Origin of the sequence: Enterobacter cloacae complex sp. ECL352 (genome assembly GCF_020149545.1) — a bacterium.
Lineage (GTDB): Bacteria > Pseudomonadota > Gammaproteobacteria > Enterobacterales > Enterobacteriaceae > Enterobacter > Enterobacter asburiae_B.
This window is the reverse complement of the sequence record NZ_CP083711.1, coordinates 1-56,544: the sequence shown is the minus strand read 5'-3', so window position 1 is coordinate 56,544 and position 56,544 is coordinate 1. Positions and strand designations below refer to the sequence as shown.

The following is a 56,544-nucleotide window of genomic DNA, read 5'->3' as shown; positions in this document are numbered from 1 at the left end:
GCGGCCACCGTGAAATGCAGGCCGCTCTTGCCCTTCGTGGCCGCGCGGATGCCGGCCGCGAGTGGGTACATCGACATGCCCTTGTCGAAGGCGTAGATCGACATGCCGGCGTAGCGACGGAGCTGCGCGGCGATGATGCCCAGGTGCGTCGATTTGCCTGCGCCGGTCGGGCCGAACATGAAGGTGTGGCCCAGGTCGCGCACGTGCAGGTTCAGGCGGAACGGCGTAGCGCCCACCGTCACGCAGTGCATGAGCGCCGGCGACAGCGGCGGGTACATCGGGCACGGAGCCGTGGCGCTGCCCGTCCAGATCGAGCTTGTCGGCAGCAGGTCGGCCAGGTTCATCGTGTTGATGAGCGGCCGGCGCACGTTCTCGACGCCGTGGCCGGGCAAGCTGCCCAGGTACGCATCGAGCGTGTTGATGGGGTTTGAAGGCCAATGGAACGAAAACGTACGTTAAGAATGTAATTTATTGATATTCATAAAAATAAAAAAAGGATCGCTGATTGATCCTTTTTTTTTGCTATTTGAATTTCGATAAACATTAACCACGAGAATGCAGTAGCTCGGCTATCTCATGAGCAATTTCATCGATTGTATGAGTTGCAGTACTACGAGCAACTTTGTCTGCTAATGATGGACTAAAATCGACAACTTCTTGTTTTGTAATATTATGCCATATGGGAAGCAATATTTGCTCACCAGAAATAGCACGAGTGACGATTCCATCAAGTTCATAATTTGTCCAACCTTTGCTTATAAACGCCGGAGACAAAACTAGGGGTCTGACGCTCAGTGGAACGAAAACTCACGTTAAGCAATTGTGGCTGAGAAAAACCAAAGGATCCGGCGAGGATCCTTTGGTGTGCTGACATGACCAGTTTCTTTTGGGATATTTTTTCCCTGCATGAAGTCCTTTATGTCCTGATCATAATGCCATTAAAAATTCTATGCTATGGCTTCGCTATTTTAGACATTCCCTAACAGCTTTGTCTAAATCCGCCACATAAATTGGGGTAGGATGCCCAGATTTCATTTTCCATACAGTATATCCTCCCTTTGTTGCTTTGCCGCGCAGCTCTGTCTGCTTTCCTTCTGTGATAAATCTCACTAGAATCTTACTCCGACCATCTTCATGAATATTAAAAAGCTTGCGCGCTACGGCATCAGTCAATAGATGGCCCCCCTTGGTATCAAGGCAATAGACAAGGTCTGACTTCCATACTAAAAAGTCTGGATAAAATGAGCTTGTATCACCCTCTGTCAATAGTGGGATATGAAAACCGCCACTGCTCAGGTTTCTGTGCCAAGGGTAACCAGACCTATCTAAAGCCTCAGCAAAAGGAGCCTCGAACTTATTAAGTCCTGAGTACTTTTCATATAATGAATGCTCAAAGTGAGTAGCGTTACGAGGAACTCGAATAACACCAAATTGAAACGGAGAATCGCTTTCATATGCCAGCTCAGAGTTATCATAATATGCTGAAACTATTTCAGCAGCTAACTTATCTGCATACCTTGCGGCAGAACTATGTATCTGAACTCTAACATCAAATTTAGGATGTTTAAGATCAGTTATAGCAAGTGCTCTATTTGACCGTGTCCGTATAGCTGTATTAATCAACCACCTTAACCGAACGGGGTTTGTATTGCCTTCAGGCGTCCACTCAGTTGCTTTACTATCTCGCCCCAATGCGTCAAGCTCGACGAGCTGTGTTGCAATATGAGCTTGTCCCTGAGTATCTGCACTCCCTTCGACGAACGTAGGAAAATCGCTTAGAATTTCGGCTATTCGAATACACGCATCGCTAGCATCAACATGTACGTGATGGAGTTTAACATCCATGCCATCTTTTAAATTAAGATCTTCAGCAGTGCCTGCAGTACCGCTAAAATTATCCACTATTTCAATAGGTGCACCCTCAGCTTTTAGCTTATCCTTTACGGCATTTATTGCCGAGGAAAATACACTTTGATTGTCAACACGGAGAAAGAAGTGTGCAGAATTAATTAACTGATTATCATAATGACGTGCGCCATATTGCCTAAGAACACGGCCGATGATCTGCTCTACTTGGATTGACGACCCCATGCTTTTATCTATATAAGCAAGGTAACAAGCAGGGTCATCCCATCCCTCCTGAAGAGAGAGGTTGAAGATTATATGTTTGAAATTACCAGCCTGAAAATCCTCAAAATCATTCTCTCCCTTTGAGAAAAGATTGACCTCCGCTGGCTTGTTCCCATCCAAGAAAGACAAGTTTGCATAAATCGCAATTTCATTTGGGGGGATACCTTTCTCTTCGACCAAATAACGCCAAATACGAATAGGAGGTGCTTTCCGATGCATGAATGGCTTGGAGTGATCATCTTTTTCGCCGTCATCAGCAATGTTTGTTTTGCACACGTATATGGCTTTTGGACTGAATCCAAGACCTCGCTCGGAAATCTCAGCTTTTATCAATTCTAATCTTTTATGAAGATCATCAAGTGATTTTTCCATTGCCCCGGTAGTGCCGTCAAATTGAATAGCTTTTTTAACCAACTCGGCGCTAACAACTTTTTCACTGCTAATGGCTGTCGTAACGAATAACTGTGCATCAGGGCTACCATCAGCCCCGAGTGCACTAAGTTCCGCAAAGCGCTCATAATCATTAGAGGCTTCTTCAGCCCAAAGCTTTATCGGTTGGATAACAGCCTTATGAAAATTAGCTGGCAACTTTAAAGTCGCACTTGCAAGCAAATATGCATCAGGTTCCAATTCAGATAAAATTTCTGTTTGCTGCTCAGAAAGATTATGTCCCTCATCATACACAATTAATAATGGGCGCCGTTTAGCACCTGTTTTTCGTGCAATAAGTCGCTCCCATGGAGATGAATCGCCGAATAGATCAGCATCTTTCTTATATATATTTAAAGCCCCCTCAGATTGATCTCTGTTATTAAAAAGACCAGTAGTGGCCATGATCATCAAAGGTGTGCTCCCATCTTCGATATGCATAGGAGTTAGCTGAGCTATATTTATGATACGAAAACCATCTACGATTTCTGAATATTTTCCACCTGCACTAAAGTTAGAATAGGTCTGAGCAACTACTGACTTCGCTTTAGACATCCAGTGACCTGCCCCCACGATTAGATACAACACTCAGTTAGTAACGTCGGAATCTTCATTCTCAGAATGACCCTTTCTCCAGCCCGCTGCAAATTCAGACGGTGTCTGATAATTCAGCGTGGAGTGCGGGCGGCATTCGTTATAATCCTGCCGCCAGTCATTAATAATTTTCCTGGCATGAACGATATCGCTGAACCAGTGCTCATTCAAACATTCATCGCGAAATCGTCCGTTAAAGCTCTCAATAAATCCGTTCTGCGTTGGCTTGCCCGGCTGGATTAAGCGCAACTCAACACCATGCTCAAAGGCCCATTGATCCAGTGCACGGCAAGTGAACTCCGGCCCCTGGTCAGTTCTTATCGTCGCCGGATAGCCTCGAAACAGTGCAATGCTGTCCAGAATACGCGTGACCTGAACGCCTGAAATCCCAAAGGCAACAGTGACCGTCAGGCATTCCTTTGTGAAATCATCGACGCAGGTAAGACACTTGATCCTGCGACCGGTGGAAAGTGCGTCCATGACGAAATCCATCGACCAGGTCAGATTGGGCGCCGCCGGACGGAGCAGCGGCAGACGTTCTGTTGCCAGCCCTTTACGACGTCTTCTGCGTTTTACGCCCAGGCCACTGAGGTGATAAAGCCGGTACACGCGCTTATGATTAACATGAAGCCCTTCACGGCGCAGCAACTGCCAAATACGACGGTAGCCAAAACGCCTGCGCTCCAGTGCCAGCTCAGTGATGCGCCCTGATAAATGCGCATCAGCAGCCGGACGGTGAGCCTCATAGCGGCAGGTCGACAGGGATAAACCTGTAAGCCTGCAGGCACGACGTTGCGACAGACCGGTCGCATCACACATCAACATCACGGCTTCCCGCTTCTGGTCTGTCGTCAGTACTTTCGCCCAAGAGCCACCTGAAGCGCCTCTTTATCCAGCATGGCTTCGGCAAGCAGCTTCTTGAGTCTGGCGTTCTCTTCCTCAAGCGACTTCAGGCGCTTAACTTCAGGCACCTCCATACCGCCATACTTCTTACGCCAGGTGTAAAACGTGGCATCGGAAATGGCATGCTTGCGGCAGAGTTCACGGGCGGGTACCCCAGCTTCGGCTTCGCGGAGAATACTGATGATCTGTTCGTCGGAAAAACGCTTCTTCATGGGGATGTCCTCATGTGGCTTATGAAGACATTACTAACATCGGGGTGTACTAATCAACGGGGAGCAGGTCACCAGAATATTATGGGTTCTGAAGAAAAATGAGATCTTAGTAGGGTAACGGCTTGTGCTAATACTGGTGTCTTGCCTGCTCCTGTAAGTGCAGATAATGCCTGAAAAAATGGTCGCGGTTTTGGCCCTTTGCTAGGGCGATATGGATGCCCAGCGAAAAATGCGTAGCGGTCTACGATTGTCTTTGCAGCATCGGCTTGAAATACTTTAAGTTCAAAATCAGGCATCAGTATCATTCTCATTATTGAAGGAGTCCTGACGCTGGCTGAAACCTATGTGCTCAAGAACCCTATCTGGGATTTTATAAAATTCGACACTACTACCGGTGTATGGAGCAAGGGCAGCATACACATGATAATGTGGGGCTAAACCTGCCTGCCTAGACTCTTCAGCTATTTCCCTGAATGCTGCTTTAGTCAGGGCTGATGGTTTATCTGGAGCCCCCCAAATTAAGAAGAACCCTTCTTGTTTCGAGTTAACCGCAAATAGATGCCGATTCGGCTGAGTAGGTAGCCTTCTGAGATACGACTTTGCTTTTTCTGCTTTATCCCAATAACTTGTGAGTAATAGATCTATCATTTCCTCACGAGCAAGCGTATTCACCGCATCAGCGTCTATTTTTTCGCGCTTTAGCTCAATAAATCGAAATCCCCCCACTAATGGTTCTTTTTTAGTTTTAGACCAATCACCTGAAATCACACGCTTTACACGCTCAGCTGTGAGGGTTTTTGCATAGTGGTCACCTTTCTCAGTATTGCCTTGTTCAATTAAAATGAATCGTCTATTTGTATCGGCTTCTTTATTTAATTCAAGCACTGCATGCCCCGTAGTTCCAGAACCTGCAAATGGATCTAAAACAATGCCGTCCGGACGACACCAGAGTTGGATGATTTTGGTCATCAATTTGAGAGGTTTTACGGTAGAAAAACCATGCCCTTGACCAACAACAGCTGTTAGTTCGGCCACACCATCTGCAGATCGACCCGACTCCGAGTAATCCCAAGATGTAGAGCCTAAATCAATGTCAGTCAGGATTTCGGAGGCAAGATCGGTATCTGACCAGTATGTTACGGGCACTTTCCCTTTCTTTATTTGTTCAAGATAAGTTTTGACGCGGGGTCTACCCAGACCGTCCCGGCCAAACCAAAGAAATGGCCAGTTATTTTTTGCAAGCCGGGCATATGCTTTCTTAGATACTGAGCTCGCGATAGCTCCTGGTTGTTGGCCTTTAACAACCAAAGCTTTTCCACGACCATCTCCTATATCGCGTTCTTCGTACTCAGGTCCCCAAGCGTTCAGCCATATTTTTACATTCTTCTTAGGATGCCTCCACGCACCATTACCAGCTGGGTAATGCACAACTCCTGTGAATGGAGACTGGATACCATAGTCGTCCTTAGCTGAATAACTTTTTGCAGTAAGATTTCCCTCACGCCAGTCGTTTCCCGGGTCGTTGTCTGGATTGGAGTATCTCTTGTTGTCAGCCTCTCCACGAGCGAGCGATGCCGTCCGTACACGGGTTATATCTTTCCCGTATACCAGTACGTACTCGGTTGCCGTCGAGACATGTTTATTATCAGGTCTCGCAGCCGCGGACTTTTGCCAGTTAATAATTGCTAAACGATTATCCTCGCCAAATATCTCATCCATGAGCATTCCTAGGCGGAAAAGTTCCCGATGATCGATACAAATCGCCATCACGCCACCTGGTTTCAGCATCTCCCTCATCATCCAAATTCTGGGGGTCATGAAGCGCAACCATTTGCTATGCTTCGAACCGTCGTCTTTAGGAACTACATCGCCCAAATCAGGGTCGTTGGGATCTTTATCCCATTTGTCGTTATAACGGAAATCCTCTCCGGTATTGTAGGGAGGGTCTGTCAGTACGAGATCAATCTGCCCTCTATATTTATAGAGAGTGACCATTGCGGAAAGATTTTCTCCATCCCAAATCTCATTTTCAGCCTGAGCAAGCTCTTCACCACAAGAATATTTTTTTATAATACTGAAGAGCTTAGGCTTCACCTGTCTGATTATTTGCCACGGAGCTGTTCGGCCGGTGTAATTCATAACGATGCCATTTTTACCGGCGTCGACTAGTGCCGCATCATGCTCTTGAAGCATTCGGACCAGTGCCGCCCTAGGCAGTTGTTCGTAATCCATAATTGCCCTTTATCGTTCATGCTAATAACAGTAGACATAGCTTTATACGAGGTTATTTCCTATCGTGTTCAGCCTACTAGTGACGTTCCATCATGTGTACCACTACGTAGTAGCGAGAATTTTGTAGACTGTGGAACGTGCAATCTTTAACTGTCTGGATATGCTGGTTGCGCCAAGACCTTGTTCACGAAGACAGTGAACTTTAGCTTTATCCACTGTTGGTTTGCGGCCAAATTTAATCCCTTTAGACTTGGCCTCTAACCTTCCTTCATTTGTTCGTTCAAGGATGCGAGTACGCTCTGCTTGAGCTACTGCTGAAAGAATGGTGACGATCATCTTCCCCATCTCCCCATCGGTACTAATCCCGTCATCAATGAACCGGACAGCCACGCCCTGGGCGTCAAATGTTTTAATCAGTTGGATCATATCGGCAGTGTCGCGGCCAAGACGGTCAAGTTTCTTGACCAGAATGACATCACCTTCCTCCACCTTCATACGGAGCAGATCCAGCCCCTCCCTGTCGGCAGAGCTGCCGGATGCCTTGTCGGTAAAGATGCGGTTGAATTTCACCCCCGCGTCTTTGAGCGCCTTGACCTGAATATCGAGAGACTGCTGACTGGTTGATACCCGTGCGTAACCAAAAAGTCGCATAAAAATGTACCTTAAATCGAATATCAGACACCGTATGTCTATTATGGCAAAAATACGATTTAATAGACAGTCCATGCCTGCCGTTTTATGCTGTCTTATAATTCATAATATTTCGGACGGTTGCGAAATTGTTAATTCATGACCATCAGGCAGGGAGGCCGGTATGCCCGTCGATTTTCTGACCACTGAGCAGGAACTGAATTATGGTCGCTATGTTGCAGAACCCAATGACGTGCAGCTGGCGCGCTATTTTCATCTTGATGAGCGGGATCTTGCCTTCATTAACCAGCGGCGGGGAAGGCATAACCGGCTGGGAATTGCGCTTCAGCTCACCACCGCCCGTTTTCTGGGCACCTTTCTGACAGACTTAACCCGGGTTCTGCCAGGTGTTCAGCAATTTGTCGCGGTGCAGCTTAATATTCGCCGTCCGGAAGTCCTTACCCGCTACGCAGAACGGGTTACCACCCTCAGAGAGCATACTGCGCTGATTAAGGAATATTACGGTTACCATGAATTTGGCGATTTCCCCTGGTCTTTCCGCCTGAAGCGCCTGCTGTACACCCGCGCATGGCTCAGTAATGAGCGACCCGGCCTTATGTTTGATTTTGCCACCGCGTGGCTGCTTCAGAATAAGGTCCTGCTGCCCGGAGCAACCACACTTGTACGTCTCGTCAGTGAAATACGCGAACGGGCAAATCAGCGGCTGTGGAAGAAACTGGCCGCGTTGCCGGACAGCTGGCAGACCGCCCGCGTGACGGAGCTTCTGGACATTCCTGAGGGGCAGCGTACTTCACCGCTGGAGCAACTGAAAAAGGGACCGGTCACCGTCAGCGGCCCGGCATTTACCGAAGCGCTGGAGCGATATATCCGGCTGCGAAACCTGGAATTTTCCCGACTGAATTTTACCGGTCTGCCTGCTATACAACTGCGTAATTTGGCCCGTTACGCAGGCATGGCGTCGGTAAAATATATCGCGCGAATGCCACAGCAGAGAAAACTGGCCGTACTCACAGCATTCGTTAAAGCGCAGGAGACTGCGGCGCTGGATGAGGCCGTTGATGTGCTCGATATGCTGATACTGGATATCACTCGTGCGGCGAAGAAAACGGGGCAGAAAAAACGGCTCAGGACGCTTAAAGATCTTGATCGTGCTGCGCTAATATTGGCGCGGGCATGTTCATTGTTGCTGGATGAACAGGCTGACGATGCTGAACTGAGGGAGACCATATTCAACAGCATACCGAAAAGCAGGCTGGCAGAATCCGTCAGCAAGGTAAATGAGCTGGCCCGGCCTCAGAACAACAATTTCCATGACGAAATGGTGGAGCAGTACGGGCGGGTAAAGCGCTTTCTTCCGGCGGTATTGCGCGACCTGCATTTCCAGGCAGCGCCAGCCGGAGAACATACGTTGTCCGCCATTCATTATCTGACCGAACTGAACGGCTCGAAAAAGCGCATCCTGGACAATGCGCCTGAACATATTATTACCGGCCCCTGGAAACGCCTGGTATACGATGCGGAGGGCCGGATACAGCGTGCCGGTTACTCGCTTTGTCTGCTGGAGCGCCTTCAGGATGCACTACGTCGAAGGGACATCTGGCTCGAAAACAGCGATCGCTGGGGAAATCCCCGCGAGAAGCTGTTGCAGGGGGAAGAATGGCAGGCTCAGCGGGTCCCCGTTTGCCGGGCGCTGGGACATCCCACTGATGGACATAAAGGCGTGCAACAGTTGGCGGTCCAGCTAGATGAAACCTGGAAAACCGTCGCATCCCGCTTTGAAGGAAATGCGGAGGTTCATATTTGCCATGACGGTAAACATCCTTCCCTGACTATCAGCAGCCTGGAGAAACTGGAGGAGCCACCATCGTTGCATCGTCTCAACAGTCGGGTAAGGCTGCTACTCCCGCCAGTAGATTTGACGGAACTGTTGCTTGAAATAGATGCCAGAACGGGATTTACACGTGAGTTTACGCATGTCAGTGAATCCGGGGCCCGGGCACAGGATCTGCACATCAGCCTGTGCGCGGTCCTGATGGCAGAGGCCTGCAATATCGGGCTGGAACCGCTGATAAAGCACAATATACCGGCGCTGACGCGCCACCGGCTTAGCTGGGTAAAACAGAATTACCTCCGGGCAGAAACGCTGGTCAGCGCCAATGCCCGCCTGGTTGATTTTCAGTCCACACTGGAGCTTGCTGGCCGCTGGGGTGGTGGCGAAGTGGCTTCAGCTGATGGCATGCGCTTTGTCACGCCGGTGAAAACCGTCAATTCAGGACCTAACAGAAAATATTTTGGTTCCGGACGTGGCATCACCTGGTACAACTTCGTCTCTGATCAGTACTCTGGATTCCACGGCATCGTTGTCCCCGGCACATTACGAGATTCCATTTTTGTGCTGGAAGGCCTTCTGGAGCAGCAGACAGGGCTGAATCCGGTTGAGATCATGACAGACACAGCCGGTACCAGCGACATTATTTTTGGCCTCTTCTGGCTGCTGGGATACCAGTTTTCCCCCCGGCTTGCCGATGCCGGTGAAGCGGTATTCTGGCGAGTGGATAAATCGGCAAATTACGGTGCACTGGACGAACTGGCACGTGGTTGTGCCGATCTGTCGAAAGCCGAGGATCAGTGGGATGAGATGATGCGAACCGCCGGTTCGCTGAAACTGGGCACCATTCATGCTTCAGAACTCATTCGCTCTTTGCTGAAAAGCTCGCGCCCATCAGGGCTGGCACAGGCGATCATGGAAGTGGGGCGCGTCAACAAGACGCTGTACCTTCTTAATTATATTGATGATGAGGATTATCGTCGGCGGATCCTGACGCAGCTAAACCGGGGGGAAGGCCGCCATGCTGTGGCGAGGGCGATCTGCTACGGGCAGCGCGGTGAGATCAGAAAGCGCTATCGTGAAGGTCAGGAAGATCAGCTGGGGGCACTGGGCCTGGTCACTAACGCAGTGGTACTGTGGAACACACTTTATATGCAGGAAGCCCTGAGCTGGATACGCAGTAATGGAGAAGAAATCGGGGTTGAAGATATCGCCCGGTTGTCCCCACTGATGCACGGGCATATCAATATGCTGGGGCATTATACGTTTACGCTACCGGAGGATATTTTGAAGGGGGAACTGAGAGAACTAAATTTCAATTTAAACAATGAATTAACTTCTTAGCGTACGTTTTCGTTCCATTGGCCCTCAAACCCCTTGATCGTCTCGATACGGGCCGCGAAGGCCAGGCGGTTGACGGCCTTCTCGACCAGGAGCGCGGAGGCCGCCAGGCGCTCCCGATCCTCGTCCATCAGCACGACCACGCTGGTGTAGTAGCCGGCCGCCACCAAGCCGCTGTTGACCTCGGCGATGGCCGCCTCGGCGTCGCCGACCATCGCGGCCGCGTCCTGGTTGATCGAGCCGGTATTCGTGTTGAACACCTGATCGAAGAAGCCGCGAATCTTCTGCTTCCACTTCTTGCGGAACTTGTCCAGGTGCTTCAAGGACTCGTGCTGATCCATGAAGATGAAGCGGCTCGACCAGCGGTATTCGCTGGGCAGCTCGGCCAGGGCCGAGAGCACCCCAGGCGTTGACTCCAAGGGGAAGCCTTCGATGGCGACCACCTGGATGAACTTGCGCCCGATCTTGGGCACGACGCCGCCCCACAGCTCTTGCCCGCCGATTACCGCATCGAGGTACATCGGATTGCTGGGCAGCATGACCGGGTGATGGAGGCCCGTCACGCAGAACTGCAACCAGCTCAGGAAGTCATCGTGCGTGACTTCCCTGCCCTCTTCCGACACGACTTTTTGGCCGCGCAGGCGCGTCATCTTGACCGCCGAGGACAGGCGCGATTCCAGGCTGGTGATCTCGCGCTTGAACTGCGCAATCAGGCCCGTAGTGCGCGCCGTATGGTCGGGAGCCACCGCATCGTCATCGAACATGAGTTCGACAAACTTGCGCTGGGCCAGTACTGGCGGGAACCACGTGACGGTCAGGACAAAGTAGCCCTCGAACATCGCGCCCAGGCCCTCGAACAAGCGCCGGCGTTCCTCGTCAATGGCGAAGGAAACGGAGTCGGGGAACGATGACACGCCCCGCTCCGAGTAGTTCGGCGCAGGCCGACGCACAGCATCGACATGCACCATCCAGCCGTTCCCCAGGCCCGCCAGGGCCTGGTTGATGCGGAACGACACCATTTCCCGCTGTTCCTCGGTGCTGCTGGCGTTGTCATCCCCCTTGTACAGCCAGGCGGCCATAAAGGAGCCGTTCTTGCCCACGATCACGCCGTCATCGACCACGGCGGCGTAATTGAGCAGATCGGCCAGGCCGGCATCCTTGGCGCGATGCTTCTTGAGCTTCAGCTCGGCATCGACAGCCCGGATGCGGGCAAAGAGGATGAGCAACAGAACCGCACCGAGCACAGCAATGGCAATTGCGATTGCTTCGATCATTTGTATTGCTTCCCTTGACTCGGCGTGTTGTCACGGAAGGGCGTGCTGCGAGCCGGGTAGTACGGCTTGTACCGGCGGTGCCGCAGGTACACGTGTCGCAGCTTCGGATCGGCCTTCGCCATGAGGCGCAGCGCGAAGAGCGCGCCGAACCACAAGGCGATGCCGAACACCGTTGCCCTCACTTCTTGGGCGCTGAAAATCAGCGCGCCGGCCAGCAGGCCCGAGAACATCACCAGCTCACGATCCCCGCCCATGAACAGGTTTTCTCGGTTGCCGGCCCTACGGATGGGGATCGCGCGCAGAGCCATGACTTACCCCGCGATGTGGCCGCGCTCGGCCCAGCGCATGACGGCTTCGCCGGGGAAGCCGGCCACGTCCAGCGCGGCGACCTTGACCTGGTGCAGCGCGCCATCGGTCAGGGCGGCGATTTCCGCGCCACGGCCGAAGAACGTGCTCATCATGTTCTGCGCGCCGACCAGCAGGGCCATGACCAGGACGATGAAGATCAACGTGCGGAAGAAGCCGTTGAGTTCGCCGCCGAAGATGAGGATGCCGCCGGCGACCACGATGCCGATGATCGACAGCGCGAAGGCCACCGGGCCGGTGACGGAGTTGCGGAGGTTGGTCAGCCAGCTCTCATACGGCAGAGAGCCGCCGGTGCCCTCGGAGGCGAATGCGTGCTGGGGGGCCAGCAGGAAGAACGCCAGGAGGGCGAAGAGGCCCATGTAGAACAGGGCGTTGCGGTTGAGGCGGAATGCCGGGAAGGTTGCTTGCATTGGTCGTAACTCCTAGTCAGAGGGTTTTGGTGATGTACTGGCCGTTGGCGAACCCGGAAACCTCCAAGATTTCCTGGATGCGCCGCGAGCCTTCGACGCGGGCGATATGAACAACCACGTGAACCGCCTCGCCGATAAGCGGTTCAATGGGTTTCGGGGAATCGGGGTGCATGCTGATGAGCATGGCGAGCCGATCCAATCCAGCTTTGGCGTTGTTTGCGTGCAGGGTTGCAGCACCTCCTTCGTGCCCGGTGTTCCAGGCCATCAACAGATCAAGGGCTTCGGGGCCGCGCACCTCGCCGACCAGGATTCGGTCGGGGCGCATGCGGAGGGTGGTTTTCAGCAGCGCCGTCATGTTCACGTCGATGCTGGTGTGGTACTGGACGTAGTTCTCGGCGGCGCACTGGATTTCGCCGGTGTCCTCGATGATGAAAACCCGCTCGGTCGGGTCTTGAATCACCATCTCGTTGATGATCGCGTTCACCAGCGTGGTCTTGCCCGAGCCGGTGCCGCCGATCACAAGGATGTTCCGGTGCGCGCGCACCGCTGCAATCAATGCCTCGCGCTGCGGCGCGGTCATGATTCCGCGTTCGACGTACTGATCGAGCGTGAAGATGGCGACGGCCTTCTTCCGAATGGCGAAGGTGGGTGCGGGCACAACCGGCGGGAGCTGGCCGGCGAAGCGACTGCCATCAAGGGGCAGCTCGCCTTCCAGGATCGGCTTGGAGCGCGTGACTTCCTTGCCGTGGTAGCCCGCGATGGTTTCGATGATGGCTTGCGCCTGCGCGACGCGCAGCGTGCCGATGCACTTCATCGGCTCGCCCAGGCGTTCGAGCCAGAGCTTGCCGTCCGCGTTGAGCATGATTTCAACGGTCTTGGGATCGTTGAGGGCGGCCAGCAGCTCCGGCCCCATGTCGCGTTCGAGCTTCTTCTTCGCCCGTTCCTTGATGCTGTTGTGTTCTGGTTTCTGGTCGGTCATTCCGTATGCCCTGTATGCCGTTGCGTTTCGCGCATTCTACACAGGTGCATACGATATACCGAACTAATTTCGACCGCAACACCGAAGCGCACAAGGGTGACTTCGGCCGCGACGTTGCATCGCGGATTGCAGGGGCGAAAGAGGCGACAACGCGGCGCATGCTCCGTGCGCCCTCGCGCCGAACCCGTGGCGTTTGCGTTATGGGTTGTCCGGGGGTTGAGCCACCCCGGCGGGCTTTAGCGGCTAAAACTTGGCTGGCTCTTGTGGCTCAGTTCCGCGCCGCTTCCCTTCCCTTCTCACATCCTGGCGTCAACTCCCTCTAAGTTTCTTCCTTGTCGCTTCGCCCCACTTCTTGACGATGAACGCCTGGTGTTCTGGCAGCACGGCCGCCACGCGCTCGAAGCCTGGCGGCAGGCTTCGGGGTGCCTTGCCGCCGGCCAGGGCGTCAAGGGCTTCTTTGTCCAGGTCGGTCGATTCAAGCAGGAGCGGCAGGGGAGTTTCAAGGGCCTGCGCAATGTCCTCCATCACCTTTAGGGAGGGGTTGGCTTTGCCAGTAGTGAGATCGGACAGGAAGGAGATCGAAACCCCCGACCTGTCCGATAGCTCCTTTTTCGTCATGTGCCGCTCATCGAGCAGCCGGAGCACGTTCGTGAAGAAGATGTAGTTGTACAAGGCCCGTATGCCTTCTCGGTGCGGGCGGCAGAAAATTTTAGCCGCTAAAGTTCTTGACCACGGACGCAGGTTTAGCTAAACTGACGACTCCATTAGCGAAAGGAGCATGACGAATGAGCCACAACCTGTTCCAGTTTATCGGTAATCTTACCCGCGATACCGACGTTCGCCATAGCGAAAACAGCGCCCGCGCCGTTTTCGACCTGGCTGTCAATCGCGTGTGGCGCAACGCAGCCGGTGCGAAGCAGGAGCAGACGGACTTCTTCCGCATCAAGTCGTTCGGCGGCCTGGCCGAGAACGCGGGCAAGTACCTGGGCAAAGGCTCCAAGGTGTTCGTCCAGGGCCGCATCGAGCCGACGAAGTACGAGAAGGACGGCAAGACCGAATACGGGTTCGATTTCATCGCCGAGGAAATCGAATACCTGGACACCAAAGCGCCAGGCGGCGGCCAGTAAGGCCAGGCCCGGCCACGGCCGGGCAGTATGCTAGGAGGGAGATTAGATGCAGAACGAGTTCAACGAGCAGGAATACAGGCGCAAGCTCATCGAGGGCGGGCTTAGCGAAGCCGACGCCACCGACCTTGCCGCCCGTACCGCCGCCGCTCGCAGGGACTCGGGCAGCGCCGGCGGGGCCTTCCGCCCCGCCGGTTCCCTCTTCGAGCTGCCGGCCACGGCCGGCGACAACGAGGCGGCTTTGCCGCCGAAGCTACCGACGCCGGCAAGTGCCGCCGTCGAGCGATCCGAGCGCATGGCGCAGGAATCGGCCGAGCTTGCGCGCACGATGGGCCTGCCGCCCGAACCGCGCACCGCCGTGAACAAGATGGCCGAGCAGATCGGCGCGCTGGCCCAGGACAAACGGAGTAGTGCGATGGCGACCAAGAAGCGAACGGCCGGCGGTGAGCTGGCCGAGAAGGTCAGCGAGGCCAAGCAGACGGCCTTGCTCAAGCACACGAAGCAGCAGATCAAGGACATGCAGCTCTCGCTGTTCGACCTGGCTCCCTGGCCGGATCACATGCGGGCACTGCCCAACGACTTCGGGCGGTCGGCGATCTTCACCGTCCGCAACAAGAAGGTGCCGCGCGCCGCGCTGCAAGGCCAGTCGATCTACCACGTCAACAAAGACGTGGAGATCACCTACACCGGGATCGAGCTGCGCGCCGACGACGACGAGCTGGTATTCGCCCAGGTGCTGGAGTACGCGAAGCGCACCGCGCTCGGAGAGCCGGTTTCCTTCACGTTCTACGAGCTTTGCCAGGACTTGGACTGGTCAATCAACGGTCGGTACTACACAAGGGCCGAGGAATGCCTGACGCGGCTCCAGGCGTCGGCCATGCAGTTCTCATCCCAACGCATCGGCCGGCTCGAATCGGTGTCGCTGATCCGGCGCTTCCGCGTCCTGGATCGCGGCAAGCGCACGTCGCGCTGCCAGGTCGAGATCGACGCCGAAATCGTGGTGCTGTTCGCCGGCGACCACTACACGAAATTCGTGTGGGAGAAGTACCGCAAGCTGTCGCCCACCGCGCGGCGCATGTTCGACTACTTCGCCACCCACAAGGAGCCGTACCCGCTCAAGCTGGAGACGTTCCGGCTGATGTGCGGCTCGGATTCCACCCGGCCGAAGAAGTGGCGCGAGCAGGTAGGCGAAGCGTGCGACGAGCTGCGCGAAAACGGCCTGGTCGAAAGTGCGTGGGTGAACGACGACCTGGTGCATTGCAAGCGGTGATCGCCCCCCTGCCCTCCCCTGGAGCCGCCCGAGATCGAGGCGGCTTTTTTTCTCGAGCATCGCCACTTCCGGCGAGGCAGTACCGCGCACCAGCCCGCGCACGTCGAGCTGCAGCATCGTCACTTCCGGCGAGGCTGGCCACGTCCTGGCCACGGTCGACCATCGCCACATCCAACGATGCCCCGAGGGCCCCATCGCCAGTTCCGACGATGACGGCCGCCGCTGGATCTCGCATCGCCACTTCCGACGATGAGATCCACTCTTTGACATTTGAGGGGCCAAGCTGCGGGGGATTCTCCCGGCCGGCGGCCGCGAGAACCGGCTATGTCGTGCTACGCATCGAGCCAGGCGGCCACGGCCGCCCGTCTCGCCCCTGGCGGGCTTCCAGCGCCTTCCCGACGCTCACCGGGCCGGTGGCCCTCGCCGCTAGGCTACGAGGCCCTGGCGGGCCTTTCTGGCCCCTTCTCGGGGCCATAGAGGGCCGGCGCTGCCTGGTCGGCCTTGTGGGCTTCCGCGCCGACAATCCCACCACTGCGCAGATCGACGACGGGCTGGTAGTGCAGTTCAAGCTGCCCGCGCTCGACCGCTTGGGCCAGTTCCGGCGTCGTCCATCCATCCGGCCGGAAAGCGCTCATTCTCTTTCCCTGAATGCCCGCAACGCCCGCGACAGGGACAGAAGGAACAGGCCGGTCAAACCGAGCGCCGCGATGACCCAATGCTCGCCGAGGAAAGCACCGGCGGTTGTGCCGGCCAGCACGACAGCGAGGATGGGCAGGTGGCAGGGGCAAGTCAGCACAGCCAGTCCGCCCCACAGGTAGCCGGTGATCGGTTTGTGCGTCTCGGACGGCAAGCGCTCGGGGTTGTTCATGGCAGACTCTCCGCGTGCTGTGCCGGCTCGGTCGGCAGGGTGGCCAACTGCACTTCCAGATCGGCCAACGCTTCGCGCCGACGCTCGACGAACTGACGCAGCAGGGCAAGCTGCGCGGCCGCTTCGTCGCCGTCCGCCGCATCCAGCGCCCGGCACAGCCGCGCCAGCGCGTCGAGGCCGATGCCCGCCTCGAAGGCCGCCCGCACGAAGCACAGCCGTTGCAAGGCGGCGTCATCGAACAAGCCGTAGCCGCCTGGTGTGCACGCCACCGGGCGCAGCAATCCGCGCAGCAGGTAGTCGCGCACGATATGCACGCTCACCCCGGCATCAAGAGCCAGCCGGGACACCGTGTAGGCGTTCATTGAACACCTCCTTTTTCTCACCCGGCGCAGCAGGAAAGCTGCTTCACATCCTTGTTGAAGGTCTGCGCCGCGAGCTTCAACCCCTCGACCATCGTCAGGTAGGGGAACAACTGGTCGGCCAGTTCCTGCACCGTCATGCGGTTGCGAATGGCCAGAGCCGCCGTCTGGATCAGTTCACCCGCTTCCGGCGCGACCGCCTGTACGCCGATCAGCCGATGGCTGCCTTCCTCGATAACCAACTTGATGAAGCCGCGTGTGTCGAAGTTGGCGAGCGCACGCGGCACGTTGTCCAAGGTCAAGGTGCGGCTGTCGGTCTCGATCCCGTCGTGGTGGGCTTCCGCCTCGCTGTAGCCCACGGTCGCCACTTGCGGATCGGTGAACACCACGGCCGGCATTGCGGTCAGGTCGAGCGCCGCATCGCCGCCGGTCATGTTGATCGCGGCACGGGTGCCGGCCGCTGCCGCCACATAGACGAACTGCGGCTGGTCGGTGCAGTCGCCGGCCGCGTAGATGTTCGGGTTGCTCGTGCGCATGCCTTGGTCGATGACGATGGCACCTTGCGCATTGACAGTGACCCCCGCTGCGTCCAGCGCGAGGCTGCGCGTGTTCGGTGTCCGACCGGTGGCAACCAGCAGTTTGTCGGCGCGCAATTCACCGTGCGTGGTGGTCAGCACGAATTCACCGTCCATATGGGCGACCTGGCTGGCTTGCGTGTGCTCCAGCACCTCGATGCCCTCGGCACGGAAAGCGGCTGTCACCGCCTCGCCGATGGCCGGGTCTTCACGGAAGAACAAGGTATTGCGCGCCAGGACCGTGACCTTGCTGCCCAGCCGGGCAAAGGCTTGCGCCAGCTCCAGCGCCACCACCGACGAGCCGATTACGGCAAGGCGTTCGGGAATGGTGTCGCTCGCCAGGGCCTCGGTGGAAGTCCAGTAGGGTGACTCTTTCAACCCCGGAATCGGCGGGACCGCCGGGCTGGCACCCGTGGCGACCAGGCAGCGGTCGAACATCACGACGCGCTCGCCACCCTCGTTCAAACTAACGATAAGGCTCTGGTCGTCCTTGAAACGCGCTTCACCGTGCAGAACGGTGATGGCTGAATTGCCGTCCAGGATGCCTTCGTACTTGGCATGACGGAGTTCTTCGACACGGGCCTGCTGCTGGGCCAGCAGCCGCTCGCGCAAGATCGTCGGCGGTGTGGGTGGCATGCCGCCGTCGAATGGGCTTTCCCGGCGCAGATGGGCGATGTGGGCGGCGCGGATCATGATCTTGGACGGCACACAACCGACGTTGACGCAGGTGCCGCCGATGGTGCCGCGCTCAATCAGCGTGACCTGCGCGCCTTGCTCGACGGCCTTCAGTGCTGCCGCCATCGCGGCTCCACCGCTGCCGATCACGGCGACTTGCAACGGGCGCTCGCCGCCGCTGCCCTTGTCGGCGGCACCCATCCAGCCGCGCACCTTGTCGAACAGCCCAGTGCGGTTGTCGGTCGGCGGGGCATCGGCGAGCATCGCTTTGTAGCCTAGGCCAGCCACGGCGGCGGTCAGTGCGTCCGGCGCTGTGCCTGGATCAAGGGCGAGCTGGGCCGCGCCCTTGGCATAGGACACTATGGCAGATTGGACGCCGGGTACTTTTTCCAGCGCTTCCTTGACGTGCGCCGCGCACGAGTCGCAGGTCATGCCGGTGATTTTTAGATGGGTCATGCGACAGATCCTTTTTCGTTTGTGGTAGCAGACAAGGGCGTCAGATGTGCTGCGCTGCCGTTTTCAGTGCCTCACTTCTTGACGCTGGACGGATAGCCTGCGTCTTCGGTGGCCTTGGTCAGCTTCTGCACGCTGGTCTTGGCATCATCGAAGGTGACAACCGCTTCGCGTGTCTCGAAGGTCACGTTAACTTTGCTGACGCCTTCGACCTTGGAAATCGCCTTCTTGACGGTGATCGGACAAGCGGAGCAGGTCATGCCCGGTACGGACAGCGTGACGGTCTGGGTGGCGGCCCACACGGGGGCAACAACGGCAGCGATGGCGAGAGAGGCAAACAGTTTTTTCATGATGAACTCCTGTGATTAATAGAAAAATGGCATGACGTAGGGAAATCCGAGCGCGACCAGAACCAGCGCGGCCACGACCCAGAAAATGAGCTTGTAAGTAGCGCGCACTTGGGGAATCGCACACACATCCCCTGGTTTGCAGGCTTGCGCCGGTCGGTAGATGCGCCGCCAGGCGAAAAACAGCGCCACCAACGCCGCGCCGATGAAGATCGGGCGATAAGGTTCCAACACCGTCAAGTTGCCGATCCAAGCGCCGCTGAACCCCAGGGCGATCAGAACCAGCGGCCCCAGGCAGCAAGCCGCGGCGAGGATGGCGGCTAGCCCGCCAGTGAAGAGCGCCCCGCGCCCGTTTTGAGGTTCAGACATACGCTTGTCCTTTCAAATCTGGATTGGATAGCTTAAGCTTACTTCCGTACCAATGTACGGAGTCAAGCAATATGGAAAAAAATTTGGAGAATCTGACTATTGGCGTTTTCGCCAAGGCGGCCGGGGTCAACGTGGAAACAATCCGGTTCTATCAGCGCAAGGGCTTGTTGCCGGAGCCGGACAAGCCCTATGGCAGCATCCGCCGCTATGGCGAGGCGGATGTGACGCGGGTGCGCTTCGTGAAATCAGCCCAGCGGCTCGGATTCAGCCTCGACGAGATCGCAGAGCTGCTGAGGCTGGATGACGGCACCCACTGCGAGGAAGCCAGCAGCCTGGCCGAGCACAAGCTTCAGGACGTGCGCGAAAAAATGACCGACCTGGCGCGCATGGAAACCGTGCTATCCGAACTTGTGTTCGCCTGCCATGCGCGGCAAGGGAACGTTTCTTGCCCGCTGATTGCTTCGCTGCAAGGGGAGAAAGAGCCGCGTGGTGCCGACGCGGTGTAGCCGAGGGTAGTTACGCCTTAGCGTGCTTTATTTAATGAGATGGTCACTCCCTCCTTCCCGGTACTATGCTGAGGACAGGCTTTCATTCGGAGAACCATCATGGAAAACATTGCGCTTATTGGTATCGATCTGGGTAAGAACTCTTTCCATATTCATTGTCAGGATCATCGTGGGAAGGCCGTTTACCGTAAAAAATTCACCCGACCAAAGCTAATCGAATTTCTGGCGACATGCCCGGCAACAACCATCGCGATGGAAGCCTGTGGCGGTTCTCACTTTATGGCACGCAAGCTGGCAGAGTTAGGGCATTTTCCAAAGCTGATATCACCGCAATTTGTCCGCCCATTCGTTAAAAGCAACAAAAATGACTTCGTTGATGCTGAAGCTATCTGTGAAGCAGCATCACGTCCATCTATGCGTTTCGTGCAGCCCAGAACCGAATCTCAGCAGGCAATGCGAGCTCTGCATCGTGTCCGTGAATCCCTGGTTCAGGATAAGGTGAAAACAACTAATCAGATGCATGCTTTTCTGCTGGAATTTGGTATCAGCGTTCCGCGAGGTGCTGCCGTTATTAGTCGACTGAGTACCCTTCTTGAGGACAGTAGTTTGCCTCTTTATCTCAGCCAGTTACTGCTGAAATTACAACAGCATTATCACTATCTTGTTGAGCAGATTAAAGATCTGGAATCTCAGTTGAAACGAAAGTTGGACGAAGATGAGGTTGGACAGCGCTTGCTGAGTATTCCCTGCGTTGGAACGCTGACTGCCAGTACTATTTCAACTGAGATTGGCGACGGGAAGCAGTACGCCAGCAGCCGTGACTTTGCGGCGGCAACAGGGCTGGTACCCCGACAGTACAGCACGGGAGGTCGGACGACATTGTTAGGGATTAGCAAGCGGGGCAACAAAAAGATCCGAACTTTGTTGGTTCAGTGTGCCAGGGTATTCATACAAAAACTGGAACACCAGTCTGGCAAGTTGGCCGACTGGGTCAGGGAGTTGTTGTGTCGGAAAAGCAACTTTGTCGTCACCTGTGCTCTGGCAAACAAGCTGGCCAGAATAGCCTGGGCACTGACGGCGCGACAGCAAACTTACGAAGCATAAAGGCAGAAATACACCAGTTTAAACAATCATTCATCTGGTTTTGCGAATACTGATATTGATGATACTAACGGCCCACCGGCCTGTTGAGGAACCTGTAAAACGGAAAGGCTCATTGAAGCCGTATATTTTCTGGAGGTTCATCAGGCGCGGAACTCATCGAGGCGCGGGAATAAAATCCCATTCAGACGCCGGATAGATTCAAGCAAGCCAACTTGTCGTCAAAATCGGTGTTGCAAAAACGGGAGTGACCATAGATTCCGTTTTCTGAGACGACCCCTTAGAAAGCCTAGTCAAAGAGCTGTCACGAGAACACCGTTAGCTTAGCGTACGATTTTTTCCGAATTCTGCGGTTCCCCCTTGTGGATCGTTTGGGGACAAAACGCCGGCTGGTGACAGTTGAGGGGCGTTTCTTGACACTTGGGGGGCAGCGCACCCCGGCGCGATGCTGACAGATGAGGGGCCGGCCTCGAAATCGGCCGGCTGGAGCCGCGCCGGAGGCCGTCGAGGCGGCCTATGTGCTTGATCGGGCTGGCTTTATCCACAGAAGTTGTGGATAAGCCTGTTGGCAAGGCCCTTGCCGTACTGACACTTGAGGGGCGGGGGTGCTGACAGATGAGGGGCGCGATCCTTGACACTTGACGGGCAGACTATTGACCCTTGAGGGGCTTATCCATTGACACTTGAGGGGCGGCCCTTCGAGCCTTTTCCTTGGCGTATCAACGGCTTGCGCGCGTTTTCCGGTCAAGCTAACCGGCTTTTAACCCTTCATAACCTTTATATTAAACCTAGTTGTTATAACCGGGTGTCGAAAAAAGCGGCAAACCGGCCCAAGGTGCCCCGCAGAATGATCGGCCGCCGAAGGGGGGTGCCCCCCCTTCTCGATCCCACCCGGCCGCTAAAGCGGCCTCCCATCCCCCCAGGGGCGTTGCCCCTCGGCCTACGGCCTTCACCCCAAGAATGGAGCGCCTACGGCGCTACGGCTGACCATAGCCAGGCGCAAGCGCCTGGCAGAAGTTCGTGCTCTTCCAAAGGGGGCCAAGGCCCCCTCTGGACTCCCCAACTGTCAAGGCCGCGGTGACTCCTGCGCCGTCGCCAAGTCGGAAGATGGCTCCAGCTCGAAGGCCGCAAGGTTGAACGCCAAGGGAGGGGTCGGCCTGCCAGGCCCAGGGCGTGATTGCGCCCCTCAAGTGTCAAGAAGCGGGGGAATTCAGTCGTCCGCGTCGTCGTGCAGGATCGTCTCGTAGTCCTGCCCGCCGTAGAACACGCCGATGATGGAAACCAGATCGCCGGCCACATCGAAGGCGATCACGGCGCGCTTGCGGTAGTTCGTGATGCGCAGGCCGGGCCGCACATCGTCGCGCATGGTGCCGCGCAGTGGAAACGTGCGCAGGCTTTCGCAGTAGGTGACGATTGCCTCGGTGTAGCGAGCGGCAACGTCAGGCGACGCCGCCGCCGCGATGTAGCGGTACAGCTCGGCAAGCTGCTCTTCGGCCTCGGGCGAGAAGACGACCGCGTAGCTCATTGCGCCTTCGCATGCTCGGCGGCCAGGCGGGCGCGCACCTGGTCGGCGGTGACGGCTCGGGAGGGATCGGCTTTCAGGGCGTCATACGCCGGGCCGACCTGGTTGTGAAGCCAGGACTCGACGGCGCGATCACGCGCGAGTAGCGCACGCAGGCCGTCGCGGATGACCTCGCTTTCGCTCGCGTACTCCCCGGTCTTGACCTTCGTTTTCACCACGTCGGCCATGTCGTTCGGCAGGGTGATGCTCAGTTGCTGGGTGGTTCGCATGGCGGCCTCCATTCGGTTCAATAGGATTCAATCCTATCACTCCAAGGGGGCGAAGTCCAGTTTAGCGGCTAAAGTTTAGCTAAAGTGCTTGACAGGTTAGGACATTTTGTCCTAATATACGTCTTGAAGGCCGGGCATGTCGCCCAGGTCAACTACCGGAGAGTTCCGATGAACACCCAAGACCAACCCGTCACCGCTTCCCTGGTCGCCGAGGCCCAGCGCCTCGACTTCTTGCCTACCTACTTCGGCCCGCGCCTGATGATGCGCGGCGAGGCCCTTGTGTACGCCTGGCTGCGCCGGCTCTGCGAACGCTACAACGGCGCGTATTGGCACTACTACACCCTGTCGGACGGCGGTTTCTACCTGGCCCCCGACCTGGCCGAGCGCCTGGAGATCGAGGTAGACGGCAACGGCTTCCGGGGCGAACTGTCGGCCGACGCCGCCGGCATTGTCGCAACCCTGTTCGCGCTCGGCCAGCTCGCGGCCGAGATCGCCGGCACGGACGCGGCCGACGCCCTGATCGACCGCTATCACTTCCTGCGCGGCTTCGCGGCCGGCCACCCCGAGGCCGCTGCGATCTACCGGGCTATTGACTGATGAGGGGCGGCCCCGGCTCCGGCCGGGGCTGCCCCAGGAGCACGTCAAGCGATGGCGAAGCGAACAAAGCAACCGGCCCAGACGGGCCAGGACTGGAGCGCGCCGGCGGCCGAGCTGCTGGCCGAGCTGCCGGCAGACCGTGACGGCCTGCTGGCTGCGGCCGTTGCGGCCGTGGTGGAGATCGACGCGGCTGTCATGCGCGGCGACGGGGCGGCGGCCGAGCTGGCCGGCGACCGATACGAGGCGATCATCTGGAAGCTGAACGGCGGCACGAACTTCGGGTGCATGGCCGACGACGAGGCCGCCGGCCGCGTCATCGAGCGGCATTGCGCTGCGGTGCCGGGGGACGTGCCCTTGTGGGGCCAGCGCGGCCAGTTCCTGGCCGTGGCGGGCGACGTGCGCGCCCTGGTGGAGTACGAGGCCGGTTATGGCGGGCCGCTCAACGCGCATTTTCAGTTCCACGCGGTTGACCTGGACAGGCCGTTTATCTCGGCGACGGGCTATCGCTCGCACTTCGACACGGCGCGGGGCTGCATGACCGTGGACGAGGTTGCGCGCGGCATCCTGACGGCCATGCTGGCCGAGAAGAAGCGGCCGGTGTTGATCGAGGCCAACTACCGCGACCGCTTGGCCGACGCTCCCCTGCCCGATTGGCTGGCCGGCCTGGTGCCGCCGGCGCGGCGCGAGCCGGCGACCGTGACGATCCCGCCGGGCTTCGTCTTGGTCGATGTGGTGCTGCCGGCGCACAAGGCGTTCATCGCGCGGCGCTGGGCGGCCGAGGCGGCGGGCAAGGTCAAGGCGGCCAGGGCCGCCAGGTCGAACGCCAAGGGAAAGGCCGGGGGCCGCGAGCGAGATCCCGCATCGGCGGAAACGGCGATGCGCTGCAGCACCGCCAAAGCTGACGATTGCAAGGCCGAGGCTGGGCCTGTATCGCCAGAAGCGACGATGCCGGGCGCAGGCGAAGCATCCTGCAGCACCGCCAGGAATGGCGATGCAGGCCCGGCCGACCTGGTGGAGTTCACGCCCGCACCAGGCCAACGGTGCGAGATCGTGAGCGTCCACCATCCGGTGTTCGCCAAGGAGATCGGCAAGCGCGTCATCATCGTGAAGGTGCATCCAGACACCCGCCAGGTGTGGGCGCATGACGACCGGCCGGTGACATACAAGACCAACCGCGCGGGCCGCCGTGTGGTGGATTCAGACCCGAGCTGCATTCAGTCGATCTACGGATTCGACCAACTGCGGCTTATCACGTGACCAGGAGAAGAAACGAATGACGAACGACGCCAATATCCGGCTGGAGTGCTTGAAGCCGGCCGAGCGGTGGGCGCAGCCGAGCGGCGAAGAGGTGCGCGAGGTGCTGCGCCTGGCGGGCCTCACCGGCGGCAAAGCCGCGAAGGTGCTGGGCCTCGGCCCGAAGGGCGACCGGACGATCCGGCGATGGGTGGGCGAGGACACGCCGATCCCTTATGCCGCGTGGGCGCTGCTGTGCGACTACGCCGGCCTCGGGCTGATCTGGAAAGAGGTTTGACGCCAGGGAAAGAGGCTTTAGCGGCTAAAGTGCTAGGCATCGGACTACGGTAAAGCGAAAATAGTTTAGCTAAAGTGCTTGACAGGCTAGGACATTTTGTCCTAATATAGCACTTGAAGGCCGGGCATTCCGCCCAGGTCGATTACCGGAGAGGTTCCGATGAGCAAGAACAAGATCATGCCTTGGGTTGACGCCCTGCCGAATGTGGAAGCCACCGACTTCCAAGCCCGCCGCGACCAGATCGAGGCCACGATGGCCGAGGCGGCCGAGCTGGTGAAGCAGGCGGAAGAGCTGCGCGGCAAAGCCTATTTCGCCGCCTTGAGCCTGGAGGCCAGTGCCAAGGGCGAATGGTCGAGCCAAGCGGTCGAGCAGGCCAAGCGCAGCGTCGGCTGGTAAGGGAAGGCGGCCCGGCTTCGGCCGGGTCATCAACGGAACGCCAAGAGGAAACAGTCCCATGAGCAAAGGCAAGATCGAGATCATCGAGACGTGCTGCCGGCGCTGCGGCAAGAGCATCCGAACCTTGAGCCACACCATCATCGGCGCCGATGATGCCCGCGAGAAGTTCGGCAGCATCTGCGGCGGCTGCATCACGCCGGAGGAAGATAACGAGCTGACGGAAATGCTGCTGGCGGCGGCCGTGCGACGCATGAGCGGAGCGACGCTGCAATGACGGCATTCCACACGTTCGACGGCCCCAGGTGGAGGAACGCCCCGGAGTGATCCGGGGCGCTTGGCCTGGTGCTGGCACACCGTAACCATGCTTCCGAGTGGGAGCATCCAGCATTCAACACGTAACCGCGTGGAGGGTCAAGCCATGTCCAACATCGTCAAGTTCCCCAGGGCGAGCAAGCCGCCGGCTCCCGAGCCGGTGCAGCCTGCCGCGCCCGCTGCTGCGCCTGCCGCACCCAAGGCCGAAGGCCGGGGCCTGGTGGCCGGCCTGGTCAAGTTCGTATGGGTGGCGACCGTGCTGGTCTGGCCGGTGCTCAAGTGGGTGCTGGCGATCATCACCTTCTTCCAGTTCGTGCGGATGCTCTACCACTGGAACACGCCTGGCGTGTATGCCGGCTGGTCGTTCCTGGCGTACTTCGCGGCACTGACCGCGATCACCTACTTCGTTTCGATCTACAAACCGAAAGGGCTTTGACATGGCAAAGCAGACCCTCCCCTACCCGCCTGGCTTCGTGGAGCCGACCACTGGCCGCGTGGCCGTCATGGTGCGCGAGTACGCGGACAGCGACTTGAACGGCGACGCGCCGGCCTACTGGTACAGCGCGCAATCCGAAGAATGGGGCCTTGACCCCTGGCGTCTCGTGGAGGGCGTCGATCCGCACGTGGGCGGCGGTTCCTTCGACGTGTGCTTTGCCAGCGGCGGCACGCGCACCGTAGGCCCGCTGATGACGTTCTTCCTGAGTGCCGCCCATGCGGCACAGCTCATTGACGCCAAGGGGGAAGAGTTGGCCTTGCAGCGCGCCACCCTGGCCGTCATCGCGGACGGGCTGGGCCTGCCTGCCAAGGCGCTGCGCATCGAGGCGAAGGTGGAGGGCCGGCCGGCCGTGTTCTACGACCAGGACGGGGCCACGCTTTGCGCGTGCGCGGTGGATTCCGACCACTGGCGACAGGCGCGGGCGACGGCCGCAACGGCATCGGCCATCGACAAGGCGCGAACAAATTTTTAGCCGCTAAAACGCTTGACGGCTTCGCATGGTTTAGCTAAACTTCTGCACATGGTTGGCGGCTGGCACCGCCATTTGTTCAACAAACCGGGTGTGGAGTGTTATGGGTGCAATCCATGAAGAAACGGCTAACCGAAGCCCAATTCCAGACGGCCATCAAGGGGCTGGAGATCGGGCAGCAGACCATCGACATAGCGCGCGGCGTGCTGGTCGATGGCCGGCCCCAGGCGGAGTTTGTCACTTCGCTGGGGCTGACCAAGGGGGCGGTGTCGCAGGCGGTCAGTCGCGTATGGGCAGCAGCAGGGGAACAGCTCCCCGAGGGCTTCGAGCGAGTGACGGCGGTACTGCCGGAGCATCAAGCGTTCATCGTCAAGAAGTGGGAAGCAGACGCCAAGAGGAAACAGGAACCCAAGTCATGAAAACACTGGTCACGGCAATTCAGAAGGGCGGTCAAGGCAAGACGTTCGCCACCTGCCACCTGGCATTCGACTTCCTGGAGCGCGGCCTTCGCGTGGCCGTGATCGACCTGGACACCCAGGGCAACGCATCGTTCACGCTGTCGGCGTACCAATCGGGCTACCTCGCCAGCCAGTTGTTCACCGGCGACACCGATGACCTGCGGTATTGGTTCGGCAAGCGCGAGGGCGAGAGCCTGGCGCTGATCGCGGCAGACGCCAACCTGGCGAACCTGGACAAGATGGAGCTTTCCCAGGCGGCCGCCGCGCTGCGGGCCAGTGTGGCCGCGCTGGGCGAGTTCTTCGACGTGTGCCTGATCGACACGGCCCCCTCCCTTGGCGTCGCCATGACGGCGGCCGTGCTGACGGCCGACTACATGCTGTCGCCCATCGAAATGGAGGCGTACAGCTTGCAGGGCATGAAGAAGATGGTCGCGGTCATCAGCAACCTGCGCAAGCAGAACCCCAAGCTGCGCTTCCTCGGCATGGTGCCGAACAAGGTGGACGCGCGGAAGCCGCGCCACGTCAACAACCTGGCGACGTTGCAGCAGGCATACCCGCAGCTCATCTTGCCGTTCAGCATCGGCGCGCGTGACAGCATCGCCGAGGCGCTGGGCGAGCAGATGCCGGTGTGGAAGATCAAGAAGACCGCCGCGCGGAAGGCCACCCAGGAGGTGCGTGCGCTGGCGGATTACGTGTTCACGAAGATGGAGATCGCGCAATGAGCGCCAAGACCAACGCCAAGAAGAAGGAGCAGGACAAGCCGCAATCGTCCGGGCTGGGCCTGGACGGGCTGGGCGACCTGGCCGGCCTGCTGAACGAGCAGCCGGCGGCCAACGCCGGCGGCGCAGGCCCGCAGGAGCTGCCGCTTGACCTGATCGACGAAGACCCACACCAGCCGCGCACGGCCGACAACCCCGGCTTCTCGCCGGAGAGCATCGCGGAGATCGGCGAGACCATCAAAGCGCGCGGCGTGAAGTCGCCCATCAGCGTGCGCGAGAACCCGGACGCACCGGGGCGCTACCTCATCAACCACGGCGCGCGGCGCTATCGCGGCTCGAAGTGGGCGCACAAGACCACGATCCCGGCCTTCATCGACAACGACTACAACGAGGCCGACCAGGTTATCGAGAACCTGCAACGCAACGAGCTGACGGCGCGTGAGATCGCCGACTTCATCGGCCGCGAGCTGGCGAAGGGCAAGAAGAAGGGCGAGATCGCCAAGGAGATCGGCAAGTCGCCGGCCTTCGTCACGCAGCACGTCACGCTGCTGGACTTGCCCGAACCCATTGCCGAGGCGTTCAATAGCGGCCGGGGCAAGGACGTGACTGTCATCAACGAGCTGGTGACGGCCTACAAGAAGAACCCCGACGAGGTGGCCGCCTGGCTGGCCGACGACAGCCAGGAGCTGACGCGCGGCTCGGTGAAGCTGCTGCGCGAGTTCCTGGAGGACAAGCGCAGTCACGAGGACGGCGACCGTGATCCCAACACCGTCGATGCGCTGACCGGCAAGACCGACGCCGAGGCCGGCGACGGCGAGCAGGGGCCGCAGGATGATGACGCCAAGGGGAAGAAGGAGCCGAAGGAGGCCGACCCCGACAAGCTCAAGAAGGCCATCATCCAGGTCAAGCACGACGACCGGCCGGCACGGCTGATCCTCAACCGCCGGCCCCCGGCCGAGGGCTGGGCCTGGCTCAAATACGAGGATGACGGCCAGGAGTTCGAGGCCGACCTTGGCACCGTGCAGCTTGTCGCGCTGCTGGAGGGCTGACACGCCCAGCGCCGGGCATCGCCGACCACCGACCCCCACCCATCGCCCCGCCATCGAGCGGGGCTTTTTTTTGCCCGCGTTTTAGCCGCTAAAAAAAGTTCAGCTAAACCGCTTGCGTAGTGTTGTATGTTGTAGTATGCTACACGCTACAACATACAACCGGCCAAAGGAGGCCCGACATGGCGATCTCGAAGGAGCAGATATTTGCGGTGGCCGACGAACTGGACGCGGCCGGCCAGAACCCCACGCTGGCGAACGTGCGCAAGCAGCTCGGCAGCGGCAGCTTCACCACCATCAGCGAGGCGATGAACGAGTGGCGCGCACGCAAGGCCAGCCAGGCCGCCCCGATCCGCGAGCCGGCACCGCAGGCGATCACCGACAAGCTGGCCGAGCTGGGCGGCGACTTGTGGGCCGTGGCGCTGGAAATGGCGAACAACCGCCTGGCCGCCGAGCGCGAGGCGCTGGAGGCCGTGCGCCAGGAGACGGAAGCAGCGCGCCAGGAAGCCGCAGAGCTGGCCGACCAGCTCACCGGCGAGCTGGACGAGGCCAAGGCCCGCGTCGCGGCCCTGGAGGCCGTCGAGGCGGCCGCCAAGGGCGAGGCCGACGAGCTGCGCGGCAAGCTCGCGGCGACCAGCGAGCGCGCGGCCACGGCCGAGGCCAGGGCCGGCGAGCTGCGCACGGAGCTGGATCACGCCCATCAGGAAGCCCGCCAGGCGCGCGCAGAGCGCGACAAGGCCCAGGAGAGGGCCACGGCCAGCGCCGACCAGGTGGAGGCCCTGCGGGCCGACCTCGCGGCCGCGAACAGCCGTACCGCCGAGATCGAGCGCCGCGCCGGCGAGCTGCGTGCCGACCTGGAGCGGGCGAACCAGGCGACCGACCAGGCGCGCGCCGCTCAGGCCGAGCAGCGGAAGGCCACCGAGGTGGCCGCCGCCGAGCGCGACCAGGTGCGCGCGGAGCTGGTGAAGGTGCAGGCCAAGGCCGAGGCGGCCGAGCAGGCCCACCAGGAGCAGCGCAAGGCGATGGCGGCCGAGGCACACCGCCAGGCCGAGCGGCTGACCGCCGCCCAGGGCGAGCGCGACCAGGCGAAGCGCGACGCTGCCCAGGCCCGCGAGGAAGCGGCCGGGCTTCGCGGCCGGCTGGAGGCCCTGGAAACCGTCATGGCGCAAGGCCGGGCGGCCGATCCGACCAGCGGCGGACGCAAAAAGACCTGATAAATCGGTTGGTTTTCCTTAAAATTACCCTGGAACCATGACAAAACGCACAACCCGGCCGCTGGGAAGAGCCGGCCTCGCTTTGCCGAGGTCGGCTTTTTTGTTGGAGCGCGGCTTGCATGGGGCCACCATCACCCTTTTGAGAACCACGGCAACCATAGGAGTGCCCGATGAAAGAACGCCTCTTGGTCATGAACGGTCAACGCATCGTTCAGGCCGAAAAGGACGGCGCTTGGACGAATCAGAAAGTAGACAAGGCGGGCGCGTTGAAGCCCGGCATCTACAACCTGTACACGGCCCAAGCGGCCGACAAGAAGCAGACCCACGCCGGCGTGATCGTTCATGCCGACGCCACCAACGTGTACCAGCAGATCGGCAAGAACTTTGTCATGCACGCTCGGTCAGATTTCGATAAAGTACCTGAAATTGGGAGCGCAAAGAGCATCAGCTACAACGCCCAGGGCAAGGCGGCAGTCGCCGCAGAGGCCCCGAAACTGACGCGGGGGCGCTCCATGTAGCTTTAGCGGCTAAAAAGGAGGCACGCCCTTGAAACGACTCACCATCCCCGGCAGCGGCACCGAGAGCCGCGCCACCAAGCCGGCCCGCGTCAGCGCGCCGGCCACCCTCGGCGGTGCCGCCTTCGGCGCTTCGCGCGAGGACACCGGAGCCGACTTGCTGGAGGCCGCCCAGGCGGCCGAGATCGAGCAGCAGGCCACCCTAGAGGCGGCCCCGGTCGAGCAGTCCTACCCCGAAACCCTGGCGCTCTACGTGCAGGCCAAGCACGACCAGGTGGAGCACATCGAGGACAGGCTAGAAAACCTGATCGACCGGCAGCAGGCCCGCTTGCAGCAGACCCAGGCGTCCGCGCCTGGCCGGCTTTCCTTGCCCGGCTCTAAGCGAGCCTGGCAGAACCAGCAGGCGCAGCAGCAGGCCCGCTTGCAGACGCTTCACGCGCGCCTGGAGGCCGTCCGCGAGATCAAGGAAGGCATGGGCCTGCACTCGCCGAAGATCGAAGAGCTGGCGACGCGCAAGATGCGCGCCGAGAACCCCGAGCTGGCTTCCGATTGGGATGCCATGCGCGAGGCCGCCCGCCGGCATGAGCTGCTGATGCGCAAGCAGGAGCAGGAGCGCAAGCAATCCCAGGCCCAGGAGCGGCCAGGGAGATCGCAGTCCTTGGGCCTGTCAGCCAGGCCCGCATAAAAACGAAGCCCGGCGGTCGCCGGGCTTTTTTCTCGAGCATCGCCATTTCTGGCGAGGGAGGCCCGCCGAGGGCCTGGCGGAATCATCCTGCAGCATCGTCACAAGCGACGATGCCGGGAGCTGGCCAGCATCGCCGAACCTGGCGATGCCGCCGGCGCGGTCGACCATCGCCAGTTCTGACGATGAGATCCCGCATCGCCATCTACAGCGAGGCCCACAGGGCCAGGCCGGCGGCCACGACCGCCATGCCGGCCGCGACCATGTTCATCATGGCGACGCGCCGCGCCTCGCGGATCGGCGCGACGAGCTGCGCCGTCACCGCCTCAACCTCACGCCGCACGGCCTCGGCGGCCGCCTTCGCGCCCTCCTGCATTCCCCGCGTCATGGCGTCCTTGCTGGCCGCCAACGCCGCGTTGAGCGTCCTTTCCGCCTTTCCCTTGGCGTCATCACCCCATCGGTGGGCGATGGACTCCAGTTCCGACTTGAAGGCGTCCAAGATTTCCTGCTGGGCCGATGCGCTGTCCTGCATCAGCTTCATGTTGATGGTCTGGAGGATCAAGATCGGATCGTCGCGGCCCACGGCGATGCCGTGCTTGGCCGCGATCTCCCGTATCAGCTCCTCGATCTTGTCGTCGGCCGCCATCAGAGCACCGCCGCGTTTTCGAGCTGGGCGAAGAGCTGGGTTTTCACGATCTTGAGCCGCTGCCGCGTCATGATCGTGAGCGCCGAATCGGCCAGGGCCTCATCGAAGGTGCGCCGATCCTGGAGCATTTCGGCGAAGTCGCGGCCGTAGGTTTCCTCTTTCAGCGCCGGAATCTGGATGATGGCGGACACACGGCCCTTGTTGGCCGTGTACGCCTTCAACTGCTCGAACCCCTTGCCCTCGTGCTCGATTGGCCCCCAATACGGGTTCAGCCAGACCACGAACAGGCATTCGGCCGGGAACTGGCTGGCGAGCTGGGCGAAGCCGCTCACCGTGTCCACCAGGGCCTGGCCGCCGGTGACGACCGTATGCACCACGAGTTCGTGGCCCATGTCCTGGAGCAGCGCCGGCACCTGGTTGCTGATGAGGTAGTGCGACAGCGGCACGAACGAGCTGGCCCCGTTGTCGATGATGACGTCGCCCTCGGCCGACGCGATCATCTCGACCAGGGCGTCGAAATTCCGGGTGTTGATCTCGTCGCCGTCCATGATGTTGAGCCGGCGCACGTTGAGGGCTTTGTAGCCCTCGAACGTCGCGTTCACCGGATCGGTGTCGATGCAAAGCGGCTTCTGTCCCTTGCCGGCTTTGTACTGCGCGATGGTGGCCGCGATCATCGACTTGCCGACGCCGCCCTTGCCTTGCAGAACCATGTGAATTTTCGCCATTACAGTAAATCCTCTTTCTTTGGAGTCGCATCAAACGTGAAGCCGCCGATCTTGGGTGGCTCACTCTTGGATTCCGAGGCCGGCGGGGCGGCCTTCGGCTCGGGCTTCGCGCCCTTGGGCTGGCTGTCCGGGGGAGTGGCGGGAGGCGGCGGGGAAGCTACCGGCGCGGCCTTGATGTACCGCTTCACGTGCTGGGTGAAGGTTTCGTACCGACAGCGCAGCCGGCCGGTTTCCTTCATGTGCTCCCAGATCGTTTTCATCGCATAGCCCGCATCGAGCGCCGCTTGAACGTCGCTCTTGACGGCCAGGAACGCGACCACGTGCTTGTCCTGGCGCGGCTTCTTGGCTTCCCGTCCCTTCACCCATTCAGCCAGCTCTTCGGGGTAGGTCTTTGGCATCGTGTTCGTCCATCTAATCCTCTCATCGCAAATGTAACGCTACTAAGCGGCGCTACGGAAACGCAAAAAGTCCGCTATCGGCGTGCATTGGCACGCTTCGATAGCGGCATTATGGGCCATTGTGGCGGGTTTCGCTATATCCGTTGCTGCTTTTGCGGCCTGATAGCGCGATAGTTGCGGATAAATCGTAATGGCTGGTGTAGACTTTCCTTGGTGTTATTAACGCCGTAAGGCGGGCAGGATGTGTGAAGTTAGCTAACCGGCGAGCCGGTTATCTATCTTCACTGTCCCTTATTCGCGCCGGGGGCGCTCAACGGGTCATCCTGCTCTGCGAGGCAGCCGGCTACCGCCGGCATGAGAGACGAGGCGAGGCATGGAGAACGACGAAAAGGAACACGGCCGCCGGCGGCGGCAGCACCTGCGGGTGCCGGTGTTCCCCGAAGAGAAAGACGAGATCGAGGCGAACGCCAAGAGGGCGGGCGTCAGCGTGGCGCGCTATCTGCGCGACGTGGGCCAGGGCTACCAGATCAAGGGCGTCATGGACTACCAGCACGTGCGCGAGCTGGTGCGCGTCAACGGCGACCTTGGCCGCCTTGGCGGCCTGCTCAAGCTCTGGCTGACCGATGACGTGCGAACGCTCCAGTTCGGCGAGGCGACCATCCTGGCCCTGCTGGGCCGGATCGAGGCCACCCAGGACGAAATGAGCCGGATCATGAAGGCCGTGGTTCAGCCGAGGGCCGAGCCTTGACTTCTTTAGCGGCTAAAAAGCCGGAGGGGCGGCCATGATCGCCAAGCACGTGCCGATGCGCTCGCTTGGCAAGAGCGACTTCGCGGGCCTGGCGAACTACATCACCGACGCCCAAAGCAAAGACCACCGGCTGGGCCACGTGCAGGCGACGAACTGCGAAGCCGGTTCCATCCAGGACGCCATCACGGAGGTGCTGGCGACCCAGCACACGAACACCCGCGCGAAGGGCGACAAGACCTACCACCTGATCGTCAGCTTCCGGGCCGGCGAGCAGCCCAGCGCCGACACCTTGCGCGCGATTGAGGAACGCATCTGCGTCGGGCTGGGTTATGGCGAGCATCAGCGAATCAGTGCCGTCCACAACGACACCGACAACCTGCACATCCACATCGCCATCAACAAGATTCACCCGACGCGGCACACGATGCACGAGCCGTACTACCCGCACCGGGCGCTGGCGGAACTCTGCACGGCCCTGGAGCGCGACTACGGCCTGGAGCGCGACAACCACGAGCCGCGCAAGCGCGGCGCGGAGGGCCGGGCCGCCGACATGGAGCGGCATGCCGGCGTTGAAAGCCTGGTCGGCTGGATCAAGCGCGAGTGCCTGGACGAGATCAAGGGCGCGCAGTCCTGGCAGGAACTGCACCAGGTCATGCGCGACAACGGAATGGAGCTGCGCGTCCGCGCCAATGGCCTCGTGTTCGAGGCCGGCGACGGAACGATGGTGAAGGCGAGCACAGTAGCCCGCGACCTTTCCAAGCCGAGCCTGGAGGCGCGGCTTGGCCCGTTCGAGGCTTCGCCCGAACGGCAGGCGCAAACCACCGCGAAGCGGCAGTACCGCAAAGACCCCATCCGCCTTCGCGTCAACACCGTGGAGCTGTACGCGAAGTACAAGGCCGAGCAGCAGAGCTTGACCACGGCGCGCGCCCAGGCCCTGGAGCGCGCCCGGCATCGCAAGGATCGGCTGATCGAGGCGGCCAAGAGGTCGAACCGCCTGCGCCGCGCCACGATTAAGGTGGTCGGCGAGGGCCGCGCGAACAAGAAGCTGCTGTACGCCCAGGCGAGCAAGGCCCTGCGCAGCGAAATCCAGGCGATCAACAAGCAGTTCCAGCAGGAGCGCACGGCCCTCTACGCCGAGCACAGCCGGCGCACGTGGGCCGACTGGCTCAAGAAGGAGGCGCAGCACGGCGGCGCCGACGCCCTGGCCGCCCTGCGCGCCCGCGAGGCGGCCCAGGGCCTCAAGGGCAACACCATCCGGGGCGAGGGCCAGGCGAAGCCCGGCCACGCGCCGGCGGTGGACAACATCACGAAGAAGGGGACGATCATCTTCCGCGCCGGCATGAGCGCCGTGCGCGATGACGGTGACCGCCTGCAAGTCTCCCGCGAGGCCACGCGCGAAGGGCTGCAAGAAGCCCTGCGCCTGGCGATGCAACGCTACGGCAACCGCATCACCGTCAACGGCACGGTGGAGTTCAAGGCGCAGATGATCCGCGCCGCCGTCGATTCCCAGCTACCCATCACCTTCACCGATCCGGCTCTTGAGAGCCGGCGGCAGGCGCTTTTGAACAAGGAGAACACCCATGAGCGAACCGAAAGACCAGAGCATCGAGGACGAACTGGACGCGGCGCTGGCGGCCCTGGACAGCGGCCCGCTGCCGACCAGCACGCTACCGGAGCCGCAGCCGTCGCCCGAGCAGGCGACGGCCGGCCAGCCGCCGGCCGAGGCGACCGCGCCGACGCCGGCCTTCACGCCGCCACCGTCCACCGGAAGCCCGACGTTGGACGCCTTGGAAGAAAACCGCCGCCCCAAAGCCAGCACCGTTTGCGAGCACTGTCCGAACTCGGTGTGGTTCGCATCGCCGGCGGAAGTGAAGTGCTATTGCCGCGTGATGTTCCTCGTCACGTGGAGCAGCAAGGAACCCAACCAGATCACGCACTGCGACGGGGAATTTCTCGGCCAGGAACAGGAGTAGGCCAGACGCCGCCGGGCGTCGCCGCCGCCGACAAGTACATCGCCGAACGCGAGGCAAAGCGCCTAAAAGGTTTCGATATACCGAAGCATTCCCGATATACTGCCGGTGATGGTGCGCTCACGTTCCAGGGCACCAGGACTATCGAGGGCCAGGCGCTGGCCCTCTTGAAACGAGGTGATGAGGTCATGGTTATGCCCATCGACCAGGCCACGGCCCGGCGCTTGACGCGCATCGCGGTCGGCGATGCCGTCTCGATCACCGCGAAAGGCTCCATCAAAACGTCGAAAGGAAGGAGTAGATGAAGATCAAGATGAACAACGCGGTAGGGCCGCAAGTCCGAACCGCCAAACCGAAGCCGAGCAAGCTGCTGCCGGTGCTGGGCGCGGCCTCGATGGTCGGCGGCCTCCAGGCCGCGACGCAGTTCTTCGCCCACACGTTCGCCTATCACGCGACCCTCGGCCCCAACGTGGGCCACGTGTACGCGCCCTGGTCGATCCTGCACTGGACGTACAAGTGGTACAGCCAGTACCCGGACGAGATCATGAAGGCCGGCAGCATGGGGATGCTGGTTTCGACCGTGGGCCTGCTGGGCGTGGCCGTGGCGAGGGTCGTCACGTCCAACAGCTCGAAGGCGAACGAGTACCTGCACGGCTCGGCCCGCTGGGCCGAGAAGAAGGACATTCAGGCGGCCGGCCTGCTGCCACGCGAGCGCAACGTCCTGGAGATCGTCACCGGCAAGGCCGCACCCACGGCTACCGGCGTGTACGTGGGCGGCTGGCAGGACAAGGACGGCAATTTCTTCTACCTGCGGCACAGCGGCCCCGAGCACGTGCTGACCTACGCGCCCACGCGCTCGGGCAAGGGCGTCGGCCTGGTGGTGCCCACGCTGCTGTCGTGGGGCGCGAGCAGCGTCATCACCGACTTGAAGGGCGAGTTGTGGGCCTTGACCGCCGGCTGGCGGCAGAAGCACGCCAAGAACAAGGTGCTGCGCTTCGAGCCGGCCAGCACCTCGGGCGGCGTCTGCTGGAATCCGCTGGACGAAATCCGCCTCGGCACCGAATACGAGGTGGGTGACGTGCAGAACCTTGCCACGCTGATCGTTGACCCGGACGGCAAGGGCCTGGACTCGCACTGGCAGAAGACCGCCTTCGCGCTCCTGGTCGGCGTGATCCTGCACGCGCTGTACAAGGCCAAGGACGATGGCGGCACCGCCACGCTGCCGTCCGTCGATGCGATGCTGGCCGACCCGAACCGGGACATTGGCGAGCTTTGGATGGAAATGGCGACCTACGGGCACGTAGACGGCCAGAACCATCACGCCATCGGCTCGGCGGCCCGCGACATGATGGATCGGCCCGAGGAAGAAGCCGGATCGGTGCTGTCCACGGCCAAGTCGTACCTGGCCCTGTACCGCGACCCCGTGGTGGCCCGCAACGTCAGCCGGTCGGACTTCCGCATCAAGCAGTTGATGCACGAGGACGACCCGGTAAGCCTCTACATCGTCACCCAGCCCAACGATAAGGCCCGCCTGCGGCCGCTGGTGCGCGTCATGGTGAACATGATCGTGCGCCTGCTGGCCGACAAGATGGACTTCGAGGGCGGCCGGCCGGTGGCGCACTACAAGCACCGGCTCTTGATGATGCTGGACGAGTTCCCGAGCCTCGGGAAGCTGGAGATCATGCAAGAGTCGCTGGCCTTCGTGGCCGGCTACGGCATCAAGTGCTACCTCATCTGCCAGGACATTAACCAGCTCAAGAGCCGCGAGACGGGCTACGGCCACGACGAAAGCATCACGTCGAACTGCCACGTGCAGAACGCCTACCCGCCCAACCGCGTCGAGACGGCCGAACACCTGTCCCGCCTCACCGGGCAGACCACCGTGGTGAAGGAGCAGATCACGACCAGCGGCCGCCGCACGGCGGCGATGCTGGGCCAGGTGTCGCGCACTTACCAGGAAGTGCAGCGGCCCTTGCTGACGCCCGACGAATGCCTGCGCATGCCGGGGCCAAAGAAGAACGCCCAGGGCGAGATCGAAGAAGCCGGCGACATGGTGATCTACGTCGCGGGCTACCCGGCGATCTACGGCAAGCAACCCCTGTACTTCAAAGACCCAGTGTTCTCGGCACGCGCCGCGATCCCTGCGCCCAAGGTCAGCGACCGCCTGCGCGCCGTCGCACAGGCCGAGACGGAAGGGGAGGGCATCACGATATGAGCCGCATCCTGAAACGTATCGCGGCAGGCGTCGTCATCGCGGGCGTGGCCGCCCTGCTGCTGGCCGCCGGCGGCTATGCCGCCGGTGCCCGCGTGAACACCACCAAGAGCATTCCGGTCGGCCTGTACTGGACGAGCAGCGCGCCGGTGGAGAAGGGGGCCTACGTCCTCTTCTGCCCGCCGCAGCTCGGCGTGTTCGATGACGCCAAGGAGAGGGGCTACATCGGGGCCGGCTTCTGCCAGGGCGGCTACGGCTACATGATGAAGCGCGTTTTAGCCGCTAAAGACGATGCCGTCGCCGTCGCCGATGACGGCGTGCGCGTCAACGGCGAGCTGCTGCCCCTCAGCGCGCCGATCAAGGCCGACAAGGCCGGTCGGCCGCTGCCGCGCTATCAGTCCAACAGCTACACGCTCGGCAATTCCGAGGTGCTGCTTATGTCGGACGTGAGCGCCACATCCTTCGACGGCCGCTACTTCGGCCCGATCAATCGTTCGCAAATCAAGACCGTGATCCGTCCGGTCATCACCTGGTAGGGAGACACACCATGCGCCTTTTCATCGCAGAAAAGCCGTCCGTCGCCAAGGCCATCGCCGGCGAGCTGGGCGCGACCGGCAAGGGCGACGGCTTCATCGAGTGCGGCACCGACAAAGTGACCTGGTGCTTCGGGCACATGCTCGAACAGGCCGACCCCGACGAGTACACGCCCGATGACGTGCCGCGCGGCCAGTCCGGCAAGAAGGTCTGGCGCGTCGATGAGCTGCCCATCATCCCCGAGAGCTGGATTCTCAAGCCCAAGGACGACGCGAAGAAGCAGCTCGCCGTGATCGGCAAGCTGCTCAAGGAGGCCAAGGAGATCGTCAACGCCGGCGACCCCGACCGCGAAGGCCAGTTGCTGGTTGACGAAGTGCTGGAGCACTTCCGCAACAGCAAGCCGGTGCGCCGCTTTTGGGTGAGCGCGCAGGACTCCGTTTCCGTCAAGCGCGGCCTGGCCGCGTTGAAGGAGAACACCACCTATGCAGGCTGGGCCGACGCTGCACGCGGGCGGCAGCGCGCCGACTGGCTGATCGGCATGAACCTCAGCCGCGCGTACACGCTGCGCGCGCAGCGCGGCGGCTCGCGCGCCCTGCTGACCGTGGGCCGCGTGCAGACGCCGACGCTGGCCCTCGTGGTCGCCCGCGACCGCGAGATCGAGGCATTCAAGGCCGTGCCGTACCACACCATCCGGGCGGTGGTGCAGCACGCCGGCGGCAGCTTCGCCGCCGCATGGAAGGCGAAGGAGGATCAAGCCGGCCTGGACAGCGAAGGCCGCCTTGTCGATACCGCCGTCGCCGACGCCCTGGTGGCCGCCGTCAAGGGCCAGCCGGGCACCATCGCCGCGTACAAACAGGAGGCCAAGAAGCAGAACCAGCCGCTGGCCTTCGCCCTGTCCGACATTACGGCACTGGCCTCGGCCAAGTTCGGCTACAGCGCCGAGGACGTGCTGAACACCTGCCAGGCGCTCTACGAGACGCACAAGCTGACCTCGTACCCGCGCACCGACTGCGCCTACCTGCCGGAGTCGCAGCACGCCGACGCGCCGCGCGTGCTGGAGGCGATCAAGCACGTCAACCCCGAACTGGCCGGCCTGGTCGATGGTGCCGATCCGCGTATCAAGTCCAAGACGTGGGACGACTCGAAGATCACCGCGCACCACGGCATCGTGCCGACCATGCAGAAGGGCAGCAAGGCCGCCCTCAGCGAGCGCGAGCGCAACATCTACGACCTGATCGTGCGCGCCTACCTGGCGCAGTTCTACCCGCTGCACGAGTACATGCAGACCACCGTGGGCGTCGAGATCGCGGGCGAGAACTTCGCCGCGAGCGGCAAGGTAGTCACGCGCAACGGCTGGCGTGACGTGTACAGCCAGGCCGACGAGGAAGGCGAGAAGGACGAGGACGACGACAGCGGCACGCAGGCCCTGCCGTCGATGGCCCAGGGCGACGCCGTGACCTGCACGGACGCCACCCGCAAGGACGCCAAGACGAAGCCGCCAGCGCGCTTTACCGAGGGCACGCTGATCCGCGCGATGGAGAACATCCACAAGTTCGTCAGCGATGCCGAGCACAAGAAGATGCTGCGCGAGGGCGACGGCATCGGCACGTCGGCCACCCGCGCGTCGATCATTTCCGAGTTGAAGCGGCGCGAGTTCCTGGCCGTCAAAGGCAAGCAGATCATCAGCACGACCCTCGGCCGCAGCGTCATCGACGCGCTGCCCGAGGTTGTGAAAAGCCCGGTGCTGACCGCGCTCTACGAGCGGATGCTGAAAGGCGTCGAGCAGGGCACGGCCGCCCTGGACGCCTTCATCACGAAGCAAGAGACGTTCATCCGCGACCAGGTGGCGAAGGCCAACAGCGGAGCCGTGACCATCGCCGGCGGCAAGGAAGCCGCGCCGGTGTCATCCCTTCACAAGTGCATGGCCTGCGGCAGCGGCTTGTCGCGCCGGCCGAGCAAGAAGAAGGGGCAATTCTGGTGGGGTTGCAGCAACTTCCCCACATGCAAGCAGACCTACCCCGACCTCAAGGGTCGGCCCGACTACAGCAAGGGCCGCAACGGCCAGGCATCCGAATGACCACAGCGAAGGAGATCGACCATGAACGAGCAAACCACCACCAACACCGCCGCCCACGACGAGCCGCTGGCCGTCCTGCCGCCGGTTGACGACGACGCCGCCGGCCGCGAGGCCGTGCGCGAGAAGATGGCCGACGCGCTGACGCCCGGCTTCCAGGTCGAGTTCGACCCCGACGAAGCCGAGCGCGTGGGCGCGTTCGTGGAGGACGCGCTGTCCGAGCAGGACGCCGCCGCGAGCGGCGACGACCTGGTGGAAGTCGATGGCGCGCTGGAGCCGGCATTCCTGGACGACGAAGGCCCGAGCGCCGACATCCCGCCGTTCATCACCACCACGAACGCCCGCGAGCTGTACGACCTGCGGCCCGGCGAGACGGTTGCCCAGGCCGCCGCGCGCAAGGCGTCGGAGGGCTGACCCATGCCGATCACGAAAGCCGAGGCGCAAGGGGTGACGCGGGCTTTCGTCCGCGACTACCCCGGCGCGCTGGAGCTGGCCTACAAGTTCCGCGAGGACGCGGCCGAGCTGTACGGGCCGCGAGCGGCCGAGGTGCCGGCCGACATGAAGGGCGGCTACGTGCCCAAGGAGACGCTGCACGCCGGCCGCGCCTACCGTGGCCGCGTGGACGTGCCCTTGCAGAACGTCGAGAGCGCCAGCGACCTACTGATGACGCTGCGGCACGAGGTGCTAGGCCACTACGGGGCCAACACCTTCGCGCCGGGCGAGAAGCGCGCCTTGCTGGACGGCCTGGCGGCCGCCCGCAACGAACCCACCCTCAAGCCGCTATGGGATGACGTGAACCGGCGCTATGCCGGCCAGTCCCTGGACGTGCGCGCCGAGGAAGTGTTTGCCCTGCACTGCGAGGGCATCGAGCCGAGCCAGCACCAGGTCGCCGACCAGGTGCAGCAGCGCGGCCAACAGTCATTCACGGAAACCTGCATCGCCCGCGTGCGGCCCATGCAGGCCGACGACCTGCACAACATCGTGTGCATGGTCGCCCAGGGCCTGCGCGACCGTTCCCGGACACAGCAGAACTTCCCTCAGTTCAACGAGCTATTCCGAAGGGACGAGAACATGGAGCCGAAGAAGCCGTTTCACGAAGTCGTGGCCGAAAAGCTGATCGAGCAGCTCAAGGCCGGCACCGCACCGTGGCAAAAGCCGTGGGAGCCGGGCGAACCCAACGCCTACCTGCCGATGAACCCGACCACCGGCAAGCGGTACAAAGGGATCAACGCCATCCACCTGATGGCCCAGGGCCGCAGCGATGCGCGCTGGATGACCTACAAGCAGGCCGCCGCCGTGGGCGCGCAGGTTCGCAAGGGCGAGAAAGGCACGCCGGTTCAATACTGGAAGTTCAGCGAAGAGCAAGACAAGCTGGACGACAGCGGCCGGCCCGTCCTCGATGCGAAGGGCCAGCCGGTCAAGGAAACCGTCATGCTGGAGCGGCCGCGCGTGTTCTTTGCGACCGTGTTCAACGGCGAGCAGATCGACGGCCTGCCGCCGCTCCAGCCGAAGAAGGAACAGACTTGGAACGCCGTCGAGCGCGCCGAGCACATCCTGAAAGCCTCGGGCGCGACGATCACCCACGCCGCCGGTGATCGGGCGTTCTACCGCCCTTCGACCGACAGCATCACCCTGCCGGAGCGCGGCCAGTTCCCCAGCTCCGACCGCTACTACGCGACCGCGCTGCACGAGCTGGGCCACTGGACGGGCCACGCTTCGCGCCTTGACCGCGACCTGGCGCACCCGTTCGGGAGCGAGGGGTACGCCAAGGAAGAGCTGCGCGCCGAGATCGCTTCCATGATCGTCGGCGACGAGCTGGGCATCGGCCACGATCCGGGCCAGCACGCCGCCTATGTGGGTTCGTGGATCAAGGCGCTGCAAGACGAGCCGCTGGAGGTGTTCCGCGCGGCCGCCGATGCCGAGAAGATTCACGACTACGTGCTGGCCTTCGAGCAGAAGCAGGTTCAGGAGCAAGACCAGCAGCAGAGCCAGGCCCAGGACGAAGCCGTGGCCCAGGCCCTGGCCGTGGACATTGCCGAAGTCCTGGACAACCCGGACGTGTCTTTCAGCCACTACCAGGCATTCCAGGGCGACACCCTGGAAGACGCCTTGCGCAGCCGTGGCCTCGAAACCGTGGGCAGCATCACCGGCACCGATCCCGAGCAGTTCTACGCGGTCGCGCATGACCGGCTGTCGCCGGTGTTCGGCATCGACCCGAGCCACACCGACACCGACAACGCCTACCTGGAGCGCAAGGGCTTGGCGCAAGAGTTCGCCAACATGGCCGAACAGCTCCACCTCGCGCAGCAGCTCCAGCAGCACGGCGAACAGATCGTGTCGAGCATCGACGCCGAAGCCAGGTGGAGCGACGGCCAGCGCATCTTTGCGTTCCACGACCAGGACGGTGAACCCCACCAGGTTCGCAGCCTGGACGAGCTGAACAACTACGCGCCCGACCAGTTGATGGCCCTGCCGGCGCTGACCCAGCAGCAAGCGGCCGTCGCAGACCAGGAGGCGAACATGACCCCACCGACCAACGACCAGGCGGCCGCCCTGCTGGCCGCCCATCCTGCCGACGCGGTGCAGGGCATCGAGCAGGCCGCCGCCGCGCGCCGGCAGCTCGCCGCCGGCGAGATCGACGGCCAGGCGTTCGCCGACGCGACCCGTCAACACCTTGGCGTTGAGCTGCCGCCCGACTGGAGCGGAGAGCTGCGCATCGTCGGCGTGGCCGAGCAGGACGGCCAGACCGTCGATGCCGCCCAGGCCGGCATCGAGCCGCAGGCGTTCCAGGTCTACGCGCGCAAGGCCGATGCGCAGTTCGGCGAGGACGCCTTTGCCTTCGTCGCCGGCACCCGCACCGAGGGCCAGGCCGAGGCTCTGGCCGAGCGCCTGCACCTGGTCGATGCGCTGGGCACCGACAACCAGCACGAGCGCGCCGCCAAGCTGGCCCGCGTGCAGGAAGAGCGTGTACGGCGCGACCCCAACGCGACCGAAGAGGACATTTCAGCCGCTAAAGAGGCACGCAAGACCGCCGAGGCGTCGGCCATGCTCAACGACAGCGACGCGCAGCGCCGCGCGGCCGAGCTGGAGCGCCAGGAACGCGAGCGGCAGCAGGCGCAGCCGCAGGCCGAGAAGCCCGAACGGCAGTACATCAACGTGCCGTACAAGGAGAAGGACGAGGCCAAGAGCCTCGGGGCGCGTTGGGATCGGCAGCAACAGTCCTGGTACGTGCCGCCGGGCACCGATGCCGCTCCCTTCGCCAAATGGGCGCAGGGAGCCGCTACAGCGGCCGTAGAGCCGCGTTCGGCCCAGCCGGCACCCGAAGCCCAGGGCGAGGCGCAGAAGCCCGCGCAGCAGGCCCAGCAGGCCCGCCAGTACCTGGCCGTGCCCTACGAGCAGCGCAACGCGGCCAAGGCCGCCGGCGCGCTTTGGGACAAGGCCGCGAAGTCCTGGTATGTCGGCCCGCGCGCCGACGCGGCGAAGCTCGAACGCTGGAAGCCCGAGAACGTGCAGGCCCAGCAAGGGCCAGCGATGACGCCAAGGGAAGAGTTCGCCGAGGCCATGCGCAGCGCCGGCCTGTTCACCGGCAGCAACGCCCAGGGCGATCACCCGATCATGGATGGCAAGCGGCACCGCGTGCCGGTCGAGGGCGGCAAGAAGGGCGCGCTCGATGGCTTCTACGTGGGCCACCTGGACGGGCACCCGGCCGGGCGGATCATCAACAACAAGACCGGCACGGACATTACCTGGAAGAGCAAGGGCTACGCCTTGAGCGACCAGGAGAAGGCCAAGCTCCAGGCCGAGGCGGCCGAGAAGCTGGCACAGCGAGCCGTCGAGCAGGACAAGGCCCAGGAGGCCACCGCGCAGCGCGTCGGTCGGCAGATGGCCGACCTCGTGCCCATCGAGCAGCCGACGCCCTACCTGCAAGCCAAAGGCATCCAGGCGCAGGCCGGCGTGATGACCGACCGCGAAGGCCAGAAGACCTACATCCCGGCCTTCGACGCAGAGGGCAAGCAATGGACGATGCAATACATCCAGGAGGACGGCACTAAGCGGTTCGCCAAGGACTCGAAGAAGGAAGGATGCTTCCACCCGGTCGGCGGCATGGACGCCCTGGCGGCCGCGCCGGCGCTGGTGATCTCGGAGGGCTACGCCACGGCGGCCCAGGTGGCCGAGGCCGTGGGCCACGCCACGGTCGCCGCCTTCGACAGCGGCAACCTTGAGGCCGTGGCGAAGGCGCTGCACGCCAAGTTCCCGGACAAGCCGGTCATCATCGCCGGCGACGACGACCGGCACCTGGTCATGACCCACGGCAACAACCCCGGCCGGGAGAAGGCCGAGGCGGCCGCCCAGGCCGTGGGCGGCAAGGCGATCTTCCCGATCTTCGCGCCGGCCGAGAACACCTACCCGCGCGACTTGCCCGCCATCACGCCCGACAGCTTCAAGACCCACCTGCGCGCCGAGCAGCGCCTTGCCGACGCCGCCGCCGGCAAGGTCGAGCTGGCCGGCGACGAGGCGGCCAAGCTCAAGGCGTCGATGTTGAGCGGCGCGCAGGTCGCGGCGCTGTCCACGATGAAGCAGCACACCGACTTCAACGACTTGGCGCACAAGAGCGAGCTGGGCATCGAGGGCGTGAAGCGGCAGATCGGCGCGGCCATCAGCCAGGTGCAGCGCGACGAGCAGCAGCACCAGGAGCAGAAGCACGTCGAGAAAAAGCAACAGCAGATCGAGCAGCGCCCACGGCGGGCCGCTCGCATCGGATAAGTCGAAAAATCCGGCTAAAGTGGCCGAGCTGCACATCAGGCCGCGCGGTTTTCCTCCCTGATCGCCGGCGCGGTTTCTTCCTCCCTGAACCGCATGCAGACTTGCCGCCTCGGACACCCCGAGGCGGGTTTTTTTCGCCTCGCTCGAGCATCGCCGCATCCGACGATGCCGAGACGACCAGGCCGCGCACGTCGAGCTGCAGCATCGCCATTGCCGACGATGGCACCAGGTCGCCGGCGGTGGCCACCGACCTCGAGCTCGCATCGCCACATCCGACGATGCGCGCCGGCGTCGACCATCGCCAGGTCTGACGATGGCGGCCGCCCTGCCCTGGATCTCGCATCGCCATTTCTGGCGATGAGATCCACGGAGCGGCCATTTAGACCCGCCAATAACGACCCGGCCAAGATAAATCGCATGACGGCCTTTTTGGCCGGGGGTAGCATTGTCGTTTTCAGAAGACGGCTGCACTGAACGTCAGAAGCCGACTGCACTATAGCAGCGGAGGGGTTGGATCCATCAGGCAACGACGGGCTGCTGCCGGCCATCAGCGGACGCAGGGAGGACTTTCCGCAACCGGCCGTTCGATGCGGCACCGATGGCCTTCGCGCAGGGGTAGTGAATCCGCCAGGATTGACTTGCGCTGCCCTACCTCTCACTAGTGAGGGGCGGCAGCGCATCAAGCGGTGAGCGCACTCCGGCACCGCCAACTTTCAGCACATGCGTGTAAATCATCGTCGTAGAGACGTCGGAATGGCCGAGCAGATCCTGCACGGTTCGAATGTCGTAACCGCTGCGGAGCAAGGCCGTCGCGAACGAGTGGCGGAGGGTGTGCGGTGTGGCGGGCTTCGTGATGCCTGCTTGTTCTACGGGGCACTGTTGCAAATAGTCGGTGGTGATAAACTTATCATCCCCTTTTGCTGATGGAGCTGCACATGAACCCATTCAAAGGCCGGCATTTTCAGCGTGACATCATTCTGTGGGCCGTACGCTGGTACTGCAAATACGGCATCAGTTACCGTGAGCTGCAGGAGATGCTGGCTGAACGCGGAGTGAATGTCGATCACTCCACGATTTACCGCTGGGTTCAGCGTTATGCGCCTGAAATGGAAAAACGGCTGCGCTGGTACTGGCGTAACCCTTCCGATCTTTGCCCGTGGCACATGGATGAAACCTACGTGAAGGTCAATGGCCGCTGGGCGTATCTGTACCGGGCCGTCGACAGCCGGGGCCGCACTGTCGATTTTTATCTCTCCTCCCGTCGTAACAGCAAAGCTGCATACCGGTTTCTGGGTAAAATCCTCAACAACGTGAAGAAGTGGCAGATCCCGCGATTCATCAACACGGATAAAGCGCCCGCCTATGGTCGCGCGCTTGCTCTGCTCAAACGCGAAGGCCGGTGCCCGTCTGACGTTGAACACCGACAGATTAAGTACCGGAACAACGTGATTGAATGCGATCATGGCAAACTGAAACGGATAATCGGCGCCACGCTGGGATTTAAATCCATGAAGACGGCTTACGCCACCATCAAAGGTATTGAGGTGATGCGTGCACTACGCAAAGGCCAGGCCTCAGCATTTTATTATGGTGATCCCCTGGGCGAAATGCGCCTGGTAAGCAGAGTTTTTGAAATGTAAGGCCTTTGAATAAGACAAAAGGCTGCCTCATCGCTAACTTTGCAACAGTGCCTAAAATAAGCCTTATATCCAAGCATAAAACAAGGTTGTCTAGACTTCTTTTAACAGTAAAGTTATCATAAAACTGAATTTTATTTTTTAGGTAAGTTTATGCATTCTATCCGCATTCGTTAAGACACAACTATTTGCATAGTGACACTATTTTATAATGGTGGGCTTTTGTTGTGTCTTTAAGAATATATGCGGATATATAAAGTAAAAGTATGCTTAATTTATAAGTATGCTTTTAGTGCATAGTTTCCAGTTATAACTTAATTGACTAGCTATTTGTCCACCCTGTGGATGAATAGCTTTTTTTTTGGGAGGACACTGTGATGCTAGCTTTTGTTTTCACCTAAATCCTGTTTGCTGCATAAAAAATTTCAAGAGCTAAACAGGAGTAAATAAAAATGAGTTTAATTATTAAAGCGAGAAACATACGCTTGGATTATGCTGGGCGTGATGTTTTGGATATTGATGAATTGGAAATTCACTCTTATGACCGTATTGGTCTTGTGGGTGATAACGGAGCAGGAAAGAGTAGTTTACTCAAAGTACTTAATGGCGAAATTGTTTTAGCCGAAGCGACATTACAGCGTTTTGGTGATTTTGCACATATCAGCCAACTGGGCGGAATCGAAATAGAAACGGTCGAAGACCGGGCAATGTTATCTCGCCTTGGTGTTTCCAATGTACAAAACGACACAATGAGTGGCGGAGAGGAAACTCGTGCAAAAATTGCTGCCGCATTTTCCCAACAAGTACATGGCATTCTAGCGGATGAACCAACCAGCCACCTTGATCTCAATGGAATAGATCTACTTATTGGTCAACTTAAAGCATTTGATGGAGCATTACTTGTTATCAGTCATGACCGATATTTTCTTGATATGGTTGTAGACAAGATATGGGAGTTAAAAGACGGTAAAATTACGGAATATTGGGGTGGTTACTCGGATTACTTGCGTCAAAAAGAAGAAGAGCGACAACACCAAGCCGTAGAATATGAGCTGATGATGAAGGAACGGGAGCGATTAGAATCTGCTGTGCAAGAAAAACGCCAGCAAGCTAATCGATTAGACAATAAGAAAAAAGGAGAAAAATCCAAAAACTCTACCGAAAGTGCTGGACGACTTGGGCATGCAAAAATGACTGGCACCAAGCAAAGAAAACTGTATCAGGCAGCTAAGAGTATGGAAAAGCGTTTGGCTGCATTAGAAGATATTCAAGCACCAGAGCATTTGCGTTCTATTCGTTTTCGTCAAAGTTCAGCCCTAGAACTGCACAATAAGTTCCCGATTACGGCAGATGGTCTGAGCTTAAAATTTGGTAGCCGTACTATCTTTGATGACGCTAACTTTATAATACCGCTTGGCGCTAAAGTCGCTATAACTGGATCGAATGGAACAGGGAAAACGTCCTTGTTAAAAATGATATCAGAACGTGCTGATGGATTAACCATATCTCCAAAAGCTGAAATTGGCTACTTTACACAAACAGGATATAAATTTAACACGCATAAATCTGTGCTCTCCTTTATGCAGGAAGAGTGCGAGTACACAGTTGCGGAAATTCGTGCAGTATTGGCTTCAATGGGGATCGGAGCGAATGATATTCAAAAAAACTTATCCGACTTATCGGGAGGTGAAATCATCAAACTGCTTTTATCCAAAATGCTTTTAGGAAAATATAATATTTTGCTTATGGATGAACCAGGAAACTATCTTGACCTAAAAAGTATTGCCGCATTAGAAACAATGATGAAGTCCTATGCAGGAACTATTATCTTCGTATCTCATGACAAGCAATTGGTCGATAATATTGCTGACATTATCTACGAGATCAAAGACCACAAAATCATCAAGACTTTTGAGAGAGATTGTTAATGATAGCCAATCTAATCCGAACATTAATTATTGAACTCTTTAAAGGAAATTAAAAATGACAATTCAAGATATTCAATCACTTGCTGAAGCACACGGCTTGTTGCTTACGGACAAAATGAATTTCAATGAAATGGGCATTGATTTTAAGGTCGTTTTTGCTCTTGATACAAAGGGGCAACAATGGTTGCTGCGTATTCCTCGTCGTGATGGCATGAGGGAACAAATCAAGAAAGAAAAACGCATTTTAGAATTGGTAAAAAAACATCTTTCTGTAGAGGTTCCTGATTGGAGAATTTCATCTACAGAATTAGTGGCTTATCCCATACTTAAAGATAATCCTGTTTTAAATTTGGATGCTGAAACCTATGAAATAATTTGGAATATGGACAAAGATAGCCCGAAATACATAACATCTTTGGCAAAAACCTTATTTGAAATCCATAGTATTCCTGAAAAAGAAGTTCGGGAAAATGATTTGAAAATTATGAAACCTTCAGATTTAAGACCTGAAATAGCAAACAATTTGCAGTTAGTAAAATCTGAAATTGGTATAAGTGAGCAATTGGAAACCCGCTACAGAAAATGGTTGGATAATGATGTTCTATGGGCAGATTTCACCCAATTTATACATGGCGATTTATATGCTGGGCATGTACTAGCTTCAAAGGATGGAGCTGTTTCAGGCGTTATTGATTGGTCAACAGCCCATATAGATGACCCAGCGATTGATTTTGCTGGGCATGTAACTTTGTTTGGAGAAGAAAGCCTCAAAACTCTAATCATCGAGTATGAAAAACTAGGGGGTAAAGTTTGGAATAAACTATATGAACAGACTTTAGAAAGAGCAGCGGCCTCTCCTTTGATGTATGGTTTATTTGCCTTAGAAACTCAAAATGAAAGCCTTATCGTTGGAGCAAAAGCTCAGTTGGGAGTTATATAATTTAAAAATATGATTGCTGAGGCACTGTTGCAAATAGTCGGTGGTGATAAACTTATCATCCCCTTTTGCTGATGGAGCTGCACATGAACCCATTCAAAGGCCGGCATTTTCAGCGTGACATCATTCTGTGGGCCGTACGCTGGTACTGCAAATACGGCATCAGTTACCGTGAGCTGCAGGAGATGCTGGCTGAACGCGGAGTGAATGTCGATCACTCCACGATTTACCGCTGGGTTCAGCGTTATGCGCCTGAAATGGAAAAACGGCTGCGCTGGTACTGGCGTAACCCTTCCGATCTTTGCCCGTGGCACATGGATGAAACCTACGTGAAGGTCAATGGCCGCTGGGCGTATCTGTACCGGGCCGTCGACAGCCGGGGCCGCACTGTCGATTTTTATCTCTCCTCCCGTCGTAACAGCAAAGCTGCATACCGGTTTCTGGGTAAAATCCTCAACAACGTGAAGAAGTGGCAGATCCCGCGATTCATCAACACGGATAAAGCGCCCGCCTATGGTCGCGCGCTTGCTCTGCTCAAACGCGAAGGCCGGTGCCCGTCTGACGTTGAACACCGACAGATTAAGTACCGGAACAACGTGATTGAATGCGATCATGGCAAACTGAAACGGATAATCGGCGCCACGCTGGGATTTAAATCCATGAAGACGGCTTACGCCACCATCAAAGGTATTGAGGTGATGCGTGCACTACGCAAAGGCCAGGCCTCAGCATTTTATTATGGTGATCCCCTGGGCGAAATGCGCCTGGTAAGCAGAGTTTTTGAAATGTAAGGCCTTTGAATAAGACAAAAGGCTGCCTCATCGCTAACTTTGCAACAGTGCCTTCTACGGCACGTTTGAAGGCGCGCTGAAAGGTCTGGTCATACATGTGATGGCGACGCACGACACCGCTCCGTGGATCGGTCGAATGCGTGTGCTGCGCAAAAACCCAGAACCACGGCCAGGAATGCCCGGCGCGCGGATACTTCCGCTCAAGGGCGTCGGGAAGCGCAACGCCGCTGCGGCCCTCGGCCTGGTCCTTCAGCCACCATGCCCGTGCACGCGACAGCTGCTCGCGCAGGCTGGGTGCCAAGCTCTCGGGTAACATCAAGGCCCGATCCTTGGAGCCCTTGCCCTCCCGCACGATGATCGTGCCGTGATCGAAATCCAGATCCTTGACCCGCAGTTGCAAACCCTCACTGATCCGCATGCCCGTTCCATACAGAAGCTGGGCGAACAAACGATGCTCGCCTTCCAGAAAACCGAGGATGCGAACCACTTCATCCGGGGTCAGCACCACCGGCAAGCGCCGCGACGGCCGAGGTCTTCCGATCTCCTGAAGCCAGGGCAGATCCGTGCACAGCACCTTGCCGTAGAAGAACAGCAAGGCCGCCAATGCCTGACGATGCGTGGAGACCGAAACCTTGCGCTCGTTCGCCAGCCAGGACAGAAATGCCTCGACTTCGCTGCTGCCCAAGGTTGCCGGGTGACGCACACCGTGGAAACGGATGAAGGCACGAACCCAGTGGACATAAGCCTGTTCGGTTGGTAAGCTGTAATGCAAGTAGCGTATGCGCTCACGCAACTGGTCCAGAACCTTGACCGAACGCAGCGGTGGTAACGGCGCAGTGGCGGTTTTCATGGCTTGTTATGACTGTTTTTTTGTACAGTCTATGCCTCGGGCATCCAAGCAGCAAGCGCGTTACGCCGTGGGTCGATGTTTGATGTTATGGAGCAGCAACGATGTTACGCAGCAGGGCAGTCGCCCTAAAACAAAGTTAGAAAAGGGAAAGTATGAGCAAGTTATCTGTATTCTTTATATTTTTGTTTTGTAGCATTGCTACCGCAGCAGAGCCTTTGCCAGATTTAAAAATTGAAAAACTTGATGAAGGCGTTTATGTTCATACTTCGTTTGAAGAAGTTAACGGGTGGGGCGTTGTTCCTAAACATGGTTTGGTTGTTCTTGTAGATGCTGAAGCTTATCTAATTGACACTCCATTTACGGCTAAAGATACTGAAAAGTTAGTCACTTGGTTTGTGGAACGTGGCTATAAAATAAAAGGCAGTATTTCCTCTCATTTTCATAGTGACAGCACGGGCGGAATAGAGTGGCTTAATTCTCAATCCATCCCCACGTATGCGTCTGAATTAACTAATGAGCTGCTTAAAAAAGACGGTAAGGTTCAAGCTAAAAATTCATTTGGCGGGGTTAACTATTGGCTAGTTAAAAATAAAATTGAAGTTTTTTATCCAGGCCCAGGACACACTCCAGATAACCTAGTAGTTTGGCTGCCTGAAAGGAAAATATTATTCGGTGGTTGTTTTATTAAACCGTACGGTCTAGGTAATTTGGGTGACGCAAATTTAGAAGCTTGGCCAAAGTCCGCTAAATTATTAATATCCAAATATGGTAAGGCAAAACTGGTTGTTCCAAGTCACAGTGAAGCTGGAGACGCATCACTCTTGAAACTTACATTAGAGCAGGCGGTTAAAGGGTTAAACGAAAGTAAAAAACCATCAAAACTAAGCAACTAAATTTCTAACAAGTCGTTGCAGCATCGTGCGCTGCGCGCACTGGACAGTTTTTAAGTCGCGGTTTTATGGTTTTGCTTCGCAAAAATATTCCATAAAACCACAACTTAAAAACTGCCGCTGAACTCGGCGTTAGATGCTTTGCTGTGCGCACAAATTTCGGCCAGCAACAAGACTGTTTTTTTTCTTAAATCGAACCTAAAATTTATTCGCGGAACTCCATGGATAAATATTTTGAAAAATTGGTTATTTCTGGCTACGTCCATTATTTTTGAGGTCATTGCAACCTCTGCGCTCAAGTCTAGTGAGGGCTTTACTAGGTTAGTACCGTCTTTTATCGTCGTAGCGGGATACGCTGCTGCTTTTTATTTCCTGTCGCTGACACTCAAATCGATTCCTGTTGGAATCGCCTACGCAGTTTGGTCGGGCCTCGGGATCGTCTTGGTCACTGCGATTGCATGGGTTTTGCATGGTCAAAAACTAGATATGTGGGGATTTGTTGGTGTCGGCTTCATTATCAGCGGCGTTGCTGTGCTCAACTTGCTATCTAAGGCAAGTGTTCACTAAAACGGTCGCATCTAACCATTCCGTCGAGAGGGACCGCCCACAAGCTGCGCTTGCGGGTTCCCTTCGCGGCTTCGCCGCTACGGCGGCCCCTCACGTCAAACGTTAGGCATCACAAAGTACAGCATCGTGACCAACAGCAACGATTCCGTCACACTGCGCCTCATGACTGAGCATGACCTTGCGATGCTCTATGAGTGGCTAAATCGATCTCATATCGTCGAGTGGTGGGGCGGAGAAGAAGCACGCCCGACACTTGCTGACGTACAGGAACAGTACTTGCCAAGCGTTTTAGCGCAAGAGTCCGTCACTCCATACATTGCAATGCTGAATGGAGAGCCGATTGGGTATGCCCAGTCGTACGTTGCTCTTGGAAGCGGGGACGGATGGTGGGAAGAAGAAACCGATCCAGGAGTACGCGGAATAGACCAGTCACTGGCGAATGCATCACAACTGGGCAAAGGCTTGGGAACCAAGCTGGTTCGAGCTCTGGTTGAGTTGCTGTTCAATGATCCCGAGGTCACCAAGATCCAAACGGACCCGTCGCCGAGCAACTTGCGAGCGATCCGATGCTACGAGAAAGCGGGGTTTGAGAGGCAAGGTACCGTAACCACCCCAGATGGTCCAGCCGTGTACATGGTTCAAACACGCCAGGCATTCGAGCGAACACGCAGTGATGCCTAACCCTTCCATCGAGGGGGACGTCCAAGGGCTGGCGCCCTTGGCCGCCCCTCATGTCAAACGTTGAACGACAGCTTTCCCAAAAGCTCTACGGCTGCTCTGGGTCGACACCGGTAATCGGATCGTTGCCGCACTGAACAGCGCCCCGTTCCAGGTCGCCTCCATTTATGCGGCTGAACCGAGGGAGAGCAGCTTTACGCCGTCTGGCCGCAGTTCGCCCTTGGGCGACACGTGCCGGTAGAGCGTCTGCCGGGTAATCCCGAGTTCTTCGCAGAGATCGCCCACCTTGGTTTCCGGTTGCCCCATGCTGGCCATCGCCAGGCGTAGCTTGGCGGCGGTCATCTTGAAGGGGCGCCCCCCTTTCCTGCCGCGAGCGCGCGCCGAGATAAGTCCAGCGACTGTTCGCTCGGAAATCAACTCACGCTCGAACTCGGCCAGCGCGGCAAAAATACCGAACACAAGCTTGCCGGCGGCAGTCGTCGTGTCGACCGCCGCACCGTGACCGGTCAGGACCTTCAGGCCCACGCTACGCGCAGTTAGGTCGTGCACGGTGTTGATCAGGTGGCGCAGATCACGGCCAAGCCGATCGAGCTTCCACACGATCAGCGTGTCCCCTTCACGAAGCGCCTTCAGGCAAGCAGCCAACCCTGGGCGATCATCGCGCCTGCCCGAGGCCAGATCCTCGTAAAGGTGCGCAAGGCTCACACCAGCGGCGATGAGCGCATCGCGTTGCAAATTGGTGGACTGGGATCCGTCCGCCTTCGATACCCGCATGTAGCCGATCAGCACCTTTTCACCCGTCACGTATACGTTCGATTATGTGACAGTGTGAGCCGGAAAGCTCTATCCGTCAAAATTTGTCACTTAACCCGTCATTTTGTTTAAGACATGCAAAGGGTGCATCAGGCAGGTAATGTGACAGAAATTCCGGCGGGATGCCTTCCTTCACGAAGGTGGCGCGCAACCGTTCCAAGGAAGCGGGATCGCGCCGACCATAGGAAGCCAACGCGAACAGCGAGCGTGCCGTCTCGGGGTTGTGTCGCGCTTCAATGATGGCCTCGTCGATGGCCTGGACTGCACGCTGCCAGTGATTGATGGGCTCGGGCTTCGGCGCTTTCGTCGGCAGGCCACTGGTGAACCCGGTTTGGGGCTCGGACCAGAATAGCTTTGCCTGCTCGCCTGGCGGGCTGATGTCCCTCACCTCAATCAAGCTGATTGCCGTTGCCGCCGCCTCCAGCATCTGTAACCGTACTATCGGATTCAGGGTTTCATACGGTCGCCACAGACTTTGCCCAGCACGCAGCGGATGCCCGCAGCCTTCCCAGACTTGGCGGGGATACCCCGCGCAGGTTCCGCACGCGGAAAGCGGGGTGTTCAGCTCATCGAGCAGCGTGCGAAGAAGTCGAAACCACAATCCGGCGTGGATGCGTCGGCGCGGCAGCTCCACGTGACCGGTTGTCAGTGCCTGCCAGGTACGCTGGTCCATCGCCGCAATCGCGTCGCTGGCGGTGCGCGGTTCGGCGTCGGCGTTCTCCCAGCCGAGAAACCGCCCTGGCACGCCCCAATAGGATTCCAGCCAGCAGCCATGCAGCGGGCAGCTCAGCATCAGGGGCAGCTTCCACGCGAGCAGTACGGCTTGGTTCTCCGGATCGCTCAGGCAGAGCGGACAGGCGCGGTTTATCGGCTGGCTGGGCAGCCAGGCACGCCAGCTCGTGATGGATCGCGTCTTACGGCGGAGTCTTGGCAGCAACACCGAGAGCTGAAACGCATAGGTTTCCAAGGCGTCTGGAATCTGGTCATCAAGGCTGTCCAGTAGCCAAGGCACCCATCCGGCGAAACTCATACAGCGCAGCCGGTCCAGCTCGATGCCGCTCCGCTGGGAAAGCAACGCCAGCAGCGAGAGTGGTGGCGCGGTGTCCAGGTCATCGACCTGGCCGTGACCAAGATCGTGCTCCAGCAGGTCGGGCTCCTCCATGTGATAGCAAAGGGCCACGCGGTTGAGCCATGAGGACAGCGCCTCGCCTTCTTTCGGGGCGGGATGCAGCGGCCAGCGCGGCGCAGGCTTCACATCAGTTCCCGCTCGAATTGCCGCCGCCGCTCGCTGGGTCCGGTGTAAACGGCCATGCTGAGTGTGCGATGGTTGATCGCTTCCTCGCCGCTCTCCACGGCGACGATGGCCGCCGCCATCAGCAAGTGCGCCAGTTCCCCTATGGTGCCCTCGCTGCGTGTGAGCAGGTAGCGAGCCATGTCCAGCGTGGCAATTGGGGAAGGCCGGCGCAGCGGGAGCGAAGCGGCGAAGCTGGCCAGCAGTGAGCAGCAATCGTCGTTGGCCTCCCATACCGGCAGCATCATCGGCTCGAAGCGATTTTCCAACTGGTCATCGGAGCGGATGGCTAGGTAGGCGTCGCGCGTGCCTACCCCAACCAACGGGATGCGCAGTTCGTTGCCGAGGAAGCGCAGCAGGTTGAGGAATTCCCGGCGGTTGACGCTGTTGCCGGCCAGCACGTTGTGCAGCTCGTCGATCACCAGCATGCGCACGCCGACCTTGCGCAGCAGTGCCAGAGCCAGTTGCTCCATTTCCGGCAACCGTGGGCGTGGGCGCAGCGGCGCGCCCATCGCGGCGAGCAGCGCGACGTAGAAGCGGATCACGGACGGCTCGGACGGCATCTGCACGACCAACACCGGGATGTGCTCCTGGTCGGCGTCGGAGCTGGCCGGGTGGGTGCGGCGGAACTTCTCGACGATCATCGACTTGCCATTGTTGGTCGGGCCAACCAGCAGCAGGTTGGGCATGCGTTGCTTGTTTGGCCACGCATAAAGGGCTTCCAGCCGGTTCAGCGCCTCGACTGCGCGCGGATAGCCGATCCAGCGGTCGGCGCGAAGGCGCTGGATGCGCTCGTCCGCCGGAAGACGGGCCAAGCCCTGGGCCGCCGGCAGCAGGTGGGACAGGTCGATGATGGGATATTCGTCCAC

General features: G+C 59.4%; 54 protein-coding genes and 6 pseudogenes (1 of these 60 only partly in view). 32 read left to right on the top strand and 28 right to left on the bottom strand.

The genetic code is table 11. The annotated features are described in order from the left end of the window. From LBF07_RS24445 to LBF07_RS24415, 7 genes and pseudogenes are all read right to left on the bottom strand, one after another. Window positions 1–422 (bottom strand): annotated as a pseudogene (locus LBF07_RS24445) (conjugal transfer protein TrbE); its annotated part reaches 904 nt to the left of the window's first position; the annotation flags it as partial. 121 nt (window positions 423–543) lie between these two features. Further along, a pseudogene (locus tag LBF07_RS24440) lies at window positions 544–780 on the bottom strand (DUF1883 domain-containing protein); the annotation flags it as partial. A gap of 183 nt (window positions 781–963) precedes the next feature. Then, window positions 964–3,114 (bottom strand): hypothetical protein, encoded by a 2,151-nt coding sequence (locus LBF07_RS24435; RefSeq protein WP_224435165.1) that lies wholly within the window; start codon window positions 3,112–3,114, stop codon window positions 964–966. A gap of 33 nt (window positions 3,115–3,147) precedes the next feature. Then, window positions 3,148–4,268 (bottom strand): IS3-like element ISSen4 family transposase gene (locus tag LBF07_RS24430; protein WP_087451024.1). Its coding sequence is split into 2 segments (ribosomal slippage): window positions 3,148–4,010 and window positions 4,010–4,268, totalling 1,122 coding nucleotides; the frame shifts between segments, so codons are not numbered across the junction. 68 nt (window positions 4,269–4,336) lie between these two features. Next, on the bottom strand, window positions 4,337–4,564 hold the full coding sequence (locus LBF07_RS24425) for a hypothetical protein (protein ID WP_224435159.1): 228 nt from the start codon (window positions 4,562–4,564) through the stop codon (window positions 4,337–4,339). Further along, entirely contained in the window at window positions 4,557–6,500 is a 1,944-nt protein-coding gene (locus tag LBF07_RS24420) for a site-specific DNA-methyltransferase (protein ID WP_032490861.1), read from the bottom strand. Before LBF07_RS24420 ends, LBF07_RS24425 begins: the two co-directional genes overlap by 8 nt. Before the next feature lie 102 nt (window positions 6,501–6,602). Beyond that, a complete protein-coding gene (locus LBF07_RS24415; protein ID WP_025760443.1) occupies window positions 6,603–7,151 on the bottom strand; it encodes a recombinase family protein in 549 nt (182 codons plus the stop codon). A gap of 163 nt (window positions 7,152–7,314) precedes the next feature. Here LBF07_RS24415 and LBF07_RS24410 point away from each other — a divergent pair, with 163 nt between their 5' ends. Beyond that, window positions 7,315–10,323, top strand: coding sequence for a Tn3 family transposase (locus LBF07_RS24410; protein ID WP_012291341.1), 3,009 nt, complete (start codon window positions 7,315–7,317; stop codon window positions 10,321–10,323). On the opposite strand, the pseudogene LBF07_RS24405 reads toward LBF07_RS24410, so the two are convergent. From LBF07_RS24405 to LBF07_RS24385, 5 genes and pseudogenes are all read right to left on the bottom strand, one after another. Beyond that, a pseudogene (locus tag LBF07_RS24405) lies at window positions 10,323–11,594 on the bottom strand (conjugal transfer protein TrbE); the annotation flags it as partial. The gene LBF07_RS24410 and the pseudogene LBF07_RS24405 sit on opposite strands and share 1 nt — an antisense overlap. After that, on the bottom strand, window positions 11,591–11,902 hold the full coding sequence (locus LBF07_RS24400) for a conjugal transfer protein TrbD (protein WP_001207961.1): 312 nt from the start codon (window positions 11,900–11,902) through the stop codon (window positions 11,591–11,593). The gene LBF07_RS24400 and the pseudogene LBF07_RS24405, both read right to left, overlap by 4 nt. A 3-nt stretch (window positions 11,903–11,905) precedes the next feature. Further along, the gene (gene trbC / locus LBF07_RS24395; protein ID WP_011114046.1) at window positions 11,906–12,370 is read right to left on the bottom strand and encodes a conjugal transfer system pilin TrbC; all 465 of its coding nucleotides are present in this window, start codon (window positions 12,368–12,370) and stop codon (window positions 11,906–11,908) included. Window positions 12,371–12,386: 16 nt separating this feature from the next. After that, window positions 12,387–13,349 (bottom strand): P-type conjugative transfer ATPase TrbB, encoded by a 963-nt coding sequence (gene trbB / locus LBF07_RS24390; protein WP_000132020.1) that lies wholly within the window; start codon window positions 13,347–13,349, stop codon window positions 12,387–12,389. A 309-nt stretch (window positions 13,350–13,658) separates the two neighbouring features. Then, window positions 13,659–14,021 (bottom strand): transcriptional regulator, encoded by a 363-nt coding sequence (locus LBF07_RS24385; protein ID WP_010890126.1) that lies wholly within the window; start codon window positions 14,019–14,021, stop codon window positions 13,659–13,661. Between the two features lie 113 nt (window positions 14,022–14,134). Here LBF07_RS24385 and LBF07_RS24380 point away from each other — a divergent pair, with 113 nt between their 5' ends. Both LBF07_RS24380 and trfA read left to right on the top strand, forming a co-directional pair. Then, window positions 14,135–14,476, top strand: a complete 342-nt coding sequence (locus LBF07_RS24380) for a single-stranded DNA-binding protein (protein WP_000019167.1) — start codon at window positions 14,135–14,137, stop codon at window positions 14,474–14,476. Window positions 14,477–14,522: 46 nt separating this feature from the next. After that, window positions 14,523–15,743 (top strand): plasmid replication initiator TrfA, encoded by a 1,221-nt coding sequence (gene trfA / locus LBF07_RS24375; RefSeq protein WP_011114072.1) that lies wholly within the window; start codon window positions 14,523–14,525, stop codon window positions 15,741–15,743. A 506-nt stretch (window positions 15,744–16,249) separates the two neighbouring features. Here the strand turns inward: trfA and LBF07_RS24370 are convergent. From LBF07_RS24370 to merT, 6 genes and pseudogenes are all read right to left on the bottom strand, one after another. Beyond that, window positions 16,250–16,378 (bottom strand): annotated as a pseudogene (locus LBF07_RS24370) (Diguanylate phosphodiesterase); the annotation flags it as partial. Next, window positions 16,375–16,611 (bottom strand): broad-spectrum mercury transporter MerE, encoded by a 237-nt coding sequence (gene merE, locus LBF07_RS24365; protein ID WP_003132004.1) that lies wholly within the window; start codon window positions 16,609–16,611, stop codon window positions 16,375–16,377. The gene merE and the pseudogene LBF07_RS24370, both read right to left, overlap by 4 nt. After that, entirely contained in the window at window positions 16,608–16,973 is a 366-nt protein-coding gene (gene merD, locus LBF07_RS24360; protein WP_000995360.1) for a mercury resistance co-regulator MerD, read from the bottom strand. The genes merE and merD overlap by 4 nt, the downstream gene beginning before the upstream one ends. 17 nt (window positions 16,974–16,990) lie before the next feature. Beyond that, window positions 16,991–18,676 carry a mercury(II) reductase gene (merA, locus tag LBF07_RS24355; RefSeq protein ID WP_031943937.1) on the bottom strand — a complete coding sequence of 562 codons (1,686 nt, stop codon included), beginning with the start codon at window positions 18,674–18,676 and terminating at the stop codon, window positions 16,991–16,993. 71 nt (window positions 18,677–18,747) lie between these two features. After that, window positions 18,748–19,023 carry a mercury resistance system periplasmic binding protein MerP gene (merP, locus tag LBF07_RS24350; RefSeq protein WP_000732290.1) on the bottom strand — a complete coding sequence of 92 codons (276 nt, stop codon included), beginning with the start codon at window positions 19,021–19,023 and terminating at the stop codon, window positions 18,748–18,750. 15 nt (window positions 19,024–19,038) lie between these two features. After that, window positions 19,039–19,389, bottom strand: coding sequence for a mercuric ion transporter MerT (merT, locus tag LBF07_RS24345; protein WP_015272416.1), 351 nt, complete (start codon window positions 19,387–19,389; stop codon window positions 19,039–19,041). Window positions 19,390–19,460: 71 nt separating this feature from the next. Here merT and LBF07_RS24340 point away from each other — a divergent pair, with 71 nt between their 5' ends. Then, window positions 19,461–19,895, top strand: a complete 435-nt coding sequence (locus LBF07_RS24340) for a mercury resistance transcriptional regulator MerR (RefSeq protein ID WP_000414383.1) — start codon at window positions 19,461–19,463, stop codon at window positions 19,893–19,895. Window positions 19,896–19,994: 99 nt separating this feature from the next. After that, window positions 19,995–20,999 carry an IS110-like element IS5075 family transposase gene (locus LBF07_RS24335; protein ID WP_000427614.1) on the top strand — a complete coding sequence of 335 codons (1,005 nt, stop codon included), beginning with the start codon at window positions 19,995–19,997 and terminating at the stop codon, window positions 20,997–20,999. Window positions 21,000–22,206: 1,207 nt separating this feature from the next. Here the strand turns inward: LBF07_RS24335 and LBF07_RS24330 are convergent. Further along, window positions 22,207–22,521 carry a type II toxin-antitoxin system RelE/ParE family toxin gene (locus tag LBF07_RS24330; RefSeq protein ID WP_010890153.1) on the bottom strand — a complete coding sequence of 105 codons (315 nt, stop codon included), beginning with the start codon at window positions 22,519–22,521 and terminating at the stop codon, window positions 22,207–22,209. After that, window positions 22,518–22,787: a type II toxin-antitoxin system ParD family antitoxin gene (locus tag LBF07_RS24325; protein ID WP_001260984.1), complete on the bottom strand. Its 270-nt coding sequence runs from the start codon at window positions 22,785–22,787 to the stop codon at window positions 22,518–22,520. The genes LBF07_RS24330 and LBF07_RS24325 overlap by 4 nt, the downstream gene beginning before the upstream one ends. 168 nt (window positions 22,788–22,955) lie before the next feature. Between LBF07_RS24325 and LBF07_RS24320 the strand changes: the two genes are divergently transcribed. The 13 genes from LBF07_RS24320 (at window position 22,956) to kfrC (ending at window position 31,225) form a co-directional block, all read left to right on the top strand. Then, window positions 22,956–23,384 (top strand): antirestriction protein, encoded by a 429-nt coding sequence (locus LBF07_RS24320; RefSeq protein WP_001095942.1) that lies wholly within the window; start codon window positions 22,956–22,958, stop codon window positions 23,382–23,384. Between the two features lie 51 nt (window positions 23,385–23,435). Then, window positions 23,436–24,641, top strand: coding sequence for a protein KlcB (locus tag LBF07_RS24315; protein WP_010890116.1), 1,206 nt, complete (start codon window positions 23,436–23,438; stop codon window positions 24,639–24,641). Between the two features lie 16 nt (window positions 24,642–24,657). Next, window positions 24,658–24,915, top strand: coding sequence for a transcriptional repressor KorC (gene korC / locus LBF07_RS24310; protein WP_010890115.1), 258 nt, complete (start codon window positions 24,658–24,660; stop codon window positions 24,913–24,915). A gap of 159 nt (window positions 24,916–25,074) precedes the next feature. Continuing rightward, entirely contained in the window at window positions 25,075–25,311 is a 237-nt protein-coding gene (gene kleA / locus LBF07_RS24305; protein ID WP_000041932.1) for a stable inheritance protein KleA, read from the top strand. Between the two features lie 58 nt (window positions 25,312–25,369). After that, on the top strand, window positions 25,370–25,585 hold the full coding sequence (locus LBF07_RS24300) for a DUF2688 domain-containing protein (protein ID WP_010890114.1): 216 nt from the start codon (window positions 25,370–25,372) through the stop codon (window positions 25,583–25,585). A 144-nt stretch (window positions 25,586–25,729) separates the two neighbouring features. Further along, window positions 25,730–26,059 carry a KleE stable inheritance protein gene (kleE, locus tag LBF07_RS24295; protein WP_010890113.1) on the top strand — a complete coding sequence of 110 codons (330 nt, stop codon included), beginning with the start codon at window positions 25,730–25,732 and terminating at the stop codon, window positions 26,057–26,059. A gap of 1 nt (window position 26,060) precedes the next feature. After that, on the top strand, window positions 26,061–26,591 hold the full coding sequence (locus LBF07_RS24290; RefSeq protein ID WP_010890112.1) for a DUF2761 domain-containing protein: 531 nt from the start codon (window positions 26,061–26,063) through the stop codon (window positions 26,589–26,591). A gap of 113 nt (window positions 26,592–26,704) precedes the next feature. Then, window positions 26,705–27,007, top strand: a complete 303-nt coding sequence (locus LBF07_RS24285) for a transcriptional regulator KorA (RefSeq protein ID WP_010890110.1) — start codon at window positions 26,705–26,707, stop codon at window positions 27,005–27,007. Next, window positions 27,004–27,768: a ParA family protein gene (locus tag LBF07_RS24280; RefSeq protein ID WP_000855329.1), complete on the top strand. Its 765-nt coding sequence runs from the start codon at window positions 27,004–27,006 to the stop codon at window positions 27,766–27,768. Before LBF07_RS24285 ends, LBF07_RS24280 begins: the two co-directional genes overlap by 4 nt. After that, window positions 27,765–28,814: a ParB/RepB/Spo0J family partition protein gene (locus LBF07_RS24275; protein ID WP_011114060.1), complete on the top strand. Its 1,050-nt coding sequence runs from the start codon at window positions 27,765–27,767 to the stop codon at window positions 28,812–28,814. Before LBF07_RS24280 ends, LBF07_RS24275 begins: the two co-directional genes overlap by 4 nt. Before the next feature lie 179 nt (window positions 28,815–28,993). Then, entirely contained in the window at window positions 28,994–30,025 is a 1,032-nt protein-coding gene (locus LBF07_RS24270; protein WP_011342948.1) for a DNA-binding protein, read from the top strand. A gap of 170 nt (window positions 30,026–30,195) precedes the next feature. Beyond that, window positions 30,196–30,543: an IncP plasmid survival protein KfrB gene (gene kfrB / locus LBF07_RS24265; RefSeq protein WP_000664557.1), complete on the top strand. Its 348-nt coding sequence runs from the start codon at window positions 30,196–30,198 to the stop codon at window positions 30,541–30,543. A 28-nt stretch (window positions 30,544–30,571) separates the two neighbouring features. Further along, on the top strand, window positions 30,572–31,225 hold the full coding sequence (gene kfrC / locus LBF07_RS24260; protein WP_000826922.1) for an IncP plasmid survival protein KfrC: 654 nt from the start codon (window positions 30,572–30,574) through the stop codon (window positions 31,223–31,225). 202 nt (window positions 31,226–31,427) lie between these two features. On the opposite strand, the gene LBF07_RS24255 is transcribed toward kfrC, so the two are convergent. Genes LBF07_RS24255 through LBF07_RS24245 form a run of 3 tightly spaced genes read right to left on the bottom strand, consistent with a single transcriptional unit; the run spans window position 31,428 to window position 32,991 of the window. Then, on the bottom strand, window positions 31,428–31,868 hold the full coding sequence (locus LBF07_RS24255; RefSeq protein WP_000718516.1) for a conjugal transfer protein TraM: 441 nt from the start codon (window positions 31,866–31,868) through the stop codon (window positions 31,428–31,430). Beyond that, the gene (locus LBF07_RS24250) at window positions 31,868–32,593 is read right to left on the bottom strand and encodes an ArsA-related P-loop ATPase (RefSeq protein ID WP_001062597.1); all 726 of its coding nucleotides are present in this window, start codon (window positions 32,591–32,593) and stop codon (window positions 31,868–31,870) included. The genes LBF07_RS24255 and LBF07_RS24250 overlap by 1 nt, the downstream gene beginning before the upstream one ends. Continuing rightward, window positions 32,593–32,991, bottom strand: a complete 399-nt coding sequence (locus LBF07_RS24245) for a TraK family protein (RefSeq protein WP_001127128.1) — start codon at window positions 32,989–32,991, stop codon at window positions 32,593–32,595. Before LBF07_RS24245 ends, LBF07_RS24250 begins: the two co-directional genes overlap by 1 nt. Before the next feature lie 373 nt (window positions 32,992–33,364). Here LBF07_RS24245 and traJ point away from each other — a divergent pair, with 373 nt between their 5' ends. Genes traJ through LBF07_RS24210 form a run of 7 tightly spaced genes read left to right on the top strand, consistent with a single transcriptional unit; the run spans window position 33,365 to window position 45,293 of the window. Next, window positions 33,365–33,739: a conjugal transfer transcriptional regulator TraJ gene (gene traJ, locus LBF07_RS24240; protein WP_000426567.1), complete on the top strand. Its 375-nt coding sequence runs from the start codon at window positions 33,365–33,367 to the stop codon at window positions 33,737–33,739. A 34-nt stretch (window positions 33,740–33,773) separates the two neighbouring features. Next, a complete protein-coding gene (gene traI, locus LBF07_RS24235) occupies window positions 33,774–36,014 on the top strand; it encodes a TraI/MobA(P) family conjugative relaxase (protein ID WP_011342947.1) in 2,241 nt (746 codons plus the stop codon). Continuing rightward, window positions 36,011–37,924, top strand: a complete 1,914-nt coding sequence (locus LBF07_RS24230) for a type IV secretory system conjugative DNA transfer family protein (protein ID WP_019373230.1) — start codon at window positions 36,011–36,013, stop codon at window positions 37,922–37,924. Before traI ends, LBF07_RS24230 begins: the two co-directional genes overlap by 4 nt. Then, a complete protein-coding gene (gene traF / locus LBF07_RS24225) occupies window positions 37,921–38,457 on the top strand; it encodes a conjugative transfer signal peptidase TraF (protein WP_006122512.1) in 537 nt (178 codons plus the stop codon). The genes LBF07_RS24230 and traF overlap by 4 nt, the downstream gene beginning before the upstream one ends. A gap of 11 nt (window positions 38,458–38,468) precedes the next feature. Further along, a complete protein-coding gene (locus tag LBF07_RS24220; protein ID WP_006122511.1) occupies window positions 38,469–40,532 on the top strand; it encodes a DNA topoisomerase III in 2,064 nt (687 codons plus the stop codon). Window positions 40,533–40,553: 21 nt separating this feature from the next. Beyond that, on the top strand, window positions 40,554–40,943 hold the full coding sequence (locus tag LBF07_RS24215; protein ID WP_006122510.1) for a protein TraD: 390 nt from the start codon (window positions 40,554–40,556) through the stop codon (window positions 40,941–40,943). Between the two features lie 3 nt (window positions 40,944–40,946). Further along, window positions 40,947–45,293 (top strand): zincin-like metallopeptidase domain-containing protein, encoded by a 4,347-nt coding sequence (locus LBF07_RS24210; protein ID WP_224435166.1) that lies wholly within the window; start codon window positions 40,947–40,949, stop codon window positions 45,291–45,293. Between the two features lie 648 nt (window positions 45,294–45,941). Here LBF07_RS24210 and LBF07_RS24205 read toward each other — a convergent pair. Next, window positions 45,942–46,163 (bottom strand): annotated as a pseudogene (locus LBF07_RS24205) (tyrosine-type recombinase/integrase); the annotation flags it as partial. A gap of 65 nt (window positions 46,164–46,228) precedes the next feature. Here LBF07_RS24205 and LBF07_RS24200 point away from each other — a divergent pair. The 4 genes from LBF07_RS24200 (at window position 46,229) to LBF07_RS24185 (ending at window position 50,586) form a co-directional block, all read left to right on the top strand. Continuing rightward, window positions 46,229–46,933 carry an IS6-like element IS26 family transposase gene (locus tag LBF07_RS24200; protein ID WP_001067855.1) on the top strand — a complete coding sequence of 235 codons (705 nt, stop codon included), beginning with the start codon at window positions 46,229–46,231 and terminating at the stop codon, window positions 46,931–46,933. Between the two features lie 449 nt (window positions 46,934–47,382). After that, a complete protein-coding gene (gene msr(E), locus LBF07_RS24195; RefSeq protein ID WP_000052512.1) occupies window positions 47,383–48,858 on the top strand; it encodes an ABC-F type ribosomal protection protein Msr(E) in 1,476 nt (491 codons plus the stop codon). Between the two features lie 55 nt (window positions 48,859–48,913). Continuing rightward, on the top strand, window positions 48,914–49,798 hold the full coding sequence (locus LBF07_RS24190; protein ID WP_000155092.1) for an Mph(E) family macrolide 2'-phosphotransferase: 885 nt from the start codon (window positions 48,914–48,916) through the stop codon (window positions 49,796–49,798). Between the two features lie 83 nt (window positions 49,799–49,881). Further along, entirely contained in the window at window positions 49,882–50,586 is a 705-nt protein-coding gene (locus LBF07_RS24185; protein ID WP_001067855.1) for an IS6-like element IS26 family transposase, read from the top strand. Window positions 50,587–50,638: 52 nt separating this feature from the next. On the opposite strand, the pseudogene intI1 reads toward LBF07_RS24185, so the two are convergent. Beyond that, window positions 50,639–51,436, bottom strand: a pseudogene (intI1, locus tag LBF07_RS24180) (class 1 integron integrase IntI1); the annotation flags it as partial. 152 nt (window positions 51,437–51,588) lie between these two features. Between intI1 and LBF07_RS24175 the strand changes: the two are divergent. The 3 genes from LBF07_RS24175 (at window position 51,589) to LBF07_RS24165 (ending at window position 53,574) form a co-directional block, all read left to right on the top strand. Then, complete coding sequence (locus tag LBF07_RS24175) at window positions 51,589–52,329, top strand: subclass B1 metallo-beta-lactamase IMP-4 (RefSeq protein WP_015060105.1); 741 nt, start codon at window positions 51,589–51,591, stop codon at window positions 52,327–52,329. Between the two features lie 231 nt (window positions 52,330–52,560). After that, window positions 52,561–52,893, top strand: coding sequence for a quaternary ammonium compound efflux SMR transporter QacG2 (qacG2, locus tag LBF07_RS24170; protein ID WP_015063357.1), 333 nt, complete (start codon window positions 52,561–52,563; stop codon window positions 52,891–52,893). 126 nt (window positions 52,894–53,019) lie between these two features. Then, complete coding sequence (locus tag LBF07_RS24165; protein WP_003159191.1) at window positions 53,020–53,574, top strand: aminoglycoside N-acetyltransferase AAC(6')-Ib4; 555 nt, start codon at window positions 53,020–53,022, stop codon at window positions 53,572–53,574. A gap of 162 nt (window positions 53,575–53,736) precedes the next feature. Here the strand turns inward: LBF07_RS24165 and LBF07_RS24160 are convergent, their stop codons facing one another. From LBF07_RS24160 to LBF07_RS24150, 3 genes are all read right to left on the bottom strand, one after another. Next, on the bottom strand, window positions 53,737–54,360 hold the full coding sequence (locus LBF07_RS24160) for a recombinase family protein (protein WP_003155741.1): 624 nt from the start codon (window positions 54,358–54,360) through the stop codon (window positions 53,737–53,739). Between the two features lie 61 nt (window positions 54,361–54,421). Further along, a complete protein-coding gene (locus LBF07_RS24155; protein ID WP_006122485.1) occupies window positions 54,422–55,639 on the bottom strand; it encodes a TniQ family protein in 1,218 nt (405 codons plus the stop codon). Beyond that, window positions 55,636–56,544 carry a TniB family NTP-binding protein gene (locus tag LBF07_RS24150; protein WP_003155746.1) on the bottom strand — a complete coding sequence of 303 codons (909 nt, stop codon included), beginning with the start codon at window positions 56,542–56,544 and terminating at the stop codon, window positions 55,636–55,638. The genes LBF07_RS24155 and LBF07_RS24150 overlap by 4 nt, the downstream gene beginning before the upstream one ends.

Bases quoted from the DNA above. Each gene is read 5' to 3' on its own strand.
- LBF07_RS24435 (WP_224435165.1), bottom strand. From the start codon at position 3,114: ATGTCTAAAGCGAAGTCAGTAGTTGCTCAGACCTATTCTAACTTTAGT.
- LBF07_RS24400 (WP_001207961.1), bottom strand. From the start codon at position 11,902: ATGGCTCTGCGCGCGATCCCCATCCGTAGGGCCGGCAACCGAGAAAAC.
- LBF07_RS24275 (WP_011114060.1), top strand. From the start codon at position 27,765: ATGAGCGCCAAGACCAACGCCAAGAAGAAGGAGCAGGACAAGCCGCAA.
- kleA (WP_000041932.1), top strand. From the start codon at position 25,075: ATGAGCAAGAACAAGATCATGCCTTGGGTTGACGCCCTGCCGAATGTG.
- trbC (WP_011114046.1), bottom strand. From the start codon at position 12,370: ATGCAAGCAACCTTCCCGGCATTCCGCCTCAACCGCAACGCCCTGTTC.
- LBF07_RS24280 (WP_000855329.1), top strand. From the start codon at position 27,004: ATGAAAACACTGGTCACGGCAATTCAGAAGGGCGGTCAAGGCAAGACG.
- LBF07_RS24425 (WP_224435159.1), bottom strand. From the start codon at position 4,564: ATGCCTGATTTTGAACTTAAAGTATTTCAAGCCGATGCTGCAAAGACA.
- LBF07_RS24210 (WP_224435166.1), top strand. From the start codon at position 40,947: ATGCCGATCACGAAAGCCGAGGCGCAAGGGGTGACGCGGGCTTTCGTC.
- merE (WP_003132004.1), bottom strand. From the start codon at position 16,611: ATGAACAACCCCGAGCGCTTGCCGTCCGAGACGCACAAACCGATCACC.
- LBF07_RS24215 (WP_006122510.1), top strand. From the start codon at position 40,554: ATGAACGAGCAAACCACCACCAACACCGCCGCCCACGACGAGCCGCTG.
- traJ (WP_000426567.1), top strand. From the start codon at position 33,365: ATGGAGAACGACGAAAAGGAACACGGCCGCCGGCGGCGGCAGCACCTG.
- kleE (WP_010890113.1), top strand. From the start codon at position 25,730: ATGTCCAACATCGTCAAGTTCCCCAGGGCGAGCAAGCCGCCGGCTCCC.
- korC (WP_010890115.1), top strand. From the start codon at position 24,658: ATGACGAACGACGCCAATATCCGGCTGGAGTGCTTGAAGCCGGCCGAG.
- LBF07_RS24325 (WP_001260984.1), bottom strand. From the start codon at position 22,787: ATGCGAACCACCCAGCAACTGAGCATCACCCTGCCGAACGACATGGCC.
- LBF07_RS24420 (WP_032490861.1), bottom strand. From the start codon at position 6,500: ATGGATTACGAACAACTGCCTAGGGCGGCACTGGTCCGAATGCTTCAA.
- LBF07_RS24335 (WP_000427614.1), top strand. From the start codon at position 19,995: ATGGAAAACATTGCGCTTATTGGTATCGATCTGGGTAAGAACTCTTTC.
- LBF07_RS24410 (WP_012291341.1), top strand. From the start codon at position 7,315: ATGCCCGTCGATTTTCTGACCACTGAGCAGGAACTGAATTATGGTCGC.
- LBF07_RS24250 (WP_001062597.1), bottom strand. From the start codon at position 32,593: ATGGCGAAAATTCACATGGTTCTGCAAGGCAAGGGCGGCGTCGGCAAG.
- LBF07_RS24190 (WP_000155092.1), top strand. From the start codon at position 48,914: ATGACAATTCAAGATATTCAATCACTTGCTGAAGCACACGGCTTGTTG.
- LBF07_RS24230 (WP_019373230.1), top strand. From the start codon at position 36,011: ATGAAGATCAAGATGAACAACGCGGTAGGGCCGCAAGTCCGAACCGCC.
- traF (WP_006122512.1), top strand. From the start codon at position 37,921: ATGAGCCGCATCCTGAAACGTATCGCGGCAGGCGTCGTCATCGCGGGC.
- merP (WP_000732290.1), bottom strand. From the start codon at position 19,023: ATGAAAAAACTGTTTGCCTCTCTCGCCATCGCTGCCGTTGTTGCCCCC.
- LBF07_RS24300 (WP_010890114.1), top strand. From the start codon at position 25,370: ATGAGCAAAGGCAAGATCGAGATCATCGAGACGTGCTGCCGGCGCTGC.
- LBF07_RS24270 (WP_011342948.1), top strand. From the start codon at position 28,994: ATGGCGATCTCGAAGGAGCAGATATTTGCGGTGGCCGACGAACTGGAC.
- merA (WP_031943937.1), bottom strand. From the start codon at position 18,676: ATGACCCATCTAAAAATCACCGGCATGACCTGCGACTCGTGCGCGGCG.
- LBF07_RS24380 (WP_000019167.1), top strand. From the start codon at position 14,135: ATGAGCCACAACCTGTTCCAGTTTATCGGTAATCTTACCCGCGATACC.
- LBF07_RS24285 (WP_010890110.1), top strand. From the start codon at position 26,705: ATGAAGAAACGGCTAACCGAAGCCCAATTCCAGACGGCCATCAAGGGG.
- LBF07_RS24320 (WP_001095942.1), top strand. From the start codon at position 22,956: ATGAACACCCAAGACCAACCCGTCACCGCTTCCCTGGTCGCCGAGGCC.
- LBF07_RS24255 (WP_000718516.1), bottom strand. From the start codon at position 31,868: ATGGCGGCCGACGACAAGATCGAGGAGCTGATACGGGAGATCGCGGCC.
- LBF07_RS24200 (WP_001067855.1), top strand. From the start codon at position 46,229: ATGAACCCATTCAAAGGCCGGCATTTTCAGCGTGACATCATTCTGTGG.
- trbB (WP_000132020.1), bottom strand. From the start codon at position 13,349: ATGACCGACCAGAAACCAGAACACAACAGCATCAAGGAACGGGCGAAG.
- kfrB (WP_000664557.1), top strand. From the start codon at position 30,196: ATGAAAGAACGCCTCTTGGTCATGAACGGTCAACGCATCGTTCAGGCC.
- traI (WP_011342947.1), top strand. From the start codon at position 33,774: ATGATCGCCAAGCACGTGCCGATGCGCTCGCTTGGCAAGAGCGACTTC.
- LBF07_RS24220 (WP_006122511.1), top strand. From the start codon at position 38,469: ATGCGCCTTTTCATCGCAGAAAAGCCGTCCGTCGCCAAGGCCATCGCC.
- merT (WP_015272416.1), bottom strand. From the start codon at position 19,389: ATGTCTGAACCTCAAAACGGGCGCGGGGCGCTCTTCACTGGCGGGCTA.
- LBF07_RS24175 (WP_015060105.1), top strand. From the start codon at position 51,589: ATGAGCAAGTTATCTGTATTCTTTATATTTTTGTTTTGTAGCATTGCT.
- LBF07_RS24415 (WP_025760443.1), bottom strand. From the start codon at position 7,151: ATGCGACTTTTTGGTTACGCACGGGTATCAACCAGTCAGCAGTCTCTC.
- LBF07_RS24330 (WP_010890153.1), bottom strand. From the start codon at position 22,521: ATGAGCTACGCGGTCGTCTTCTCGCCCGAGGCCGAAGAGCAGCTTGCC.
- LBF07_RS24315 (WP_010890116.1), top strand. From the start codon at position 23,436: ATGGCGAAGCGAACAAAGCAACCGGCCCAGACGGGCCAGGACTGGAGC.
- trfA (WP_011114072.1), top strand. From the start codon at position 14,523: ATGCAGAACGAGTTCAACGAGCAGGAATACAGGCGCAAGCTCATCGAG.
- LBF07_RS24340 (WP_000414383.1), top strand. From the start codon at position 19,461: ATGGAAAAAAATTTGGAGAATCTGACTATTGGCGTTTTCGCCAAGGCG.
- LBF07_RS24185 (WP_001067855.1), top strand. From the start codon at position 49,882: ATGAACCCATTCAAAGGCCGGCATTTTCAGCGTGACATCATTCTGTGG.
- LBF07_RS24290 (WP_010890112.1), top strand. From the start codon at position 26,061: ATGGCAAAGCAGACCCTCCCCTACCCGCCTGGCTTCGTGGAGCCGACC.
- LBF07_RS24245 (WP_001127128.1), bottom strand. From the start codon at position 32,991: ATGCCAAAGACCTACCCCGAAGAGCTGGCTGAATGGGTGAAGGGACGG.
- merD (WP_000995360.1), bottom strand. From the start codon at position 16,973: ATGAACGCCTACACGGTGTCCCGGCTGGCTCTTGATGCCGGGGTGAGC.